This window comes from Natronogracilivirga saccharolytica (genome assembly GCF_017921895.1).
Taxonomy (GTDB): Bacteria; Bacteroidota; Rhodothermia; order Balneolales; family Natronogracilivirgulaceae; genus Natronogracilivirga; species Natronogracilivirga saccharolytica.
Genome location: NZ_JAFIDN010000014.1, coordinates 1 through 57,671 on the forward strand (window position 1 = coordinate 1; position 57,671 = coordinate 57,671).

The 57,671-nt window shown below is 49.3% G+C and carries 45 protein-coding genes, 1 other RNA gene, 1 pseudogene and 1 riboswitch (1 of these 48 running past the window's edge); of the genes and pseudogenes, 21 read left to right on the plus strand and 26 right to left on the minus strand.

Annotation, left to right across the window (positions count from 1 at the left end):
• The first annotated feature begins 312 nt into the window (after positions 1–312).
• Both NATSA_RS13960 and NATSA_RS13965 read left to right on the plus strand, forming a co-directional pair.
• A complete protein-coding gene (locus tag NATSA_RS13960) occupies positions 313–1,551 on the plus strand; it encodes a phospholipase D-like domain-containing protein (protein ID WP_210513230.1) in 1,239 nt (412 codons plus the stop codon).
• Between the two features lie 221 nt (positions 1,552–1,772).
• Complete coding sequence (locus NATSA_RS13965) at positions 1,773–2,441, plus strand: DUF748 domain-containing protein (protein WP_210513231.1); 669 nt, start codon at positions 1,773–1,775, stop codon at positions 2,439–2,441.
• A 77-nt stretch (positions 2,442–2,518) separates the two neighbouring features.
• Here the strand turns inward: NATSA_RS13965 and NATSA_RS13970 are convergent, their stop codons facing one another.
• From NATSA_RS13970 to tnpA, 5 genes are all read right to left on the minus strand, one after another.
• Complete coding sequence (locus tag NATSA_RS13970) at positions 2,519–3,607, minus strand: ice-binding family protein (RefSeq protein WP_210513232.1); 1,089 nt, start codon at positions 3,605–3,607, stop codon at positions 2,519–2,521.
• Positions 3,608–3,753: 146 nt separating this feature from the next.
• Positions 3,754–4,821: a hypothetical protein gene (locus tag NATSA_RS13975; protein ID WP_210513233.1), complete on the minus strand. Its 1,068-nt coding sequence runs from the start codon at positions 4,819–4,821 to the stop codon at positions 3,754–3,756.
• Positions 4,822–5,025: 204 nt separating this feature from the next.
• A complete protein-coding gene (locus NATSA_RS13980) occupies positions 5,026–5,469 on the minus strand; it encodes a hypothetical protein (protein ID WP_210513234.1) in 444 nt (147 codons plus the stop codon).
• Positions 5,470–5,622: 153 nt separating this feature from the next.
• Positions 5,623–5,778, minus strand: coding sequence for a lmo0937 family membrane protein (locus NATSA_RS13985; RefSeq protein ID WP_210513235.1), 156 nt, complete (start codon positions 5,776–5,778; stop codon positions 5,623–5,625).
• 1,087 nt (positions 5,779–6,865) lie between these two features.
• A complete protein-coding gene (gene tnpA / locus NATSA_RS13990; protein ID WP_210513236.1) occupies positions 6,866–7,300 on the minus strand; it encodes an IS200/IS605 family transposase in 435 nt (144 codons plus the stop codon).
• 71 nt (positions 7,301–7,371) lie between these two features.
• On the opposite strand from tnpA, the gene NATSA_RS15700 reads away from it, so the two are divergent.
• Entirely contained in the window at positions 7,372–8,289 is a 918-nt protein-coding gene (locus NATSA_RS15700; RefSeq protein ID WP_336244724.1) for a sigma-54 interaction domain-containing protein, read from the plus strand.
• Between the two features lie 220 nt (positions 8,290–8,509).
• Here NATSA_RS15700 and NATSA_RS15865 read toward each other — a convergent pair whose 3' ends face one another.
• From NATSA_RS15865 to NATSA_RS14030, 7 genes and pseudogenes are all read right to left on the minus strand, one after another.
• Entirely contained in the window at positions 8,510–8,698 is a 189-nt protein-coding gene (locus tag NATSA_RS15865; protein ID WP_419539896.1) for a transposase, read from the minus strand.
• On the minus strand, positions 8,613–8,792 hold the full coding sequence (locus NATSA_RS14005; protein ID WP_210513276.1) for a hypothetical protein: 180 nt from the start codon (positions 8,790–8,792) through the stop codon (positions 8,613–8,615). Before NATSA_RS14005 ends, NATSA_RS15865 begins: the two co-directional genes overlap by 86 nt.
• A 2-nt stretch (positions 8,793–8,794) precedes the next feature.
• Positions 8,795–8,938, minus strand: a complete 144-nt coding sequence (locus NATSA_RS14010) for a hypothetical protein (protein ID WP_210513239.1) — start codon at positions 8,936–8,938, stop codon at positions 8,795–8,797.
• A gap of 14 nt (positions 8,939–8,952) precedes the next feature.
• Positions 8,953–9,108, minus strand: coding sequence for a hypothetical protein (locus NATSA_RS14015; RefSeq protein ID WP_210513240.1), 156 nt, complete (start codon positions 9,106–9,108; stop codon positions 8,953–8,955).
• A 523-nt stretch (positions 9,109–9,631) separates the two neighbouring features.
• Entirely contained in the window at positions 9,632–12,736 is a 3,105-nt protein-coding gene (locus NATSA_RS14020; RefSeq protein ID WP_210513241.1) for a type I restriction endonuclease subunit R, read from the minus strand.
• Positions 12,736–14,121, minus strand: a complete 1,386-nt coding sequence (locus NATSA_RS14025; protein ID WP_210513242.1) for a restriction endonuclease subunit S — start codon at positions 14,119–14,121, stop codon at positions 12,736–12,738. The genes NATSA_RS14020 and NATSA_RS14025 overlap by 1 nt, the downstream gene beginning before the upstream one ends.
• Positions 14,118–16,202: pseudogene (locus NATSA_RS14030) on the minus strand (type I restriction-modification system subunit M). Before NATSA_RS14030 ends, NATSA_RS14025 begins: the two are co-directional and overlap by 4 nt.
• A gap of 184 nt (positions 16,203–16,386) precedes the next feature.
• On the opposite strand from NATSA_RS14030, the gene NATSA_RS14040 reads away from it, so the two are divergent.
• Entirely contained in the window at positions 16,387–16,710 is a 324-nt protein-coding gene (locus tag NATSA_RS14040) for a helix-turn-helix transcriptional regulator (protein ID WP_210513245.1), read from the plus strand.
• Positions 16,711–16,960: 250 nt separating this feature from the next.
• Here the strand turns inward: NATSA_RS14040 and ssrA are convergent.
• Positions 16,961–17,333: a transfer-messenger RNA gene (ssrA, locus tag NATSA_RS14045) on the minus strand.
• 278 nt (positions 17,334–17,611) lie between these two features.
• Between ssrA and NATSA_RS14050 the strand changes: the two genes are divergently transcribed.
• The 6 genes from NATSA_RS14050 to NATSA_RS14075 all read left to right on the plus strand — a co-directional run bounded on the left by NATSA_RS14050 (position 17,612) and on the right by NATSA_RS14075 (position 23,388).
• Entirely contained in the window at positions 17,612–18,793 is a 1,182-nt protein-coding gene (locus NATSA_RS14050; protein WP_210513246.1) for a saccharopine dehydrogenase family protein, read from the plus strand.
• Positions 18,794–18,927: 134 nt separating this feature from the next.
• A riboswitch (TPP riboswitch) is annotated at positions 18,928–19,023 on the plus strand.
• A gap of 151 nt (positions 19,024–19,174) precedes the next feature.
• Positions 19,175–19,975: a hydroxyethylthiazole kinase gene (thiM, locus tag NATSA_RS14055; protein ID WP_210513247.1), complete on the plus strand. Its 801-nt coding sequence runs from the start codon at positions 19,175–19,177 to the stop codon at positions 19,973–19,975.
• Positions 19,965–20,624, plus strand: coding sequence for a thiamine phosphate synthase (gene thiE, locus NATSA_RS14060; RefSeq protein WP_210513248.1), 660 nt, complete (start codon positions 19,965–19,967; stop codon positions 20,622–20,624). Before thiM ends, thiE begins: the two co-directional genes overlap by 11 nt.
• A complete protein-coding gene (gene thiL, locus NATSA_RS14065; RefSeq protein WP_210513249.1) occupies positions 20,621–21,697 on the plus strand; it encodes a thiamine-phosphate kinase in 1,077 nt (358 codons plus the stop codon). The genes thiE and thiL overlap by 4 nt, the downstream gene beginning before the upstream one ends.
• A gap of 78 nt (positions 21,698–21,775) precedes the next feature.
• Complete coding sequence (thiD, locus tag NATSA_RS14070) at positions 21,776–22,642, plus strand: bifunctional hydroxymethylpyrimidine kinase/phosphomethylpyrimidine kinase (protein ID WP_210513250.1); 867 nt, start codon at positions 21,776–21,778, stop codon at positions 22,640–22,642.
• 86 nt (positions 22,643–22,728) lie between these two features.
• On the plus strand, positions 22,729–23,388 hold the full coding sequence (locus tag NATSA_RS14075) for a TenA family protein (protein ID WP_210513251.1): 660 nt from the start codon (positions 22,729–22,731) through the stop codon (positions 23,386–23,388).
• A 163-nt stretch (positions 23,389–23,551) separates the two neighbouring features.
• Here NATSA_RS14075 and floA read toward each other — a convergent pair whose 3' ends face one another.
• Together floA and NATSA_RS14085 are read right to left on the minus strand one after the other, a co-directional pair.
• A complete protein-coding gene (gene floA / locus NATSA_RS14080; protein ID WP_210513252.1) occupies positions 23,552–24,580 on the minus strand; it encodes a flotillin-like protein FloA in 1,029 nt (342 codons plus the stop codon).
• Between the two features lie 177 nt (positions 24,581–24,757).
• On the minus strand, positions 24,758–26,119 hold the full coding sequence (locus NATSA_RS14085; RefSeq protein WP_210513253.1) for an NfeD family protein: 1,362 nt from the start codon (positions 26,117–26,119) through the stop codon (positions 24,758–24,760).
• Positions 26,120–26,434: 315 nt separating this feature from the next.
• Between NATSA_RS14085 and NATSA_RS14090 the strand changes: the two genes are divergently transcribed.
• Both NATSA_RS14090 and NATSA_RS14095 read left to right on the plus strand, forming a co-directional pair.
• Positions 26,435–28,663, plus strand: a complete 2,229-nt coding sequence (locus NATSA_RS14090; protein WP_246481845.1) for a TonB-dependent receptor — start codon at positions 26,435–26,437, stop codon at positions 28,661–28,663.
• Positions 28,664–28,692: 29 nt separating this feature from the next.
• The gene (locus NATSA_RS14095) at positions 28,693–29,745 is read left to right on the plus strand and encodes a DUF4249 family protein (protein ID WP_210513254.1); all 1,053 of its coding nucleotides are present in this window, start codon (positions 28,693–28,695) and stop codon (positions 29,743–29,745) included.
• Here NATSA_RS14095 and NATSA_RS14100 read toward each other — a convergent pair.
• Complete coding sequence (locus NATSA_RS14100) at positions 29,693–31,585, minus strand: glycoside hydrolase family 13 protein (protein WP_210513255.1); 1,893 nt, start codon at positions 31,583–31,585, stop codon at positions 29,693–29,695. The genes NATSA_RS14095 and NATSA_RS14100 overlap by 53 nt on opposite strands.
• A 257-nt stretch (positions 31,586–31,842) precedes the next feature.
• Here NATSA_RS14100 and NATSA_RS14105 point away from each other — a divergent pair, with 257 nt between their 5' ends.
• From NATSA_RS14105 to NATSA_RS14130, 6 genes are all read left to right on the plus strand, one after another.
• Positions 31,843–32,571: a DUF4159 domain-containing protein gene (locus NATSA_RS14105; RefSeq protein WP_210513256.1), complete on the plus strand. Its 729-nt coding sequence runs from the start codon at positions 31,843–31,845 to the stop codon at positions 32,569–32,571.
• 130 nt (positions 32,572–32,701) lie between these two features.
• A complete protein-coding gene (gene rpiB, locus NATSA_RS14110) occupies positions 32,702–33,145 on the plus strand; it encodes a ribose 5-phosphate isomerase B (RefSeq protein WP_210513257.1) in 444 nt (147 codons plus the stop codon).
• 28 nt (positions 33,146–33,173) lie between these two features.
• The gene (gene glyA, locus NATSA_RS14115; protein ID WP_210513258.1) at positions 33,174–34,472 is read left to right on the plus strand and encodes a serine hydroxymethyltransferase; all 1,299 of its coding nucleotides are present in this window, start codon (positions 33,174–33,176) and stop codon (positions 34,470–34,472) included.
• A 44-nt stretch (positions 34,473–34,516) separates the two neighbouring features.
• Entirely contained in the window at positions 34,517–35,371 is an 855-nt protein-coding gene (gene tatC, locus NATSA_RS14120) for a twin-arginine translocase subunit TatC (protein WP_246481846.1), read from the plus strand.
• 38 nt (positions 35,372–35,409) lie between these two features.
• Positions 35,410–37,644: a thioredoxin domain-containing protein gene (locus NATSA_RS14125; protein WP_210513259.1), complete on the plus strand. Its 2,235-nt coding sequence runs from the start codon at positions 35,410–35,412 to the stop codon at positions 37,642–37,644.
• A 141-nt stretch (positions 37,645–37,785) separates the two neighbouring features.
• A complete protein-coding gene (locus NATSA_RS14130) occupies positions 37,786–38,295 on the plus strand; it encodes an FKBP-type peptidyl-prolyl cis-trans isomerase (RefSeq protein WP_210513260.1) in 510 nt (169 codons plus the stop codon).
• A gap of 58 nt (positions 38,296–38,353) precedes the next feature.
• Here the strand turns inward: NATSA_RS14130 and alr are convergent, their stop codons facing one another.
• Genes alr through NATSA_RS14145 form a run of 3 tightly spaced genes read right to left on the minus strand, consistent with a single transcriptional unit; the run spans position 38,354 to position 42,243 of the window.
• On the minus strand, positions 38,354–39,442 hold the full coding sequence (gene alr, locus NATSA_RS14135; protein ID WP_210513261.1) for an alanine racemase: 1,089 nt from the start codon (positions 39,440–39,442) through the stop codon (positions 38,354–38,356).
• Between the two features lie 17 nt (positions 39,443–39,459).
• Complete coding sequence (locus tag NATSA_RS14140; protein ID WP_210513262.1) at positions 39,460–40,638, minus strand: M50 family metallopeptidase; 1,179 nt, start codon at positions 40,636–40,638, stop codon at positions 39,460–39,462.
• Entirely contained in the window at positions 40,639–42,243 is a 1,605-nt protein-coding gene (locus tag NATSA_RS14145; protein ID WP_210513263.1) for a phytoene desaturase family protein, read from the minus strand. It abuts the gene before it with no gap.
• Positions 42,244–42,471: 228 nt separating this feature from the next.
• On the opposite strand from NATSA_RS14145, the gene sppA reads away from it, so the two are divergent.
• Together sppA and NATSA_RS14155 are read left to right on the plus strand one after the other, a co-directional pair.
• Positions 42,472–44,262 carry a signal peptide peptidase SppA gene (gene sppA, locus NATSA_RS14150; protein ID WP_210513264.1) on the plus strand — a complete coding sequence of 597 codons (1,791 nt, stop codon included), beginning with the start codon at positions 42,472–42,474 and terminating at the stop codon, positions 44,260–44,262.
• 23 nt (positions 44,263–44,285) lie between these two features.
• The gene (locus tag NATSA_RS14155; RefSeq protein WP_210513265.1) at positions 44,286–45,116 is read left to right on the plus strand and encodes an MBL fold metallo-hydrolase; all 831 of its coding nucleotides are present in this window, start codon (positions 44,286–44,288) and stop codon (positions 45,114–45,116) included.
• On the opposite strand, the gene rho is transcribed toward NATSA_RS14155, so the two are convergent.
• On the minus strand, positions 45,110–46,951 hold the full coding sequence (gene rho, locus NATSA_RS14160) for a transcription termination factor Rho (protein WP_210513266.1): 1,842 nt from the start codon (positions 46,949–46,951) through the stop codon (positions 45,110–45,112). The two genes, NATSA_RS14155 and rho, sit on opposite strands and share 7 nt — an antisense overlap.
• A gap of 173 nt (positions 46,952–47,124) precedes the next feature.
• On the minus strand, positions 47,125–48,507 hold the full coding sequence (locus tag NATSA_RS14165; protein WP_210513267.1) for a bifunctional folylpolyglutamate synthase/dihydrofolate synthase: 1,383 nt from the start codon (positions 48,505–48,507) through the stop codon (positions 47,125–47,127).
• Between the two features lie 169 nt (positions 48,508–48,676).
• Between NATSA_RS14165 and NATSA_RS14170 the strand changes: the two genes are divergently transcribed.
• Positions 48,677–49,777, plus strand: coding sequence for a quinone-dependent dihydroorotate dehydrogenase (locus NATSA_RS14170; RefSeq protein WP_210513268.1), 1,101 nt, complete (start codon positions 48,677–48,679; stop codon positions 49,775–49,777).
• A gap of 85 nt (positions 49,778–49,862) precedes the next feature.
• Here the strand turns inward: NATSA_RS14170 and porW are convergent, their stop codons facing one another.
• The 5 genes from porW to NATSA_RS14195 all read right to left on the minus strand — a co-directional run.
• Positions 49,863–52,961 carry a type IX secretion system periplasmic lipoprotein PorW/SprE gene (gene porW, locus NATSA_RS14175; RefSeq protein ID WP_210513269.1) on the minus strand — a complete coding sequence of 1,033 codons (3,099 nt, stop codon included), beginning with the start codon at positions 52,959–52,961 and terminating at the stop codon, positions 49,863–49,865.
• Positions 52,962–52,976: 15 nt separating this feature from the next.
• Entirely contained in the window at positions 52,977–54,410 is a 1,434-nt protein-coding gene (gene pyk, locus NATSA_RS14180; protein WP_210513270.1) for a pyruvate kinase, read from the minus strand.
• A 261-nt stretch (positions 54,411–54,671) separates the two neighbouring features.
• Complete coding sequence (locus tag NATSA_RS14185; protein WP_210513271.1) at positions 54,672–55,523, minus strand: hypothetical protein; 852 nt, start codon at positions 55,521–55,523, stop codon at positions 54,672–54,674.
• Positions 55,524–55,553: 30 nt separating this feature from the next.
• Positions 55,554–57,035, minus strand: coding sequence for a SusD/RagB family nutrient-binding outer membrane lipoprotein (locus NATSA_RS14190; RefSeq protein WP_210513272.1), 1,482 nt, complete (start codon positions 57,033–57,035; stop codon positions 55,554–55,556).
• A gap of 24 nt (positions 57,036–57,059) precedes the next feature.
• On the minus strand, positions 57,060–57,671 hold the 3' portion of the coding sequence (locus NATSA_RS14195) for a TonB-dependent receptor domain-containing protein (protein WP_210513273.1). It continues 1,704 nt past the right edge of the window; only the last 612 of its 2,316 coding nucleotides appear in the window; the start codon falls outside the window, past its right edge; its stop codon occupies positions 57,060–57,062.

Sequence of the window (57,671 nt, forward strand, 5' to 3'; positions counted from 1 at the left end):
CAAGGCCAAGGGTATTTGTTAGTGCAGGTTATTGAGCTGGTAGGCAGGTTTTACCAGACTCATCCATGGTTACAAGCCTTTCCTAATGAACAGGAAGGGATTAGTATGAACTCCGAAAGTTGAGTTATTTCATAAATAATATGGGAATTCATTGCGCTTGATAGTATATTTCACTACTCACACTCCACCATAAGAATATGTCATCATGAAGAGAGTAACTGGTGCAGCCTGTTTAGTCGTCAAAAGAATGCTCACGGACTGATGTTTAGTTTCAGCCTGAAGACAATTATTTTTTCTGTAGCAGGATTGTTCGTGATCTATGTGACAGGTACGCTTTTTTTCTTCAATGCAACCCCGGAGTCTCTGCGGGTAACAACGCCAATAGGTCATTCCTACTCTGTAAATGACCCGGCTTTCAAAACGAATAGCGGTATACTCACAGGCCGTCAATGGGTTGAGGGAAACGATGCAATGTTACTGAGCCGGGGAAAAGATATTTTCAATACCATGTATGAGGATATCCGTAATGCACGTAACAGTATCTCTAAAGAAACCTTTGTATATAGTGGGGAAGAAGTTGCGACAACGATGGCCCATGAACTCGCTGATGCTTCAAAACGGGGAGCAGATGTTCATTTCATCATGGATTATTTAGGATCAGCGGATGTAACCACCGATCAGCTGAAAATTATGGAAGATGCCGGAGTACAACTTGTCCGGTGGCGAAAACCAGCCTGGTATCAGGTGCCGAATTTAAATCATCGAACCCACCGAAAGCTATTGATAATTGATGGCGAGGTGGCTTATACCGGCGGAGTTAACACGGCTGATGAATGGCTGGATGACATTCAAGAGGGTGGCTATAAAGATTATCACCTGAGGATTACAGGACCGGTAGTACACGAACTCCAGGGTGCGTTCTCGAAGAATTGGGTTGCCTCCAGGGGTGAGCTATTGAGGGGAGATCGCTATTATCCACATCTCGAAACAACCGGTAATCTGTCCATGCAGGTCACAACGAGTCACCCCGGAAACGGATCCATAGGAGTACGAAAAATGATGCTTCATGCCATAGCCTCGGCAGATGAATCCATTCGGATCGGTTCGGCTTATTTTTTCCCGGATGACAAATTTTTACAGGCATTGGTGGATGCGGCAAACCGTGGGGTACATATCAAGATATTAACTCCGAATGAAACCATCGACAAAAGTTTTGTACGAATGGCCTCACATACACTTTGGGGTCAACTTCTTGACGCCGGTATCGAGATGCACGAATATCAGCCTGTTATGTATCACGCAAAGCTGATGATTGTAGACGAATATTTTATAACTATAGGATCAACCAATTTCGATAATCGGTCTTTCCGGTTAAATGATGAAGTCAACGTCAGCATTCTGGATGAGGATTTTGCCCGTCAGATGACAGTATGGTATGAGAAAGATTTGGCACAATCTGAAAGAATCACCATGGAGGTATGGGAAAACCGTTCTTTTTTTTGCAAGGCTTACGGTTGGGTAATAGCCATAGTTATGGGTGTGTATTTGTGAAATGAAGACAATACCATGTGGGATTCCAGACTAATTTGGTCTTTTCGGAACTGAAAATATACGTTCAGGTGAACATATGAAAATGAAGAAACAGATCAATAAAGTACTTCTGTACTGAAACTCTGTCTGTATCCATACAATGCATAAACGTTATAGAAACACCCATGCATATTGACAGCAATTCTTTAATATCCATTTATGTGCAATGAAGGGGGATCGTTATGAATAAAGCAATTAAATACGTAATCGGAATTCTGGGTCTGGCTATCATTATAGTATTAGTAGTAATGGTTCGCCTCAATACGATTGTGAAAACGGGTATTGAAGAAATCGGGTCAGAGATGACCGGCACGGCTGTTACTGTTGACCGGGTATTTATCTCACCGTTTTCCGGAAAAGGCCGGGTCAGAGGTTTTCGCATAGCTAACCCTGAGGGATATGATCACGCATATGCATTTCAAGTGGATAATTTTTCCATTGAATTGGAAATACGCTCAGTCTTTTCAAATGAGGTAATGGTTAACGAGATTGTTATTACCACACCGGCTATCATCATGGAGCAGAAACTGATTGATAATAATATCAATTCAATTCTCGGGAATATACGCAGTGTATCGGCCGGGGAGTCGACTGATAAACGACTTATCATCGAGCATTTTTTATTGACCGACGGTTCGGTAGATATGTATATGGATATTAACAGAGAACGATCGGTCCATGCCGAAATAGCCACAATCGAGCTCAACGACCTTGGCAGAGGAGGCGGCCAGGAGGCTGTGGAAGATATCATTCAGAGAATTGCTGAACGGCTGGCCCGGGAAGCTCTTCAGGTCGCCTCTCAACGCGGAGGTGATGAGATTCTGGATACCTTGCGGGATTTAATTGACTGAACCTGATTTGATTGCAATTGACCCCATATTATTACTGATATCGTTTCATGATAGATAATGATATTTTTGTCTCTTTCTTATTGTGGTTCAACTACTGTATTCGCATCGAAAATAGCAGCTGTTTGAGCTAAAACACGGCCATTGAGTGATGCGCCGGTATTCAGAGTAATGCCGGTCATCGAAAATATAATCCCCTCAAAATGTGAGGTTCTACCGATTGTGACTTCTCCGGCTACTTGCCAGAAGATATTCTTGACTTGTGCACCGCCACTAAGGGTAATGGTTACATCAGGGCTCATCGTAACATTTTCGGCGACCTGTAAAATCCAGACGTCATCTTCATCACCTGAGAAATTCAGGTCGTCTGTAATCTGAACGGTATTGCTCCATTTGTACAGGCCGGGTGTAAGTGTTTTGCCGCCAATTTCACCGGTATATAATTCAACAAAGTCGGGGGCTGTTCGCCCAGCGGCATCATCATATGCAGTGGCCATATTTTCAACGGCTGTTGTCAAGTTTGTCGGTGTTGGGTCAGCCATATCAGCGGCATAAATCCTTCCGTTTACCTGGTCAGATATTGAATACCCTGTTGCCGGTGTCTGGGAAAAACCAGTTATAAAACTTTCAGCCATCGGGCTTAATCCCAAATCGCCTGTAAAAGATGAGGCCGGGTTGTTATTTATAGCCGATTTTGCAAGAATTACATAATTACCGGCTGTCCCGAGTTCTACAACTTCCAATTGTTCGCTGTTGCCTCCGGTTGTGAAACTCCACTCATTATCATTAGCAATTGCAACACCTGAAGCATTTTTTGCACCGGTTGAAACTTTTACTGTGTAATCCGTCTGGGCAGCCAAAACATTTTGGGAAGTAAACCTGGCCGTGGTACCGGAATAGCCTACACTACCGTTAATCGTTGTGGATCCCTGTTGCAGAGTGATGGTTGTGTTGTTAATGGTTGACGGATCCATTGCCTGATCGAAGATGATTTCCAAAACCTTATTTCGTTCTATATTATCTTCATTATTCATCGGACTTTTTGAGAAAATAACAGGTGCATCGGGATCGAAATCCGCATTCGTGCTTTTATTCTCGCATCCAATCATAAATGCGAATCCAAATAGCGAGGCCACTATTATGGCATTTGATAAATAATTTATTTTCATGATATTCGGGGTTTTTGTGATATAATTAGCATATAAACAAGGTATATATCGATATCACAATAAGTGTTACAACAGGATGTGCCCGAGTTACATGAATCACTGAATGACGCAAACCTTGTTCGCTACATCTCTATATCAATCCTGTTTCACTTCACTTCCGGCTTACAGCCCCAGCCTGAATGTGTAAGTTGGCCCGATTGCCTGCCAAACCGCGCCGGTTTGTACCATGTTTTTACACCTTTATGATATCTTTCAGGATCCAAGTTTGATAACTCCGCACAATCAACATTATCCTGAAATTGCACGGACCGATCGGGGGCTCTATTTGCTGCAGTGAGCGAGGTAAGAGCATGGATATAGCCCTGTACATGCTTTAAATCATAAAGGGCAAGTGTGATGGTGGTATGAACGTTTGCATCCAATCGCTGATACGTTTGTTCTGCCATTGAATAGCCCAATTGAAGCGGCGAAATACCCGGTTCCCTTTCCAGGAGGTCCATTTTACCTGAGTCAAAATGAGATAAGTGCAGATTTTGCGGAGAGGCAAGCATTACTTTGGTAAACGGTATCAGTAGTTCTGCCATCGCAGGTGTCCCGTTATTACATGTAGAGAGAAGTACCAAACCAAACCGATCTTCATCTGATAGCAAAAAGTTCTGAATACCATTGGCAAATGCAGCAGTATTTACATCTATATCAGGCATGGAGCGATGATAGCCTGTACCATTCACTGATGGAATTTCATGGCCAAAGTAGAGAAAGTAATTCTGGTGATTATCAGTCCGGTTTTTAGTCCGATATTGGTTCACAAGTTGTGCTTCGGTGGCAAGAAAGGCTTCCTTTTTATCCGGATGGCGATATCTAACCCGGCTGTGTAATTGCCCGTTTCTGTAGTGAAATAAACGGCTGTTTCTTCTCGGAAAAAGTCCCAGCATTTTTTTCCCCGGTCGCTGATGATAAATAAAAACTTCACCCGAATCTGCTTGTTCAGCAACTTCTAATGCGGTTGCAAGAACTTTAGAATTTTCCCATATCGGCTGACCATCCGGATCATGATAAAGATAATCAGAATCAGCATGGATGTAATAGAAGACGGAATAGCTTACATCCGTCTCGTTTTCTGGCAAATATTCCCCGGACAATTCAGATGTATGGCTGCATCCTGAAAAAATCAGTGCGATTATTAAGATCACGCTTAAAATCTGGTACTTCATCTGTTTCAAATGTTACATGTTCCAAGCTGACAGTGAATTTTTGACTTTTTCAAGACTAAATATCAACAGCTTATAAATAGTTTTGACAGTTTCTAAATGCAAAAAACCAGAGTCTCACCTCCGCCGTCGAATTGGAATCATTCCAGTAGACGGCAGAGAGGGACTCTTCACTCTTGATAATTCATTTCTTGGAGTGTGTACAGATCATAAAAGAAGCAGTATGATAAGAATCAAAAGAGCTGTTGTAACACCAATGGTTATAGTACGACTGGCCTGTTCAATCATATCCTGGGAAAAATTTGAAAAATCATCCAGATCTTTATCCACAACTTGGTCATACCCATCAAGCCCGTTTAACTGATTCTTCTTTTTTTCCAAATCATATTTATAGGTTGCAAGTATTGCGTTTTCATCTTCGGTAAGGGATACCGCCGATTCAATTCGATCTATTACGCTGATCATCTTATTGAATGATTCATTTAAAATAGCTCGTTTTTCGTCTGCATCGTCTGTTTCATGGACTGCCTGAACGGTTTCATTAAAGTGCTTTTTAAAGGATTCTGTAATATTCACTGATTGTGCATAAGATGTTGATTGGATTGCACCTGCCAATAGTACAGAAGCAAGAATGATGTATAGTATCTTCATATTGTTTTCTCGGTTTATTTATAATGAGTGAATGAATCGATATGTATGCTTATTTTACCTTAGACTTTTTGAAGTCGTATAATATAAGGCTGACTTGCTAGTTCACTTTTTGTTATTTACCCTTTATTTTTGCATAGTATTTTTATCACTTTGCTATGCTATTCTTCTGCCCTGGATTACTTGAAGTAATATTGCAATTGCAGCTATAACCAACAGGATATGAATAATGCCTCCAGCACTATAGCCTGCAAATCCGATTAACCAGGCAACTACTAAAACTACAGCAACCAGGTATAATATATTTCCCATGGTATTTCTGATTTTTTTTAGATTTATATATCAGAGACTCTTATCACTGTTATTGTATTATTATCCTTCTGCTTGCAGGAACATGTATAAACGTATATGCCCATTTACAATGTGTGAGAATTATAACTGATGAATGTTACATGGACACGATATAAAGTTATATATTTTACAGATAGTACAATCTTCATAGCCTGAACCCTCTGCAGTCATAATGCAAAAGGAGTTCTGCAGTGTGCAATTATTTCAGAATAGTCTAGAAATCAGACACAACGTTTCCGTTTCAGCAAAGTTCATGGAGAGGTATATCACAAGGAGACTGTCGGTATAATATTCAAGAGAGCGACCGAATTGGTAAAAATCATGCCGGAAGCATTCAAACTCAAAGTCAATGCAAAAAACCTGTGATCTATGTAACACTTATACCATAACGCATAATGCATGTCAGCATAAATGTTCTCAAATTTTCATTTAGGAGAGCAATTTACCGTATCCCGGAATGATGGATCATAAAATAACAAAGGGAAATCATGAAACAAACATTAGGCAGTATACTGAGTATAGGAGGTTTGATCGGAGTCCTGTTTTTCGGATATCAATATCTGGACGATTCTGAATCTTTTGAATTCTTAGGAGCAGATGTCGCTGTGAGCACCGGTGATTACGTTCCAATTTTGATATCACTAATTATCCTCATTGTGGGAGTATTTATTTATCGGTCCAAATAGGCCGAAAAAGGTGGTTATGATGATGTTAACTGGCGGCAACAACACCGTCATTTATCACATGGCTATATTTTTATACATACCTCAAAGAATCTAGAATGTACAATATAGCAATTATATAACTATCAACAGCCTTATTGTAATTATAAATATTGGGTATTTCTTAAATTGATTCAAAATCGTTAGTTGAACAAGAAGAGTGATCATAATGTATATATCGAATCAGATAGATAAAAAAATGGAACATACAAAAGAAAGCAAACCAATATTGATTACTCAAAATCCGGTAATGACTAACCTCTACCAAAAAATCAAAGTAAACTACTATCGACTAAAGTCGATAGCTTTGTGATGTAGACAAATGTCTACTTGTCTTCGATTTTAAATTCTCCGTCTTTACCTTCAACATTTTGCTCCTCGATATACTTCATAATCACTTCATCGGTCACATTTCCCGAACTGGCGACAAAATAGCCTCTGGCCCACAAATGACGACCCCAAAACTTTCGTTGCAAGGTTTTGAACTCCATGAGCATTTTGTGCGAGGTTTTTCCTTTGATTTTTTGCATCACTTTGCTTACCGAGTGATGAGGCGGTACCGAAACCAGAAGATGGATATGATCTTTGGAAACATGACCACTTATGATTTCGATATCCATGGTCTTGCACTGCTCGCGAACCAATTCCCGAACTCGTTCGGCTACTTCGCCTTGCAAAACCGGCTTGCGGTATTTGGTGATCCATACCAGGTGATATTTTATATCGTAAACGCTATGAGATGTTTTGCGGTAATTTTCCATAATACCGCAAGCATACTAAAGTCTTCGCCTAAAGGCGAGGGATTTTCTCCCATTCCCCGGAGGGGACATTAATTGCACAAACCAATGTAACAGTATTGATTACAGGAGAGAATGGGACAGGCAAAGAAGTCTTTGCAAGATTGTTGCACTACCATAATTCGAATCAAAACAGAAACATGATAACTGTCAATTGTGGAGCTATTCCGGAAGAACTGGTAGAGAGCGAAATGCTGGGCCATGAGAAGGGGGCGTTTACAGGAGCTGATGCACAGAAGAAAGGTTGTTTTGAACTGGCAGATAAAGGGACACTCTTTCTTGATGAGATCGGTGAAATGTCACTCAGTGCTCAGGTTAAATTACTGCGTGCGATAGAGCTTGGGTCATTTCGAAGAGTAGGTGGAAAAGAGGAGATCCATGTTGATTTCACATTAATTGCAGCTACAAACAAGATTCTCAACGACCAGGTTAAATCGGGAAGTTTTCGGGAAGATCTATACTATCGTCTGAATGTAATTGAACTTTATGTACCTCCTTTGAGGCATAGAAAAGAGGATATCTCACTGCTTATAGAATTCTATAAAAGTCAATTCTGTGACTTGTACGGGAAGCCTGATTTTTTATTTGACGATGAAAGCCGGGCCTTAATGATGGCATATGATTGGCCGGGAAATATTCGAGAGCTTAAAAATTGCATAGAAAGAACTACGGTACTATTTGAAGGGGGTGACTACATCAGCGCTGAAATGCTACCCGCCTCCATTACAAACTCCCGGAACACACACACACCGGCCTACCTTGGGGAAGCATGCGGAATTCTGCAAATCCCGATTGGGGCAAGTCTGGATGAAATTGAACGTCTGGCGATTCATCAAACATTGAGTTCCGTTGATAATAATAAAACAGAAGCTGCGAAAATACTTGGTTTTGCCAGAAAGACACTTCATAACAAATTGGATAAATACGGGGATGAGCAGTATGCCATGGATTGAGGGAGGTGGTCGGGAATGGCTGGACAAATTTTTTTAAGGATTATAAGTTTGGTTTTAAGCTGCCGGGGGATCCGTTTCTTTGGAGGCACTTTTCCAATTCGGGAATGAGACCGGCTGGTATTATAAAAGGTTATGAACTCAGAGCAAAGTGCGAATAGCTCTTGTCCGTTTTTCGACAAATGAAGGTAGATTTTCTCGTGTTTGATGAATCGCCACCCATTCAGTTTCCAAGACTCTTCTTTGTAAATTGCTCAACCAATGCCTCGGCTGAAGCATTGGTTGACCTGTTCTCAAAGAAGTTGATAATATCCTCAAGGTGATGCTCAATCGTATACGCCACTCGGCGGAACCCTTTGACCTGCAAACGTTTTTGTTGCGGTATACGGCTGATATGAAACCACATTGTCATCGGTTCGGATACTTCCTATACTCCCCACCAGCGCCTCTTTTTGCCCTTTGGCGACTTTATTCGTTAAAAATGTGTACAATTCGCCTTTGCTCACACTCAGCTCGTCTCCAGGCTCAGCTTCTGGCCGATGTTTTCCGGAAAAACCAGATACTCTCTGGCGTGTTTACGGGCCGGCCAGTCCTCATAGCCGCTTACCCGCTTGTATTCGCGATACATCCTCGGATAGTCGATTCCACTCAATTCAGCGATACTTTTTAAGGATTCGGTGCGCGTCTCCACGCGTTTCTTTTAAAAAAGCCGACCGTTTGGCTGTGACGGTCTTTATTTTCAATGCCCTGCTCGATCTTTTCGATATCGAAGTGATCAAGCAGCCCCTCGGGCAGAAAGAGTTTGAGCAGGTCTTTTTCCATGCCCAAGTATACAAATTCTCATCCTACTCCCCGCAATATGTAATTGATCCGACAAGTCTTTCTGCTGGATATTTCTGTTTTTGGCTGAACAGTTATACATACCGGCAGATCTTAATCTATGCAAGTATAAACACCTTTAATCTTCCTCTCACACCACCGTACGTCCGGTTCCATGGGCGGTCTACCGCACTCTTTGACCTTACGGACCACTCGTGCCATAAGCACATCGTGGTTAACCCGGTCGAAGATCTTCTCCAGATCGATATCCACGACCCACCGCCTGCCCTGCTCGATGTACGCGCGTACCCGCCACATATACATACACACCTTCCGTACAGGTATGGAACGACACCCTTGCCGTTCGGCTAATGATAAGGCTCCAGCCTATTGCAATACTGCCGGCATTGTCAATTTGCTGTATATCGTCTTCAAGATCAGCCCATTTCCAATTCTTTGGATTCCATGCGAACAAGAAACAATCCATATTAAGCCTCTGTCATACAGGAGTAGAGATTTAGCAAAATCATCTATCCACTTCCCTTTCCAATACCCTGTCAAATATCTCCCTGGCCAGATGGGATAAGGCCACCTGTTTGAACTCTTTGTCGTCCATATACCGCGTTACAATGTCGTCGTTCTTGGCCATGCGCTCGATCATCATGTTATCGACCATATCCTTGATGCCCAGTTTGAACTTGTCCAGAGAGTTGGCCTTGGCAGTTTGAATTACTTGCTCATTCTGGCTGGCATGTTCGGTGACCTGCTCAAAGAACAACCGGTCTTCTTCTGTAAAGTCCGTGCCAAATCGCTCGTTGAGCACCTCAATAATACTGGAAAGCGGTGCCTGCTCGTCGGTAGCCTTTCCGCTGCCTACATCTGTTGGACTCTTCACCTCTACATCATCTCCTTCGTCCAGGTTTATTGGGTCGGTGGCGACTTGTTCCAGTCGATAGTACCGCAGAGCTACATCGTCTTCCGGACTGATGATGTGTTCTTCCCGACCGGTAGGCAGATGCGGAAGCAGAAACCGTCCAAAGCTGTAGAGTTTCTCGTGGTCGGAGTCACTCCAGGGCATGATCTGACTTAAAAACGAGTAGATGTTCACATAGCCACGGAGTTTATCCCGGAACAACTGTTGCTGCTCTTCTTCCAATTCCTTGAAGCGATCCACGGCCGGCTGAAGCTGCTGCTCCATCCGGGCATGATCCTTTCGCTGGTGTTTGGAAACCGGTTTGTAGAATATCTCAGCAAAAGCGTCCACCTCCGGCCAGTGATACACCTGCATCTGATCCATTTCGTGTTTAATCTCTTCGAGCTGCTGCGGATCGGAAACCTCCTCCAGACTGGTGGCATCAAAGTACGGCTTGAAGGAGGCGTAGATGTCTTCACGCTCATTGACAAAGTCCAGGACAAACGGTTCTTCCTTGCCCGGGTAGTTCCGGTTTAGTCGCGATAGCGTCTGCACAGCCTGAACACCTTCCAGCCGCTTGTCTACATACATCGCCAGGAGCTTGGGCTGATCAAACCCGGTCTGATATTTGTTGGCAACCAGAAGCAGCTGATAGTCATCACTGTCAAAGCGTTCAGGCAACCTTGCCTCGGGTATACTATCGCCGGTTCGCACATCGGTATTCATGCCCGGTTCGGTGTACTCCATGCTGGTATCCGGATCACGCACCGTCCCACTAAAAGCCACAAGCGGATGAATGTCGGTATAACCCCGGTCTTTTAGGTACTTATTGAAGGCATTCATGTATCGCACGGCATGCAATCGGGATCCGGCCACGACCATGGCCTTGGCTTTTCCCCCAAGCTTTGGCTTGATGTGCTGGCGGAAGTGCTCCACCATGATTTCGGTCTTCTGCTGGATATTATACGGGTGGAGGCTCAAAAAGCGGGCGAGCGAGCGCGTGGCTTTCTTTTTCGGCATTTCGGGGTCGTCCTCGGCTGACTTGACCAGCTTATAATATGCCTTGTATGTCGTATAGTTATGAAGCACATCTTTGATGAAATTTTCCTCGATGGCTTGCCGCATGGAATAGACATGAAAGGCTTCCGGTTTGCCGGACGAACCCGGACGGCCAAACAGCTCCAGCGTCTTGCCTTTGGGTGTAGCGGTAAAGGCATAGAAGCTCAGGTTCTTTTGACGCCCGCGCGACTCCATGATCTGATTTAGCCGGTCTTCCATGTCGATGTCTTCCCCGTCTTCATGATCCACCCCGGCGCCGAGAATTTCCTTGAGTTCCCGGGCTGTTTCACCTGTCTGGCTCGAGTGGGCTTCATCGACAACCACGGCATAACGGCGGTCGGCAATCTTGGCCCGGTAGGTATCAGCGTCGTCCTGTACCTTTTTCTTTTCCTCGTCGGACAGAGACTCAAACTTTCCTTCCGACAGGCTCATCAGCAAAGCCCGAAGCACAAACGGAAACTTCTGCAGCGTGGTGACGACAACCTTGGTACCGTCAACCAGAGCGTTGGCCAGCTGTTTGGAATCTTCATCAATCGGTTTGACAACTCCCTGGGCATGTTCGATCTGATAGATGGCATCCTGAAGCTGCCGGTCGATTACTTGCCGGTCGCTGATGACCACCACGCAATCGTAAACCTTGTGATCATCGGCATCGTGGAGGCTGGCCAGGTGATGGGCCAGCCAGGAAATACTGTTGGTCTTGCCGCTGCCGGCTGAGTGCTGGATCAGGTAGTTGTTGCCGGCTCCTTCGTTGCGTGAGGCTCTGACCAGCTTGCGGACACTGTCGAGCTGATGATACCGGGGGAAGATCAAGGTCTTCTTTTTAACGGTCTTTCTGCCGCCCTTGCCGTCATCGACCTTCTTCTCTTTGTGTTCAAGGAACATGAACCCACCAAGAATATCCAGAAGACTATCGCGTGAAAGTACATCCTCCCAGAGGTAAGCGGTACGGTAGCCATCCGGGTTGGGCGGGTTGCCTTTGCCGCACTTGATTTCGCCGGGTTGGCTTCCCCGGTTGAACGGCAGGAATACGGTTTTTTCCTTTTCCAGCTTTGTGGCCATATGCACCTGATCCGGGTCGGCGGCAAAATGCACCAGTGCCCGTTTGGTGAACCGGAACAGTGGAGCGTTCGGGTCCCGATCCTTTTTGTACTGCCGGATGGCATGTTGCCAGGTCTGGCCGGTATTCGGATTTTTTAACTCGCAGGTGGCCACGGGCAGGCCGTTAACGGCAAACAGCAGATCCACGGTGTCTTTGGATCCCGGGTGGCAAGGAACCTGTCTCATGACGGTCAGACGGTTGCCGGCATAGAGCTGCTCGACTTCCGGATTATGCCCGTGGGCCGGCCTGAACCATGCCATTTTGAAGGTTTTGCCGTAGAACTTGAAACCCTGGCGAAGCACATGCAGCGTACCTTTCAGGTCGAGTTCCTTGCATAGTGCTTCCAGAAGCTTGGCATGTAGCTCTTCGCCGTGAAGCCGGGACATCTGGCTCCATAGCTTCGGCTGGGTGTCTTCAATGAAGCCGAAGGTGTCATTCGGGATGATCGCGCGATTTGAATCCCAGTCGGATACCTCGCCTTTTGTCCAGCCGGACTGATTGAGCAGAATCTGTTCAACATAGCTCTCAAATGCCTGTTCTGAGGTTCGTTTACTCATTAAGCCCTCCCTCGAACGTCAATTTTACCCGTCACCGCCGCTGAAATAAGTGCGATTCGGTATTCGGTGAGGCGTTCGATGGCTTTGTTGGTTTCGGTTGTCAACAAATCTATTTTATGGATTTTATTATTGATGTAATTCACAATATCTAATTGTTCATCAATCGGTGGAACGGGTATTGGCTCATTTAGTAAATATTGTGATTCAATGCTTTGAACAGTAGTGCCGGGCTTTGTTAAGACATGTAACAAAGCGCTCTGATTACCATGTATTAGTAATGCCAAGTATTCACTATCCAACATTTTTTTGGGCATTAGTGCCCTCATATCCTGATTGATTGTTACGCCAGTTTTATTAATCGCTACTGGAAGCGAATGAATCAGAATTCCTGATCTAACAACTATTAAAACTGATTTTGGTGCCACTATTCTTCTGAAAACCTCATTAACTGCAAGTTCAGTAACATAGTCTTCTGTCTCAGAAATATATCGATGCTTCATGTCTTTTGGGGATACCCATGGTATATCACCATCCCAATAATCGACTACTTTAGTATTCGGAGTAAAGCCACCAGAAAAATCACATGTATACTTAAGTTTCTTCATCTCCCAATGCTCCGGCACATCTCCCAGCCATTCGATCCCGGATGGTTTCAGCTGGACATCTGGGTTAATACCCTTGGTAACCGCATGGGTGATGATCGCCTGGCGCTTTTCTTTCAGCAGATCCAGGAGTTTTTGCTTGGCTTCGATCAGATCATCGATCTTCCGGGTTTGGTCGTCGAGAAAGCGGGCGATGACTTGTTGTTCATCAAGAGGCGGAGAAAGAAGCTCAACAGATGCTAATTGTCCATAGCTCAACTCAGTAAACGTTGTTCCACGGCCTCTTGAAGACAATTCTGAACCAGCAGATAAAAGTTGGTAATAGAAAAATTTACTATCCAGGGTTTTGTTAGGTGCCAATATTCGACATCCCTGATTACAGCATAACGAAACTCCGGCAATGGCGACATAACCAATTGGAGCACGTGTAGAAACAACAATGCTATTCGGTGGTGCTATTGTAGCCCCACAGCTATTGTATCCACTTTGGCTAATTCTTCTTCTTGAGTCACGAATATCTGAATCAGAATTTTTGCTTAGATCATCCGGTGTTACCCATACAATATCTCCATCCCAGTATGAACTTTCACTACTCGAAGGAGTTGAGCCATTTAATATTTTAAAAAATCGCCGTGACTGAATTACCTCCCAATGGTCCGGCACATCACCCAACCAATCAACACTGGTCGGCTTATACGACGGATACGGTTCAAACCGCTTGATGCCAGCCACGTCCAGCGTCTGTTCGACTTCTTGCAGAATATCGGGATCTACCTTGTTCATGCCACCACCTCCTTGAGCATCCCGACAATATCCTTCTCCAGTTCAGCCAGGTCTTCCTGTATCTCCTCTAATGGCCGTGGCGGTTCATACTGGTAGAAGTGACGGGTAAGCGGGATTTCGTAGCCGACACGTGTTTTATTATGATCGATCCAGGCGTCCGGAACATGCGGCAGTACCTCCCGCTGGAAATACGCTTCAATGTCTTCTTTCAGCGGAACGACCTCTGTATCCTTGAGTTCCGGGTCGGGTTCGGGCTCACCTTTGCTGTTGCGACATATCTCGGCCGTCTCATCGCGTTCCGATAGTGCCGACAACACAACTTTTCTCTCCGTGGCCGATAGCTTGTCACCTGCCGTTTGACGTTCGACTTTCTTCAGAACGCCCAGAAACGCTTCCCGGTCTTTGAACTGCTCTTCTCCGGTCTGTTGACGCAACATCTCCAATACTTCCCGGATGGCCTGCTGCCGCTTTTGCCCCGCCTCAATTTCTTTCTGACGAGCCTTCTCACTGGTCTTCTTGCTGTTGGTCAGATTGACAAAGGCCTTTTCTTCCTCTATACGGGCAATGCGCTCTGAGGACGCCTGAAAGTTCAACCGCAGCGGGCGTTCTACGGTAATCTTGTGGTATCCGAAATCCTCGTTGTCGAACACCTTGCTGACCACCATTTCCTTTTCTCCACCATTGACGGGTACGGTCCGGGTGTCATCATGGATAAACTCACCGTAAATCTTGCTGATCAACCCGATCTGATCCGGCCGGCCATTCTTTCCTTCACCGATCTGACGCCGCTTATGGCCCAGGCTCTTGCGCATGGGCACCCAGAACTGCCGGGCATCGACCAGTTGCACCTTGCCCTTTCGGTGCCGGGGCTTGCGATTGGACAGTATCCAGATATAGGTAGATATGCCGGTATTGTAGAACATCTGCTCAGGCAGAGCGACGATTCCCTCAAGCCAGTCATTTTCGATGATCCAGCGGCGTATCTCCGATTCTCCGGAGCCGGCATCGCCTGTAAACAGAGGTGATCCGTTGAAAACGATTCCGATGCGGCTGCCGCCTTTCTTCGGATCTTCCATCTTGGAAATCATATGCTGCAGGAACAGCAGGGCGCCATCATTGATCCGTGGCAGCCCGGCTCCGAACCGGCCATCATGACCCATGGTCTTGTGTTCTTTTTCGATGAACTGCTTCTGCTGCTTCCACTCCACACCGAACGGCGGATTGGCCATCATGTAGTCGAAGGTCTCTTCCTTGAAACCATCATCGGAAAAGCTGTCACCGGGCTTGATGTTCTCGGCGTTTTCCCCTTTGAGCAGCATATCGGACTTGCAGATCGCGAAAGCCTCATCGTTCCAGTCCTGGCCGTACAGGTATGGCTGGGCGTCCTTATTAAGCTCCCGGATATATTGTTCCGCCATGGATAACATACCCCCCGTACCGCATGCCGGGTCAAAGATTTTTTTGACGACATGGGGCTCGCCGAGGTCATCCTCATTGGTCAGCAGCAGCTCAACCATCAAGTGGATGATTTCCCTGGGCGTGAAGTGCTCTCCGGCTTCTTCATTAGCCTGTTCGGCTCCAACCCGGATCAGCTCTTCGAATATGTATCCCATCTGAAGGTTGTCAATCCGCCCCGGGGAGAGGTCAATCGCCGCAAATGATTTGATCACCTCATATAGCAGGTTCTTTTCATTCAGCCGCTCGATATGATCAGAGAAGCTGAACCGTTCCATGATCTGACGCACGTTCGGCGAGAAGGCGTGCAGGTAGCTGTTCAGGTTGGTCGCCAGACTGTTCGGGTCATCCAGCAGTTTCTGGAAATCGAGTTTGGATGTATTGTAGAATCTGGAGCCGGTAACATGAGTCAGCCGGGAGCGGATAATGTTTTCGCTCTTGCCTTTCAATTTGTCGAATTCGTTTAATACTTATTTTTTGGTCGGTTCGAGGATGCAGTCAAACCGGCGTATTACGGTCAACGGCAGAATGACCTTTCGGTATTCGTTGCGTTTATACGGCCCCCGGAGCAGGTTGCAGATACTCCAGATGAAATTGGCCATTTGTGAATGTGTCTCAGGGGACATGTAAAAGTATCTCCTTGATTATTGCTTCCGTGAAAATGATTCAGCAGGACAATTTATGCTACTCGGAAGCGAACGGCAAGAAGTATAAAATCACCTTCTTTCTCCTGATAATTTATTCTCGAAAAGCCACGAAGTATTTATAATTGATACTCAACAAGAGAATCCTCAAAAAAACAGAGAGCTTATGAACCTTGAAACGTATATCCGAGAAGTCATACAAGAAGAGGTGCGGACAGTAGTCCGGGAAGAGCTTGTAGAGGTAATGGATGAAATCAAAGCTTCAAAACAGAACCGGGAGCCAAAACAGCATCCCGGAATGCCGAAAAAATATATTATTCGTCCCAATGAGCTTTGCAAGATGTTAGCAGTATCAAGATCAACCTTATGGAGAATGGAAAATGTAGGGCGACTTCCTGATAGGGTCAAAATTGGACCCAGAACCGTGGGGTGGTATAATACAGACATCGAAGAATGGCTGGAGCAAAATAGAAGAAATCCTGACAGCTGAACGGCTGAAGAGTGTCAAATCGGAAGGGGCTTGCTTCAATTACAAAATAATGGACCGATCAGAACCTCACGAACTGTCAGATTCATCTGGTCCTGACAAGGATGACAATAATGACTCTCTGAAAAAAAGTTTTTTTTGAAGCCCTGGAAGCAGACAGTTAAAAAATCCAGAGTATATTGGTACCAATATTGGTACCAATAAATAATAACAACTTGCAAGCTGATGGCTCACAAGCTGTTATTGATAATACAAGTGGAGGTGCCGGGAATTGAACCCGGGTCCGAGATGACGAACCATCAAGCTTCTACATGCTTAGTTGCCCTATATCATCTCACCTGAAGGGTCGCCGGGCAACGAGGCTGTCTTCAGGCCAGGCCGGGTCAGGTTTCGGATAACGCCACCGACCGGGACGTTACCCTATCTTGCCTTGATTTGGCGCCCTCAGAGGCAGTTGGCAAGAAAACCGCCAGGAGGACGGAATGGCGCTGTTAGGCAGCCATTCGATACTGAGTATTGTCAGCATTTACATTTAAAGTGCCACCGATTTTTTTACGAGAATCCGCGACGGAAACTCGGCATGCAACTTGTGACTGCGCTCACCCCGTCGAAGCCATGTCACCCCCTGTTCGGGTATTGCTTCAGACGAAACCTAAAAATAAGCACATATCACACCGTAATCAATACCGGTATTAGCCTTTACTGCCGGCACCGGTTACGGCCTGTGTTACACAAGTGTAACGATACCGGCTGCGCGTATCGTATCTGGCTGCGGCCCGCCCGGCCCATTCAAAACCGGAAAACGACATGCCCTCCTGCCCGGCATACTCCCTGGACTAAATAATGCTGTCAGTTTTGTATCTTGACGATAATCGGAATCTGAGAAATCAAAAATTATAAACACATGAAAATTGCCGTTATCGGTGCCGGTCCTGCCGGCTCGGCCATCACGAGGGTTTTGATGGATTACAAAGAGGTACAAAACCTGGTCGTACTGGACCGCAACGGAGCCGTTCTTGATGAGCTGAAGGAAAGCTTCTCCGGTCACCCTTCCCTCTCCCGCTTACGCACATTCCGCGTGGGAATGCAGGAACGCTCATCTATCATCACACTCGTTAATGGCTTTGATGTGATGATATCCGCACTCCCGTATCAGTACAACCTTGAGATGACCAAAATTGCCATCGAAACCGGAAGTCACTTTCTTGATCTCGGAGGCAATGACAAGGTCTTTGAAATGCAGCGAAAGCTCGATAAACAGGCTGAGCAAAACGGCAGCTGCATTCTGCCCAATTGCGGACTGGCTCCCGGACTCCTGAATATTATAGCAATGAACGGATTCCGCCAGTTCGAAACGGTCTCATCCATTGAAATGATGAGTGGTGGTCTGCCGGTCAATCCTCATCCGCCTTTGAATCATCATCTCAGCTTTTCTGCCGAAGCCTTTTTGAGTGAACATCTTCCACCGGTGCTGGCTGTTCGCGACGGACGGCCCGTCGATCTTGAGCCAATGAGCGGACTGGAGCCCATTACTTTTCAATCACGCCCGGAAATGACGGCCCTCGAGACCTTTTACACCGGCGGGCACATAAGCACCCTGGCCTACACCCTTCAGGGCTCGGTCAGCAACCTCTCCTACAAAACCATCCGTCACCGCGGAAATCACAGTGTCATGCAGGCGCTGATCGAATTGGGACTCGCCGATGACCGTATCATCGATATCGGCACAAGCATGACTTACAAAGATTTTCTGATCCGCAAACTGCGAAAGCGGATTCCCGAGAATCTGCCCGATATTGTACTCGCGAAAGTAATTATCGACGGGCAAAACGGATCAGGCGGCAACAGTAAAAAGCTCAGGCGGACATATGAACTGACCTATGAGTACCATCCGGATGACGGTCATTCCGCGGTTATGAGCTGCACGGCTCTGCCAACAGCGCATATTGCCCTGATGCTTGCACGGGGTGAAATCAGTGCCCGTCCCGGTGTCCATCCGCCGGAACAGATTGTGCCGGCAGAGTCCTTTCTCGATGCCATGAAGCAGTACGGCATCGAAATCAGTATACACGACAGCAGTGCATGAGCCGGCCTCCCGGTCACCCGGGCCGGTTGCGCATAAACCCGGTCTGCGGAAGTGCCCGGTTCTGAAACCTTGTAAATGAATGATTGCATGATTGTGCTTGTTACTTAGTGGTAACATCACATTTTGGATTTACCAATTTACCATAGGGGTGCCGTTTTCAGCGGCTGAGAGCATACCCTCATAAACCTGATCCGGATAATGCCGGCGAAGGGAATGGATATCAAACCATATATCCTTTTCCGGCAGCATCAGCGCACAGGGATGTATGGTTTTTTTTTGATCTAAACCCTGATATGTCTCTCAACACTGATCCGGCGACGCCCCTGATGAACAACACAAACGATATCAACTTACTCTGCAAACCAAACCACTGATATTATTATGAATAACGATCTGCTGATTCAGAACTTCAATGCCATCCGGACGCAAGCTCCGCTTGTTCACAGTATTACCAACCATGTCGTGATGAACACGACTGCCAATACCCTGCTGGCGCTTGGAGGCTCACCGGTTATGGCTCATGCCAAAGAGGAAGCCGCCGACATGACCCGCATTTCGGGTGCCCTTGTGCTGAATATCGGCACACTTAGTCCGCATTGGGTTGATGCCATGCACCTTTCGCTTGATGCCGCACGCGAAGCAGGAAAACCTGTCGTACTGGATCCCGTCGGTGCCGGTGCCACACCCTATCGCACAAAGACTGCCCATGAGCTTCTCGGTGCCGGTGGTGTGAGTGTATTGCGCGGCAATGCCTCCGAAATACTTGCGCTAACTCCGGCCGGCGGACAAACCAAAGGGGTGGACAGCACGGACGAAGCCGATAAAGCATTCGATGCCATCCGCGATCTGGCCGGCAAATACAGCGTCACCGTATCCGTGAGCGGAAAAACCGATCACATCATCACACCGGACCGTCACATCCGCGTGCACAACGGACACGAACTCTTGTCCCGGATCACGGGAATGGGTTGTACGGCCTCTGTTTTCACAGGCGCCTTTTGTGCGGTGAATGATGACCCTGCTGCGGCCGCGGCCCACGCGATGATCACCTTTGGTATTGCCGGTGAAATTGCAGCACTGTACAGCAAGGGACCCGGCAGCATGCAGGCCGCCCTGCTTGACACCCTCTCCTCACTCGATCAGGAAACGCTGTCAAAAATGGTACATGCTGATGAAGCCTGAATCGATAAAGCCTGATTACAACCTCTACCTCGTCACTGACAGCGGCATGACCGGCCGGGAGAATCTGGTACGCACCGTGGGAGAAGCGGTAAAAGGCGGCGTAACCGTCGTCCAGTACAGGGAAAAAACAGCATCCACGGCCGCCATGATCCGGGAAGCCAAGGCCATCCTTGCCCTTCTCAAAGGAACCCCGGTCCCCCTCATTATAAATGACCGGGTGGATGTAGCCCTTGCAGTGGGCGCAGACGGTGTTCACCTGGGTCACAACGACATGGATCCGGTCACTGCCCGAAAAATAATGGGTCCGGACGCTGTCATCGGATATTCGGTGGAATCCTGGCAGGATCTTGACGATGCTGAGCGGCTGGATGTCGACTATTACGGAGTCAGCCCGATTTTTGCTACTCCTACCAAAACGGATACGGGAAAACCCTGGGGCATTGAAGGGATGCAAAAACTGCGCGGGTTAACCGGCAGACCCCTCGTAGCGATCGGCGGCATGAACACGGATACCATATCTGAAACCCTGATGGCCGGAGCCGATGGAGTGGCCGTCGTATCGGCAATCTGTGCTTCCGAAAATCCTCTGGCATCTGCCAGAGAGCTGCATCAGATCGTTACTGAAACCAAATACAACCACACCCAATGACAACAAAAACATCCAAACCGGAACATCCGCTCAAGGCAGTCGGCGAGTTTGGACTGATTTCCAAAATTCAGACCTGGTTTGATGAGCCCACTTCCGATCTGCTTGGAATCGGCGACGATTGTACGGTTATCCCGCGGGAAGATGACCGTCTTGATCTGATCACGACCGACATGCTCATCGAAGAAACGCATTTCCTTCTCGACAAAATTGAACCGGAGGATCTGGGGCATAAATCACTTGCCGTCAATCTGAGCGATATCGCCGCCATGGGGGGCACTCCGGAATACGCCTGGCTGTCCATCGGGCTGACGGAGAAAAATGACATCGGATGGCTCGAGCAGTTTTTCTCGGGTATGAAAGATCTGGCAAAACAGCACGGGGTCCGGCTGCTTGGAGGTGATACCACGCGATCACAAAAGCATATGGTGATCAATATTCTGGTTTCGGGAAAAACCAACTCACCCGGACTCAAGCTGCGCTCATCTGCACGAGTCGGGGATATCGTTTTTGTGACCGGTATGCTTGGTGATTCCGGTGCAGGTCTGCAGTTATTGCTGAATAATCAGTTTCCCGGTGAATCGCCAGCAGAGCAAAAGCTGATCAAAGCACATAACCGGCCGGATCCGTGTGTGATTCAGGGTCAATGGCTGGGAGGCCAATCCGCAGTTCATGCACTTATTGATGTCTCCGACGGCATTGCCTCGGATGCCGGGCACATAGCCGCCCGCTCCGGGTTGGGTATTGATCTTGAGTTGACAAAGTTACCTGTCAGCAATGAACTGACCGAAATTTCCGGAAAGTATGGCTGGAGTGCCATCGATCTCGCATGCTCAGCCGGCGAAGACTATGTCCTGCTGGGCACCTGCAGTCCGTCTGAATTTGATGGGATCTGTGAATCGTACCGGAAGGCCTTTCCGGATGACGGCCCATCAGGCGGTAATCACCCTGAACCCGATCTGTTTCCCATTGGTTATGTCAGGAAACATGACGAGCAACGACCCCCTGTTCGTTTTTTGCAGGATGGTTCCCCGGCACCATACGGATCCCGCGGATTTGACCATTTCAAGGTCTGAGCAAAACGGCGGCAATCTCTGCCCATATTCTGCTTAACAACCAACTCAATCACCAATGCAATCCAAGACCTGAAGACCATGTCAGAAGAAACTTCCGGAAAAGTTATTCCAAGAACACTCACTATCGCAGGATCAGACAGTGGCGGCGGGGCCGGCATCCAGGCCGATCTCAAAACCTTTTCCGCTCTGGGATGTTACGGGATGTCCGTTCTGACCGCCGTGACGGCCCAAAATACCAGAGAGGTAACACATATTCACAATATCCCGCCTGATATCATACGCGCACAGCTGGATGCAATCTTCAATGATATCGGTGCCGATGCAGTCAAAATCGGTATGCTCAGCAACAGCGGGGTTATCCGAGCCGTTTCTGACTCCCTTAAACAGCACAAGGCCCAGAACATCGTACTGGACACGGTGATGGTTGCAAAAAGCGGCGATCACCTGCTGCAGGATGATGCTGTCATGACACTGAAAGAGGAACTAATCCCCCTTTCTGCCCTGGTGACACCAAATATTCCTGAGGCTGAAGTGCTTACCGGCAGCAAAATCACCAGCCGCAGCGATATGGAGACGGCAGGCAAAGCACTTCTGGATATGGGTCCGGATGCCGTACTGGTCAAAGGCGGTCATCTCAACCTTGGAAGTGTGAGCATGGACTGTCTGATTTACAAAACTGCTGACGGAATTGACCATACAAGGTGGTTTGAACTTCCCCGAATCAATACCAGGAACAATCACGGAACAGGGTGTACACTTTCATCTGCCATTGCGGCCGGACTGGCCAGGGAGCTCTCCCTGGAGGCGGCGGTCAAGGATGCTCTCTGGTACCTCAACGAAGCGCTGAAACAGTCCACCGGCTGGAATCTCGGCAACGGCCACGGGCCGGTGCACCATTTTCATCCGTGGTGGCAGCCAGAGACGGCTGAACCTGATGTCAGCTAAGAAGGAAGTCTGCTTTTGATACGTGCACGGACATCTCTGAATTATTCGCAAATGCAACATCCAATCAGAAATAAGAAACTGATAATATGACATCCAAAACTCACACCGGATACTTTTGGGACCAGGCTTCGGATATATTCCAAAAAATCCTGAAACTGCCTTTCAACACGGAACTGAAGGAAGGCTCCCTGAGGCAGGACAGATTTGTTTATTATATGAAGCAGGATGCCCATTATCTTGCTGATTATGGCAGGGCACTGGCTATAGCCGGCACCCGATCCGGCGATACGGAAATCATGAAGCAGTTTTTTGATTTTGCCAATGGTGCCGTTGTTGTGGAACGTGCACTCCATGAGCATTACCTGAAAGAGTTTGGTACCGGGCTGGATATTCCGAAATCGCCTACATGTGAGGCATACACCGGATTTCTGATCCGGTCAGCAGCAGTGGATCCCTATCCTGTGACCCTGGCCGCACTTCTGCCCTGCTTTTGGGTATACCGGGAAGTCGGATTGCATATTCATCAGCAAGCAGCAGCACCCAATCCGTATCAGCAATGGATTGACACATATGCCGGAGAAGAATTCGGGGCTTCTGTCGATCAGGCCATTACCCTTACCGAGCAGGCTGCAATGGAAACTACTCCGGCAATTCGGGAGCAGATGCTTCAGGCCTATCTTACCTCAACCCGGCTGGAGTGGCTGTTCTGGGATGCGGCATGGCGGATGGAAAGCTGGCCGGTCTGACACTCACAAAACAAGTAACTGCATTGCACACAATTAGTAACTGCATTGCGTACATCGTTTCTGCGGTGATCTGTGATCTTCCGGCACAACAGAAGCGGGACGATTCATGATCCTCCTGCTCCCGGTGCGCCGGAATAATCACCATTTACGAAGTGCTTCCGCGTTACGACTTGCTTCCGCGACCTGATCCTGACGGCTTGTCACCATGCGGATCATTCGGATCTTCGGATTCGGTTCCCTTGGCGATAGACTCACGCATGTCGGTATCCGACATCACGTTTTTCATGTTGTAGTAGTCCATTACACCGAGCTTTCCATCGCGGAATGCCTGGGAGATCGCCTTCGGTACTTCGGCCTCGGCTTCGACAACGCGTGCCTGCATCTCCTGGATCTTCGCACGGTTTTCCTGCTCGACGGCAACGGCCATGGCTCTTCGCTCCTCGGCACGCGCGCGGGCCACCTTGAGATCGGCGCTGGCCTGATCTGTCTGAAGCTTGGCTCCGATGTTCTCACCGACATCCACGTCGGCAATGTCGATGGAAAGAATGTCAAATGCCGTACCGCTGTCAAGTCCCTTGTCCAATACCGTTTTTGTTATCTGATCGGGATTTTCAAGCACAGCTTTGTGATCGGTCGAGGACCCCACGGTCGATACGATTCCTTCGCCAACCCGTGCAAGTACGGTTTCCTCTGTAGCACCACCTACAAGACGGTCAAGATTGGCACGTACGGTTACCCGGGCGGTTGCCTTCACCTGGATACCATCCTTGGCCAGTGCGGTAATCACCGGAGTGTTGATCACTTTCGGATTCACTGAAATCTGCACGGCCTCAAACACGTCACGCCCTGCAAGATCGATAGCGGCCGCCCGCTCAAATCCAAGCGCGATATTGGCTTTATCTGCAGAGATAAGAGCATTTACAACGCGCTGAACATTACCACCGGCAAGATAGTGTGCCTCGAGCTTGCCAATTTCCACCTCGATACCTGCCTTGGTTGCCGTAATGGCCGCCTTTACGATCGGGCCGGGAGGCACCTTTCGAAGACGCATAGCCACAAGATCTCTGAAAATACCAATCCGCACCCCTGAAAAGAGGGCCGTGATCCAGAGTCCGATAGGAATGAAATAGAAAAAGATGAAAAGCAGGAGAATAACACCGCCTGTAATAGCTAATAGCAAATATGGCTCCATAATGTCAGTCAGATTTAAATGTTGGCAATGTTTCGGAAACTGAAGCGTGTGGCATCCAAGAGATAGGGTCCAGAATCACGAAAAGCGAAAATTTCAGGTTATCATATAAATATAATCACCTCGATAATGGATACCAACTACAGACACAGATTTTCAGATGTCGCCTGGGAATGCAGTTCAATAGTCCTCAACTCGCGTTACCACAACCTGTCCGGCCGCTGTCGAGATAACCTTGATCCGGGTTCCCTTATCGATGTATTGGCCATCAGAGACCACATCCACCCGCCGGTCCCCGATTCTGGCCGTTCCCGAAATTCTCAGCGACGTCAATGCCACCCCTTCTTTACCCAACAGATCGTCCTTGTTTTCATAGGATGTGTACCCGGAAGCCGTGTCAGTCGACTTGGTCAGTACCAGTCGGCCAAAAAACGGTGTTTTCATCACATACCTAATAGTAGATGCAATAAAAGCAATGGCAAGCAAGAGTGTCAGTAAAATGGTCCACAACTGGGTCCGCATTTCGTCCAGACTTGGGAAACTGAACCCGACATTACCCACCAGCGATGCAAACAATCCGAAAAGCAGCAGAACAGCTCCCGTTACTCCGGCAATGCCGATTCCGGGCAGCACGAATATTTCAACGGCAATCAACCCGATGCCAATGATAACGATGAGAATTTCCCAGAACTGTGCCAGGCCCATGATGTAGAGCGGAAGAAAAAACAAAATCGCACCGATGCCTGCGATTGCCCCGGCAAATCCAATACCCGGTGACTGCAGCTCAAAATAAAGTCCGCCCAGCATCATAAGCATCAGAAGACTTTGCAGCACGGGTGAGGCAAAGAACCGGATGACCGACTCCTCCCAGCGCTCGTCCACATTAAACAGTTCGGCCTGTTCCCACCCCATTTCTGCACTCACTTCCCGAAGCGATCTGACTGTAGCAGTGGAAACATCATTCTCGAGCGCTTCAGAAGCGCTGAATGTCAGCAGTTCGCCCTCGGCGATGACCCCTTCAATTTCGATGCGCTCGTCCACCATGGCCTCCGCAATCCTCGGATCGTACCCTTTGGCTTCGGCCGTCGACCGCATCAGTCCACGCATATAACTCTGCATTTTCTCATCGGCTTTCTCACCGGCACCATCCACCACTGTGGCCGCACCAATGGATCCACCGGGCACCATGAATATGTTGTCGGTCGCAAACGAGATAAGAGCCCCGGCCGAGGCGGCGTTGGCATCGATAAAGGTGACTACGGGGATCTCGGAAGCGAGCAGTCGTTTCCTGATCTTGTCAGCCGCATCAACCAGTCCGCCGAAGGTATCCATATGGAGAATGACCCCGATCGCCTCCTCATCATTTTCGGCGGCCGACACGCCCCGGTCAATATACATGTTCAACCCGTTGTCAATCAGTCCCTCGACACGGATCACGTAGACTTTCTCTGATGAAGACTCTGCTTCCAGTGTAGCAGCTGCCATCCAGCTAAGGGAAAAAGCAACCAGTATGAATAGAAAAAAAATGATTCGTGTTCTCATGGATGTCCTGCCTAGAAATATGTAAGGTCGATGGTAGTACGGGTTATTCAGCCAAAATGCAATATACCGGCCGGATCGTCATTGCGTGGTTTCCGGTCAATGCCTATTTGTTTATTTTTGTAATTTACGAAAAAAGTGCAACACTTCACCTTCAGCAGGCGTAATATCCGGCGTTGCCGGGATAAGCCTGGAACGTTGCACCGCACACCGGACATTGCATTCAGGCAAGCGCATATTTCCAAACCCCCAGAACAACCTGCCCGTTTCCTTCAAATCATGTATACGCTGCTGTTTCTGCTTTTTTTTACAGTTTCGATGGCATCGTTGCCGGCCGGGGCAGCCGGTGAACATAAAGAACCGGAGCAAAGCCGCACGACACTGAACGGGTATATTTCAGATGAGGAAACCGGTGAGACTCTGCTGGGTGCCAATGTGCTGGTCACGGATACGGACCGGGGTGCTACGACCAATCATGCCGGCTATTACATAATTAATAATGTCCCGCCGGGCTCTTACACCCTGCGTTTTTCCTACCTTGGCTACAACGACAAATTTGTCGAAATTGAGCTGGAAGAGGGAGAGAGCAAACGCCTGGATGTATCCCTGACGCCAATGACATTCACCATGGATGAACTGGTTGTGGAGTCAACGCGCGGCAGAGATGAAAGCCGCAATATCGGCACGGCTTCGGTTTCCACCGAACTGATCAAAAACGTGCCTGCCGTCCTGCAGGCTGATGTATTCCGTGCCGTGCAGCTGCTTCCCGGCGTTAAAGCGGCATCGGATTTTTCGAGCGGCCTGTATATCCGCGGGGGCGGACCGGATCAGACGCTGATTATGCTGGATCGCACGACGGTCTACAATCCCTCCCATTTTTTCGGGTTTTTCTCCACCTTCAATCCCGATGCTATCAAAGATGTTCAGTTGTACAAGGGAGCCTATCCGGCCATGTACGGCGGACGGCTGGGTTCGGTTCTGGAGGTGTACAACAAAGACGGCAACAGAAGAAGAACTGCCGGCACCCTCAGTCTCGGCATGCTGTCATCGCGTGCCATGATCGAAGGTCCGTACCCCGGTGGATCCTATATGCTTGCCGTCCGCCGGTCCACTCTTGAACCCGTCCTGGCCGCACTGCGGGGAAATGTCGACAATGTACCCGATGCGTTCTATTTTTATGACATCAACGCCAGAATCAATTATGACCGCTGGACCGACAACCGGCTGAGCATATCAGCCTATACCGGCACCGATGATGTTCAGTTTCCCTTCGGGGATGATGACATGTTCAATCTGTTCTATGGCAACCGGACACTCAGCATCGACTGGACGCACCTTCTGTCCGAACGAACCTTTACCAACGTCACCCTCACCGGCGCCGAATATTTCAATGATCCTGATTTTGATTTCGGAGGCACCAAATTCGAGCGCCGCAACCGGATCTACGATCTTTCGCTCAAAACAGACATCGAGTGGCTGCCGTCGCAGGATTTCGAAATGCTTGCAGGCTTCTGGGGCGGCAGGAAGGTATTCCAGCTTGAAGATTATTTCGATGGCTCGCAGACCCAGGATGAGGAAATCGTTACCAATTACGCTTCGGTGTATCTGCAGAACATCTGGCGGCCTCATACCCGCTGGGAAATCAATGCCGGCCTGCGTGCCAATTATTTCGAAAGCGGCGGGTATCTGAAACTTGATCCGCGGCTGAGTGTGGAGTACCACCTTGATTCTGACAACAGGCTGCAGGCGGCCTACGGACGGTATCATCAGTTTCTCACGCTGCTGACCAATGAAGCAATTTCTGCCTTCGATCTGTGGCTGATCACCGATGAAGGAGTGCCTCCCGCATATGGTGACCAGTTCGTTCTTGGATGGAAAAACACCCGCCTGGATGATTACAATCTGGAGGTTGAGCTGTATTACCGTACGATGCGCGATCTGTTTGAGTTTGATCCGTTTATCCAGGATGCGGCCGGACTCGAATACGCTGACCTTTTCCGGTTTGGCGAGGGATATGCCACCGGGTTCGAAGTGTTTCTCGAAAAAACACGAGGCCGGCTTTTCGGGTTTATCGGTTATACCTGGGGAGTGACGCGCCGAAAATTCAGCGGGTACAACGAAGACCGGTTCTATCCGCCGAAATATGACCGGACCCACGATGTCAACATTGTGGGCAATTACCGGATCAGCGACCGCTGGACCGCATCCGCCACGTTCAATTATGCTACCGGGCAGGCATATACCGAGCCTCTCGGCAGAACCGCCATGCAGTCCAACCCCTTCGACGGTTCGGTCATAGACGCCATCGTCGTCGGGCGTGTCAACGCTTCCCGCCTGCCGGCCTATCACCGCCTTGACGTCAGTTTCACCAGGGCAGGCTCCTTTTTCGGAATTGCCGGTGCCGAATGGCAGTTCCAGATCATAAACCTGTACTCGCGGCGCAATGTCTGGTTCTACAGCTATGATTTCGATGAAAATCCGGTAGAACGAAATGATGTCAGAATGCTCCCCGTAATCCCGGCTGTCGGTTACACCATCGATTTTTAACACATCACACGATTATCCGCATACATGCAATGAAATACCCGGCTTCCATATTCCAGTTCGAATTTTACCGGAGCAACATCCGCTTTCCACTTGGTCCGGCACTGCTGGCTTTGCTGCTCACTGTCGCCGGATGTGACTTGTACGGCCAGGACGAATACGAGGAGAAGTATGTGGTTGAAAGCTATCTCATCGCTCATGAAAATATGCCGCAGGTCAACCTGTCAACAACCGCTCCGTTCGGCGAATCCTACCAATTCAGCGAACGCGCGGTAAGCGAGGCCGATGTCCGGATCCACAGATACAATCCTGACGGAGAGCGGGACCGCACCTATGATTATGAGGAAATCAGAACGGGGGTTTACATTCCGCTTCAGGAACAAAGTTTTGAATCGGTTTTGCCCAATCACACCTATCGCCTGGATATCCGCATACCGGATGATAACGATCATCACATTGAGGCATACTCAACGGTTCCTGACACTTTTTCCGTAGTGGAAATCATCCGTGACCAGTCCATGTACCAGAGCCCGCAGCAGCTTGAGCTCCGCATTACCAGAAACCGGTCCGGAAACCGTCAGAACCATTTCATATTTGCAACCGAAGCTCTGGATCCCAAACGGGAGAACATAACCCCCTTCTGGCGGGACGCCATTGATGACATCTCAGAGGCTGTTCGTATCCGGACCTCCATCGTCAATGAGGAGAATTTCGACGCCAATCCGGACGGTACCCTGACGCTGCGTCTTCCGTGGATAGGTATCGCCTTTTTTGGAGAAAACCGGATCAGTACCTTCTCAATTGACGATAATACCTATGACTTTTTCCGCTCTCAGTCAGTGCAGACCGGTGGCGGCGGGGGGACACTTTCTCCGGGCGAAATCCAGAATATCATCTACAACATCGACGGAGCCATAGGCCTGTTTGGAAGCATGTCCGGCATTGAAGTAGAAGTGACCGTGGATCGCCCGCCTTTTCTGAGAAAAACGGATCCGGAAAAGGCCGGCGATCACACAGACGGATTACTCAGAATCAGTAGTCCCTTTCAAGGTCCAGAACCATGGGAGTCATCGCGGGAACGGTGAGCGTTTCACCGAGCTCGATGTGTTCATCGGTGATTACTTCCAGCCCGGAACCGTACCCTTCCAGCATTTCTGAGAAGCGATCAAGTTCCAGAGTCAAGTCTTCGTCATCCGCATTGATAATGACCATCACCTTGTCTTCGTCATCGTGACGGAAATAGACATAGGTATTCTCCTCCGGAATGAAGTGGGTGAGATCACCATAATGGATCACCGGTTTGTCCTGGCGCCACCAGGAAAGATTGCGCACAAAATCGTAGGCTTCGGCTATCGGCCGGTCCCGTTTTTCGCCCAGTTCAATGCGCCCCTCTTCGGTAAATGCATCTATCGGATCTTCTTCCCATCCGCCCGGAAAATCTTTGCGCTTGAGTCCGTCCGGACCGGCACCTGTTTTCAGGATCTCCGTTCCGTAATAAATCTGCGGAATTCCACGCATGGTGTAGATCATGGTCATACCGAGGCGGAATTTGTCGTAATCTTCACCGATACTTGAATAGAAACGATCCAGATCATGATTATCGACAAAAATGACATTCAGCCAGGGGTCGGTATAGAGAAAATCCTGACCAAGCGTGAGGTAGATCCGGTACATTCCGGTATCCCATCCCGGATCTTCGTTCAGACCCGCGGTTATGGCATTGTACAACGGAAAATCGGTGACACTCGGCAGGTATGAGTTATATCCGGACTGTGTGGGAAAATCGTACTGCCACCAGGCGGTAGTGGGGACATTCGGCATCCATACTTCACCTACAATATTGAAATCAGGATACTCTTCCAGAACCGTCCGCGTCCACTCGGCCATGTATTCCGGATAGGGATAAGGGTGCGTATCCATCCGGATTCCGTCAATTCCGGCATATTCGATCCACCAGATGGTATTCTGGATGAGGTAGTTGGCCAGCAGCTCATTGCGCTGATTGAGGTCCGGCATTTCATCCACAAACCAGGCTTTGACCGTATTCTCGTAGTCTGCCTCGGATGCGTACGGATCCATGATGGTGTTGGTCCGGAATTGCGTGGTTCCGTACTCTTCCTGATCGTGCACCCAGTCACTGGTCGGCAGGTCATCCATCCACCAGTGATGCGTGCCTATGTGGTTGTGGATCATGTCCATAATGACCTTGAGGCCTTTGTCATGGGCTTTGTCGACCATCTCCACAAATTTTTCATTGCTCCCGAACCGGCGGTCCACCTTGTATTTGTCGGTAGCGGCGTACCCGTGATAAAACCCGACTTGCTGGCTGTAGTCATAGGGCATATCGTTTTCGAGGATCGGGTTCAGCCAGAGAGCGGTCATGCCGAGGTCGCGGATGTAATCCAGATTATTGATGATTCCCTGAATGTCGCCTCCGTGCCGGGCAAAGGGTTCGTCGCGGTCAACCCCTTCGTACATATCGTCAATTTCACTTATTGAGGGGTCCCCTTCCGAAAAACGGTCCGGCATGATGAGATAGATCACATCGGTCGGGTCGAAGCCCTGGTGGCGGTTGGTGTTGTCGCGCCGTTCCTTGAGTTCGTATTCATAAACATGTTCGCTGCCGTCGCGCGTGAATGTGATGGGAACATTCCCCGGTTCGGCCTGCTTGCCGATTTCCAGGTTGAGAAATACATAGTTGGGGTTTTCTACTGTGATGATGCGTTCGAGACTCACATGCGGGTGATCAATCGCAGGACGGCTCAGGGCGATATCCTCACCATAGACCATCAGCTGAACCTCACTGCTTTTCATGCCTGTCCACCAGAACGGTGGTTCGACACGTTCGGTTTCTATGGCGTGGGTGTGGGTACAGGACACCAGAAACAGAAAAATGAAAACAACAGGTATATATATTTTTGGCATGATCTTACTGATTATATTGCAGTTAGGGCTCGATGTGAATCGAAATTTGAAATAAATGTAAGCCCTTACAATATAGAGCAACTGCTGATTATTTGAAAATAAATCGGCAGACAAGGATATGAGAAGCTCAATCGTTAGGACAAGTATATGATATCACATCCTGGCATCCATATTGTTCAGCCAAACGGTATCTTATTCTGATATGTGATATTTTCTCTTTCTGCGATTACTTGATAATTCCGACCCCCTGTTGAAATATGGTTTTAAGAATCAGCTTTTTAGTTGCCCTTTTGTGGACACTGCCGCTGCTTGCTCCGCCGGCGCATGCCAACGCTTCAGGCAGCTCTGCGGACAACGAACCGGAACCTGAAGTGGTCCGGGATGAGGACAAAATCCGCATTGCCCGGCTGCAGTATCGTGGCGGGGGTGACTGGTACTCCTCACCAACGGCACTGCCCAACATGATCCGCTTTGCCAGAGAGCAGGTTCCCCTGCCGCTTTACGCCGAAGAAGACGACATTTCCCTCGGAAGCCGTGACATATTCAACTATCCCATGCTATTCATGACCGGACACGGCCACATCGATGTCAATTCATCAGAAATGGATAACCTTCGCCAATACCTTGAGAACGGCGGATTCCTTTATGTTGATGACGATTACGGTTTTGATGAGTTTGTACGGCCCATCCTGAAAGACATTTTTCCGGATGAAGAATTCTTCGAACTTCCGGCCGACCACATGATCTACCGCAATGTATTTGAGTTTCCGGAAGGACGACCGCCCAAAGTGCATGAGCACGACGGCAAGCCTCCGCAGGCATTTGCGGTATACCGTAACGGCCGCATGGTGCTGCTGTACACCTACGAATCCAACCCCGCCGACGGCTGGGCTTACGACCAGCACGACAACCCCGAAGAAATTGTTCAAAGCGCGCTCAGGTTCGGAGTGAATATGCTGGTTTATGTGTTTACACAAAGTAGCTGAACGCCAATTCAAGCTTTATTTAAAGCCGGTTTTTTGGCATATTTGGACCTTGTCCGATAACGGCTGTTCCGGCTGTATGCAATACTGATTTTTTTCACAATATCAGATACAAAACTCAAAATTTATTGCTATGATTATCCCGATTGCATCCGACCATGCGGGCTATGAAGCCAAAAGCATCGTAAAAAAAATACTTGATGAAAGGGATATTACAACTGTTGATTACGGAACCAATTCGAAAGATTCCGTTGATTATCCCGATTTTGCATCCCTGGTCGCACAGGCTGTGAACAATGGTGATCACAAGCTGGGTATTCTCATATGCGGGACCGGACAGGGAATGTGCATGACAGCCAACAAGTTTCCGCGTGTCAGGGCAGCTCTGGCATGGAATGAGGACATAGCGAGGCTGTCTCGTGAACACAACAAGGCAAACATTTTGTGCCTGCCCGGTCAGTTCATGAATGAGGAGCAGCTGAAATCAATTATCCATACCTGGCTGGAAAGTGAATTTGAAGGCGGCCGCCATCAGCGCCGCATTGAAAAGATTGAAACATCCAAAGAAGACAACTGAACCCCAAAATCAGAGGATTATCTCACAGATGAAGCGTCTTAAAGAACAAGATCCCGAAGTTTTCAACCTTATCGAAAAAGAGACCGACCGGCAAAACAATGGTCTGGAACTCATCGCTTCGGAAAATTTTGTCACCAAAGCAGTCATGGAGGCCATGGGCTCCACGCTTACAAACAAATATGCCGAGGGCCTTCCCGGAAAGCGTTACTATGGCGGCTGCAAATATGTCGATATCATCGAAGATCTGGCCCGTGACCGGGCGAAAATTCTTTACAATGCCGACTGGGTCAATGTTCAGCCGCATTCCGGCGCCACTGCCAATGCAGCCGTCTATCTCACGTTTCTGAAACCCGGCGACACCCTTCTGGGGCTTGATCTCTCCCACGGCGGACACCTGACACATGGTTCTCCTGTCAACTTCTCGGGAATAACCTATAATGCCGAGTTCTATGGCGTCGAAAAAGAAACCGGCCGGCTCGACATGAATATGATTCGCGACAAGGCGAAAAAGATCAAGCCGAAAATGATCTCCATCGGAGCTTCGGCTTACCCGAGGGATTTTGACTACGAAGCTTTCCGCAACATAGCCGATGAAGTCGGTGCGTTCTTGTGGATGGATATGGCTCATACGGCCGGACTCATTGCCACAAAACTGCTCAATAATCCGCTTCCGTATGCCCATGTGGTATCCACAACCACGCACAAAACACTGCGGGGGCCGCGCGGGGGCATGCTGCTGATCGGAAGGGACAGCGAAAATACACTCGGCAAGGTGGCTCCGAAATCCGGAAGAGTGAAAAACTGGAGCGAGCTGCTCGACTCGGCCGTGTTTCCCGGCACACAAGGCGGACCGTTGATGCATGTCATTGCTGCCAAAGCCGTTGCATTCGGAGAAGCACTCCAGAAAGATTTTGTCCGTTATCAGGAACAGGTAATCAGCAACAGCAAGGCTATGGCGGCACGCTTTCTTGAAATGGATTACGACCTGGTTAGCGGAGGAACGGATAACCACCTGATGCTGGTCGACTTGCGCAACAAGGGAATCACCGGCAAGGATGCGGAGGAAGCGCTGGGACGTGCGGATCTGACCGTCAACAAAAATATGGTTCCTTTCGACGACAAGAGTCCCTTCGTTACGTCGGGCATACGGATCGGCACACCTGCGATGACCACACGCGGTTTGGGCAATGAAGAATTCAGGCGCATCGCCGAACTGATGGACCTGGTCATCACCAATCCCGGACAGGAATCCGTCATCAGCAAAGTCCGTGATGAGGTACATGAAATGTGCGAACGCTATCCGTTGTACGATTTCGTTACAGTTTAGTACAATAGTGACCATTAATACGTCCGGATTTACTCCAAATACATATGGCAACAGCTGAAGCTACAGAAAGGCAGGTGATGGGCGACACTCCTCCCAGGGCAGCATCACCCGGTCTGCCCGAAGAAATGTCGTTCCTGGATCACCTCGAAGAGTTTCGGTGGCGTATACTCAAGGGACTGATGGGTATAGGTATTGGTGTCATTGTAGCATTCTTCTTTTCGGATTTCATCATGGACAAGGTGCTGCTGGGGCCGGCCAAGGGAGATTTCTTCATGTATCAGCTGGTCGGAATCAATGCCGGTGACCTTGACCTGCAGAACCGGCGGTTGCCCGGACAGTTTTTCACCTACTGGGGTACATTGCTGGTGGTCGGTTTTATAATCGGCGTCCCGGCATTCTTCTATCAGCTCTGGGCCTTTATTGCTCCGGCGCTGGAACCCGGCGAACGAAAAGGAACCCGTTTTGTCGTCTTCAACATTACCATGCTCTTCATAATGGGCGTTGCATTCGGCTACCTGATCCTCACACCCTTTGCCGTGCAGTTTTTCAGCAACTTCCAGATTTCCGAGTCGGTTCGCAACGACATCGATATCAACGCCTACTTTTCTGCGCTGACCCTATGGAGCCTTTCAAGCGGCTTGATATTTCAGTTGCCCATGGTGAGTTACATCCTCTCGAAAATCGGACTTCTTACTCCTGAATTACTCAGAAAGCACCGGAAGTGGGCAATCATCGTTTGCTTCATACTGGCCGCTTTTCTGACCCCGCCCGACCCCATTTCCCAGCTGATCATCGCTTTCCCGCTTCTGTTGCTCTACCAGCTGGGCATCTACATCAGCAAAGTAGTCAACCGCAAGCGCGACCGGGAAATATTCGGAGCCGAAGGACGGCCGGAATAAAATACCGCCCCGAACAAACGGAATAAACGGACAGCAAAATGCCGCAAAAGCAGGACAACTCCGGGACATCCGGACCGCAAAGGCAACCCAACCGTCTCATCCATGAGACCTCCCCCTACCTGCAGCAGCACGCATGGAACCCCGTAGACTGGTACCCCTGGGGGGATGAAGCCCTTGAGAAAGCCCGGCAGGAAAACCGGATGATCTTCCTCAGTATCGGCTACTCCAGCTGTCACTGGTGTCACGTCATGGAACGGGAATCGTTCGAAGATGAGCAGGTGGCCCGAATCCTCAACAAGCATTTTGTAAATATCAAAGTTGACCGTGAAGAGCGGCCGGATGTGGATGCCCTCTACATGGAGGCGCTTCAGATGATGACCGGTCAGGGCGGATGGCCGCTCAATGTCTGGCTGACCCCCGGTCAGGTCCCCGTATTTGCCGGCACGTACTTTCCTCCGCAGGATTATCACGGCAGACCGGGCTTTACCAGTGTCATCATGAAACTTGCATCGGTTTATGAACAGCAACCCGACAAGGTCCGCAAACAGGCAGAAGAGATGCAGACTGCCCTGAAAAACGACATTTATGACCGGCTTGATCCGGCTCCGGTTTCCGTCGAGCAGCTTGAAAAAGCCGTTGAGCGTTACTCGGCAGCTTACGATGAAGATTACGGCGGGTTCTCCGACGCCCCGAAGTTTCCCACGGCAATGGGAATCGGATTTCTGCTAAGGCAAAGCCGGCGTCCTGGTTCGGAAAAAGCCCGTGATATGGCCGTACACAGTCTGGAAGCCATGATCAAAGGCGGAATCTATGACCAGGCAGGAGGCGGCTTCCACAGATACAGCACCGACCGGAAATGGCTTGTCCCGCACTTCGAAAAAATGCTGTACGATAATGCATTGCTGCTTCCCGTGCTTGCTGAAGCCGCCGTGATCACCGGAAATCCCCTCTTCGCCGATACCGCCCGCGAAACACTTGCCTTCCTGAATCGTGAAATGCGTCACCCGGATGGCGCCTATTATTCGGCACTTGATGCTGACACAGACGGTGTTGAAGGAAAGTTTTACACCTACACTTACAGCGAACTGCAATCGGTACTTGACGAAGATGAATTAAACCTGGTGTCAGAACACTACGGAGTCACTCCCGAGGGCAACTGGGAAGGTGTCTCAATTCTGCATCGCAGCACTCCGCTTTCGGATATCGCCGGACGGAATAACACCACTGTTGAGATGCTCCGGGCAAAACTGGAAAAAGCCAAAGAAAAGCTGCTGCGTTACCGGAACCAAAGAACACGGCCCGGGCTGGATGACAAGATTATCACTTCCTGGAATGCCATGATGCTCATTGCACTGTGCCGGTGCAGCCGACTGATTGACCACCCGTCCGATGATGCCGTTGCCCTTGGTTCATTTCTGTCCGGCAGGGTTGTCCGTGGAAATATGGTTTACCGCATAGTCGACAAAGACGATAACGTCAGGCAGCCGGGTTTTCTGGATGATTATGCACTGCTTTGCGAGGCGTTTTCGCATCTCTTTGAGCTTACAGGCGAGCCGCGGTGGCTGGCACTTTCGGTCCGGCTCGCGCGGCAACTCAAAGAACAGTTTTACGACGAAAACAAAAATGCATTTGACTTCAGCGCGCAGGACCGCTCCGATCTGATATCCGGCACGCGGGATATTTTTGACAATGCCGTTCCGGGCGGCAACTCCGCTGCAATCTCGGCACTCTATCGCACCGGACAGCTGGCCGGTGTTCCGGAATGGACGCGTCTCGCAGTTGCTGCAACGGAGCCGCTGGCCGAAATCGCGGGCGAACATGCTCCGGCTTTCGGATATTTGCTTCAGGTTATGCACCGCCACCGGCATCCCGGATTTGAGATCATTATCGTCCCGGCTTCAACAGATAAGAAATCAGATGAAAAATCTGATGGTTCCGGGACGGTCGGCGGTCCGGCGGCCTTCGGTGATACCACAGGAAAGATGGTACATCTGTGGAGGGATAACTTCGATCCTGGTTCTTATCTTGTCATCCTGCAGGAAAAAGATGCTGAGGGAAAAATAAAAAAACAGACAAAGGATCCGTCCCGACCCAAATCATCACCGGCTGAACCAGATGCAAACGGTGACCTGGCACAAACCGGTTTTTTCTCACTATATGACGATAAAAAGTTGCGAAATGGCAAAACAACAGCGTACATTTGCCGTGATTTCCAATGCAGAAAGCCGGTAAACACGCCGGAAGAATTTGAAGAGCAGTTAAGTGACACGTGATTAATCCGGTCACAAGTACAACTTGCCGGACTCCATTGCGTTATTTTTTTTGACAAGCAGCTTACATTATACCCTTTGCAATATTTTTGCAAACCGTTTCCCGAAAAAGAATTTTAAAAATAAAAATATCCGGTTTAATCAATGCTAAAGACCAACACTACAAGAATTCCGTTTTTTCTGACACTCATCGCCGGTCTCATCATTGTGGCTTCGGCCTGTGACGACAACGGTTTCAACACCGTCACCTATGATGAAATCGGCCCGTACGATACTACAGGTGTGCAGCGATTTGAATCTGATCAGGGGCTTATTATTTACTTTCATGAAGAAGGAGACGGCGATATCATTGCCGAGAGTCATGATGTCCGCATTCGTTACACCGGGCGCACACCCGACGGTGAAATATTCGACAGTTCGTTCCGCAACGGAGTGGACTCACCCACGACCCTCCGTGTAGGCGGCATGGTCAGAGGATTCATACAGGGGCTTGCCGGTGTTCCCGTTGACGGACAACGCATGCACGCAGCCCGGGAAGGCAGCCAGCGCACTCTTGTCATCCCACCCGAGCTGGGTTACGGAAACTCTAGCCACCAGCTTAATGAGGACACACTGATTTTTGATATCGATGTCGTCAGCATCACTTCCGACTGATTCGCATTCACACATTCATTTGACGAAACATTTGGCGGAAATATCCTCATCGTCATAGTCAAACCATTTTCCGGGGCACTTTGGGATGGATGCCACAGCATATTTCATACGGGATGGTATCCATTGCCTCGGCCCACAGACCAGCGTGGTTGCGTTCGCCGCCCATGAGAAGCACTTCCGTACCGGGTTCATGGGCATCCTTTCCAAGCCATATCATTACGTAATCCATGGTCACCCGGCCGACCTGGCGATACCAATTGCCTTCAATCAGAACCGGCATCATTCCTGACAGGTTTCTTCGATAGCCGTCAGCATACCCGGCCGGAACTACAGCGTAATAACCGTCCTCCGGCGCCTGCCAGGTCGCGCCATAGCTAATGGATTCACCCTTTCTGATTTTTTTGCACTGGGCTACAGAACTTTTCCATTTCATGGCCGGATGAAGTCCTGTGCCCGGGTCGGGTGACGGGTCATATCCATACAGCGCAATTCCGTGCCTCACCATGTCAAAATGAGTGTCGGGATGGGCAAGCGATGCGGCCGAGTTTGCCGCATGGACAGGCAGCACATTGTTAAATACCGAACGCAGTCGGCCAATCTGTTCTTTCTGATGTTCGATGTAGCGGGTATCCTTTTCATCAGCCGTTGCAAAATGTGTCATAATCCCTTCGATGTGCAGCTTTTTTTCGCCGCCGGAAAAGGCATCCACTTTGTCCCTCAGCTCCTCCAGCCGGTTTACGGACATTCCCAGCCGGCCCATCCCCGTATCTATCTCGACATGACAGGTTGTTCCGGGCTCGAGCAGTTCAAAATGATCATTTGCACTGATGACCGCCGTGAGGTCAAACTCTTTGTACGCCTTTGCCATGCGGGACGTCGGTACCCCGAAAACCAGTATGGGATGAGTGACGCCCGATTTGCGCAGCTCGACTGCCTCGGTCACATTGGCAACCGCAAACCTGTCATAAAACCGCCCGACGGTCCGGCAAACTTCTGCAGCACCATGTCCGTAGGCATCAGCCTTGACAACAGCCATGGTGCGGACCCCTTCATTCAGATTGGCCTGCAGGTACCTTGCATTGTTCCGCAAGACTTCTCTGTCCACTTCAATATATGAGTTGTTAAACGGGTATTCCGGAGTATTCACAATAATAAGAGATACAGTTAGGGTGATGAAGAGTGCTGTAATTCAGTAGGCAGAAAAGAGTCTTTGTGCTGAAGCAGCCAGAAGCGGATTTCATGGGCGTCGCTCATGCCGATCAGGTCGCCCTGATGCAGTACCGGAAGGAACTCAGCCTTCAGTTTGACACCATACCGGTATGTTGCTTCATCGGCCAGATCCACATAATACCCTCTTTCGGCTGGCCGGTGCATATCCTCCAGAGTATCATCCGGACCTGGAATCGACCCGAGTTCCTTTCCGAGGATTACGGACTCGAGTTTGCCGTTCCGTGTTACCGGTATCACGGCATTGGGCACATACCGGGAATCCATCCGGTGAATTTGCCGTATCACCGCTTCCGGTCTCGGGTCATGGTTGATCCGGAATATCAGGTCTTCGAAATCAGGCCTGTAAACAAGCTCGTCCCGGCCCGCGTAGGCCGTATACCACAGATATGCGGCAAGCAGTCCGGCCCAGAATGCCGTTGAAGCACCCTCGGTGATCAGAAGAATGCCGGCCGCTGCCATAATGAGCACAATTACGGTCATGCTGATATAAAAAGTCAGGATGGACGCTTTGAAAAAATACCGCTTGAAATGCCACAATACTGAACGAAGTGCACGTCCGCCGTCAAGAGGAAAAATGGGCAGCAGATTGAACAGGCACAGCAGCAGGTTCATGTAGAAAACAAACTGCAGTACGAGAAAAACCTCGTTATTGGAAGGATGCGTTACCTCTGCAAGTAACCACGCGAGAAGTGCAAAGACAATAGAGGCCAGTGGACCGGCAAGCGCAATAACCAGCTCCTCAACCGGGCGCATCGGACGCTGCTTGAGCTCGGCCATGCCGCCAAACAGGTAAAGATGAATGCGTTCAAGTGGCAGCTTCAACTGCCGCGCGGCAAGCGCGTGTCCGAATTCATGGAAAAAAATGGATATCGTAAGAAAAACCGATGAGGTAATCCCCATAGTCCAGTACACCCAGTCAGCCTGGGTAAACATGATCTGCGGATAATAGCGGTCACTGAGAATCCAGGCAAGCAGGATCACCACCAGCGGGAGCAGCGGATCGATGGTTATGCGCAACCGGCCCATGCTCAGTCCAAAACCCGGAAGACCGCCATGCAATACGGAGTAGAGGTCCGTCCTGAATTTATCCAGCCGTTTAAATATGAGCCGCATTTAAAACCATTTTTTTTCCTTTCGGATGTCCCTGAGCACCACTCCGGCGGCATTGTATCCGGCCGCTGCAAATACGCCGCCCCCGGGATGACAGGATGCGCTGGAAAGATACAGATTTTTTACCGGTGTTTTATACCTGCTCAGTTCGGGTGTCGGACGAAACATGAACATTTGATCAAACGTCATCTCCACATGCATCACATTGCCTTTGAGCAAGCCGTGTTTCTGCTCGATATCTTCGGGGGACTGAATGTACCAGTCGATTCGCTTGTCTTTCATGTTGGGAGCATACCGTGTTACCACGTCATAGATCTTCTCCGCTTCCCGTTCGCGGATATCGGCCCACTTTTGTCCCCCCGATAATCTGTAGGGATGCCACTGCGCCCATGCATAGAGCAGATGTTTTCCGGATGGCGCCAGTGTCGGATCGATTTTTGTGAACGTCATGGCCAGCACCGACGGGTTTTCCGGCGGCCGTCCGGCCAGATAATCCCCGATGGAGGCATCCATATACTCGCGGGACGGAACGAGCAGCTGCAACCCGTTGTGAATATCGGGGTCATCCGGACACGCCTCGTAACGCGGGAGCTCTTCAACAGCACAGCGGATCACCATTCCGAAGCCATTGCCTGCGTTAATGTCGCCAACCCGTTTGAACAGGGACGGGGACAGATGCTCCGGCCCGACCATCTTCAGCATGGTAGTCTGAACGTGCGCATTGGAAATCACCCTTTTTGCGGCAACTTCTTCGCCGGATGCGAGTTTGACACCGACGGCGCTTGCCGTGCTGCCGCTTCCGGAGATCATAATCCGGTCAACCGGCTCGCCGGTCCGCAGCTCGCCCCCGTGCGCCTCCAGCATCCGGATCATTGCCTGCGTAAGCATCCCGCTCCCGCATTTCGGACGCTTCCCGCCGCTCTCGTGCAGCATCGCCTGCCAACCGGCAAAGTCGGCGGTTGCCGACTGATCCGGCGGCGGACCCGACTGTGCCGCAAACCACAGCAAAGCCGTTTTCACCGATTCATTTTCAAAGCTCTCATTGACCACCTGGCCATAGCTGCTCAGGATTTTCCGCAATCCGTCAATCTGCTCGCCCTTTTTGAACATGGACCCGTTACGTATCTGCCCTTTCAAAACCTCGCTGAAGATGCTTCCGGGTGCGGGCGGAACCAGAAACGCAGACAGAACGCCTTTGTTTATCCGGCGCCAGAAATCGATAAAATCACGATAGGCTTCGGCATCACGCGGTGAGATTTTGGATATGGACTCCATGGTTTTTTCAACGGAGCGGTGGAAATGAATGACACCCCCGTCCGGCACGGGATAAGACATAAACGGATCCATTTCGATATACTCCAGCCCGTAATTTTCCAGTTCCAGGTCGGCAATGACCGGGGTCTGGTGGATCATAAAATGGGCCGAGGAACCTACATCAATCCGGTATCCGTCAGGCGCATCATCCGACAGGAACATGGGTTCGGTACAGACAGCACCACCCGGAGTGTCGCGTCTTTCGATAACGCAAACCTTATGTCCCGCTTTTGCAAGGTAGCAGGCGGTTGTCAGGCCGTTATGGCCCGACCCGATAACTATGACATCATACATTCTGTTTCTGCTTTAGAATCGGTTAATGGTATTATCAAATACCGGGGAATAAGTGCATCACGCAACAGTCCGGTAATACTCCGTAAAAAACGTAACCTTATGTCCTGATAAACGTACACCTCTCAATCAGAAAGTTTCTTTTTTGAATGATTACGTGATTTTAAGAGTTTTGTTTACGTTAATGTCGTAATTTCTTCTCCGACAAACCAACAACATTATCATTGGAATATGGGTTTCTTTAAATCTTTTTTCGCATCGCTGCTCGCGATATTTGTTACGCTTTTTCTGCTGTTCATGATCGGGTTGATTCTGATCATCTCATCTCAGAGAGAGACCGAACCCTATGTTCGGGACGGATCGGTACTTGAAATCAAGATCGGGAACACCCTTCCCAAAAGGCCGCCTTCGGATCCCTTCGCCATGCTGTTTTCCGACCCTTCCCGGCAACCTGTAAGTCTTCAGGGCATAGAAAGGAATCTGGAAAAAGCTGCTGCTGATGACCGTATTGAAGGCGTGTGGATCAAAATGAACAATATTGCAGCCCCCTGGACCAATCTGATTGCGCTGCGTGATCACATTCAAAACTTCCGGGAGGAATCGGATAAATTCGTTTATATCTCAACAGATGACATCGGATTCAATGAGCAGGCCTACTTTGCAGCAACCGCAGCCGACTCCATTTTTTCTCCCCCTGAGACCTTTTTCGAGTTTGACGGTTTCTTTATTCAGGCCGTTTTCTTCAAGGAGATGCTGGATAAAATCGGTGTTGAAGCGGAGATCTTCCGTGCCGGTGAGTATAAAAGTGCTGTAGAACCATTTTTCAAAACCGAATTTTCTGAGGAAAACCGGGAGCAGCTCTCCTCGATCGTAAACAATGTCGCCGATAACTTCCTTGAAGCCGTAGGTGAGCGGTCAGGACACACCCGTGAAGAACTGGATGCCATTCTCAATGATCAACCCATATTTACTTCATCCGGAGCATATGAAGTCAATTTCATAGACAAGCTGCTTTATCCGGAAGAAGTAGAACAGCGTCTGGAAAACAGAGTTGTGGAGCTTGGACATGACGAGCTGCGCACCATTTCTTTTCACCGATATAACCGTGTGAAACGTTCGACGGCCGGTGTTGCCGAGCCGGAAGGAAACGACAAGGTTGCGGTTATCCATGCCTCCGGCAATATCATGCCCGAATTTGACTCGCAATCCGTTTTTCCCGGAACAGAGCAAAACATCACAGTGAGAAATATCACCGAAAACCTGGACAAGGCGCTTGAAGATGACGATGTAAAAGCCATCGTTCTTCGCATTACCAGCCCGGGCGGTGCCGGATCCACATCCGACATCATCTGGAACAAAATCAGAGAAGCAGCTTCGGAAAAGCCGGTTATCACTTCGTTCGGCCCCGTTGCGGCAAGCGGTGGTTATTATATCGGGATGGCCGCTGACACCATTGTCGCCTCACCACAGACCATCACCGGCTCTATCGGAGTGTTTGGTGTTGTAATGAATATGCAGGAACTCTTCAACGAAAAACTCGGCATCCATTTTGACGCCGTCGCTTCGCATGACAATGCTCTCTGGCTCACACAGGACAAACCCATGAGTGAAGGAGCACGCCGCTCATTCCAGGCATATATCGATGATTTCTACGATGTGTTTCTCAACAGAGTGGCTGAAAGCCGTGACATGAGTATTGATGACGTCCGGGCCGCAGCCGCCGGACGGGTGTGGACCGGCAACGAAGCCCTTGAAAATGGCCTGGTGGATGTTCTTGGCGAAATGAACGATGCCATAGCCATTGCCGCTGAGAAAGCGGGAATTGAAGAGTACTCCGTAGAGACCTTCCCCAAACCAAAAACGTTCATGGAGCTGTTCACCGGATCGGCGCAGGCAGAAATCAAAAGCTGGTTCCGGCCAGAAATCAAAGAACTGGAGTATATTGATCCCGTTTTTCATATTTTGAAGAATGACCCTCGGGCTGTCATTGCCCGTATTCCCTTTGATCACAAAGTTCATTGATCAACAAAAAACAGAATTAATTTATGGATATTGGTGGTTTCCGGATAGAACAGCTGAGTGAAGGGGTGTTCGAGGTATCCCCCGGCGGATCCATCCAGAAAACAACAGAACAGAAAAAACAGGGTGACACTCCGTCGGGCCATGCCCGGGTGGGGCTCGACCCGGTGCTCATCGATACCGGTTCGACATGTATTTTGCTGGACACCGGCCTGGGAATGGGGCTGGACAACAACGAACCAAACCGAAACACTTCCAATATTCTCACCAACCTGGAGATCTTCGGATATCAGCCCGGAGACATCAAACATGTCATATTGAGTCATCTTCATTATGATCATGCCGCCGGGATGAGCTTCACCGGCAAAAGCAGTGCCGTTTCTGCAACCCTGCCCGCTGCACAGATATACGTGCAGCGGTCCGAGTGGGAAGCGGCGCTGGCAAGTGTGGAACATCCGCCCGGAACACAGGGAATGGGTTATGAACCTGATGATCTGTACCGGCTTGTTGCGGACGACCGTTTTGTTTTTCTGGATAAGGAGCGCCAGGATATTGTCAAGGGGGTTACCGTGCTGCGGACAGGAGGACACACCCCGGGTCATCAGATTGTGCGGTTGCGAAGCAGCGGGGAGTCGGCCTATTATTGCGGCGACCTGATTCCCGGCGATATCCATTTGAACAACAGTATGCACCACAAAACCGACATGGACCCGTCACGAGCCCGGAAAGCCAAGATGCTGCTTATGAACCAGGCACATCGTGAAAATGCCACGCTGCTGTTTTACCACTCGGTGTATAAGAAATCGGGCAGGATCACAAAGGATAAAAACCGCAAATTTGTGCTTAGCGACTACTGATTCATTGACAACAGAAATTCTTTGTTGTCTCTGGTGCCCTTGATTTTATCCAGCAGAAACTCCATCGCTTCGTGCGGTGTCATGGTAGTCAGATAGCGGCGAAGCAGTACCACCTTCTCCCTTTCAGCCTCCTCAACAAGCAGATCCTCCCGGCGGGTGCCGCTCTTGAATACATCAATGGAAGGGAAAATCCGCCTTTCGGAAAGCCGGCGATCCAGCACAAGCTCCATGTTACCGGTACCCTTGAACTCTTCGAATATGACATCATCCATCCTTGAGCCGGTATCCACAAGTGCTGTTGCCACTATGGTGAGGCTGCCACCGTCTTCAATATTCCTGGCCGAACTGAAAAGCTTACGCGGTTTTTTCAGAGCTTCGGCATCCACACCGCCCGACATCGTACGACCCGTGTTCGAACAAATGTTGTAGGCCCGGGCAAGACGGGTAATCGAGTCCATGAGTACAAGCACATCGTGGCCGCTTTCGACCATCCGCTTTGCTTTTTCAAACACGATTTCAGCCAGTCCGATATGGTTTTCAGGTCTCTGATCAAAGGTGGAAGCAATGACCTCGGCATCAACCACGTTTCGCTCCATTTCGGTCACCTCCTCCGGCCGCTCGTCGATCAGAAGAATGATGATCTTGGTATCCGGATTGTTCGTTGAAACCGCGTTGGCAATGTTTCTGAGAATGGTGGTTTTTCCGGTTTTCGGCTGTGCCACGATAACGCCCCGCTGTCCCTTGCCAATCGGGGAAAAGAGATCAACCAGACGGGTAGTGTACTCTGTCCGGTTGTATTCAAGTACATAGCGGCTGTCTGGATAAACCGGCAGCAGCTCATCAAAATCTTTCCGTGAATCCATATCGGCCGGAATACGCCCGTTGACACCATCTACTCTGAGAAGAGCAAAATAGCGCTCGCCGATTTTGGGCGGACGGATGATACCGATCACGCTGTCACCCTGTTTCAGGCAGAACCTCTTTATTTGCGAAGGAGATACGTAGATATCATCCGGACTTGCCGAATAGTGGTAGTTGACTGATCTGAGAAATCCGTATCCGTCTGGCAGGATCTCCAGTGTGCCTTCATTAATCAGATAACCACCAAGTTTGGGTTCAATCTCTTTCAGGCGTTCTTCGAGTGTCGCGGCATCCGACTCGGGAAGAACCTCGTGAACGTTCTTCTTTTTGTTATTATCGGATTTTGAAGGAATCAGATCCTGTCCGGATTGTGCTGCCCTGTCTTTTTTACCTGCTGATTCTTTTTCTGATTTTTCGGGTCTGTCAGGCTTACGGGATTCTTTTCGGGAATCCTTTCGCGGATCTTTTTGAGCTTCTTTGTGAAGATCGGATTTCTCCTTAGCCTGCTTTTGCTGCTTTTCAGCTTTACCGGCTGCTTCTCCGGATCCGGCGGTTCGGGCGGATTTTGATTCCGGCGATTCTGCGGAATGACCAGGGGATTTATCAGAAGCCTGACCGGAGGATGACTTTTTCGCCTTCTGTGAACTCCCGGCTCCCTGTGCCGGCTTTTTGTACTTGCTCAGATCCTTTTTACGGTAAAGACCGGTAGGCGGGGATTCAGACTGCTCTCTCTCCTCGCGGGAACTCTGCGAATCGTCTTTCCGGGTGCTCTGATCATTCTCATCCGTTTTCGAAGAAGCGGCATCGTCACCATCATCACCGTCAAAACTTATGAGTGTTTGAGCCTGCTGTCGGGCATGTTCACGCAACCGGTCAATCAGAGTCTGTTTGCGTAAACCGGTCACAGGTTTCAGCCCTGCATTCCGGGCAATTTCCTGCAACTCTTTTAGTGTTTTTTCTTCTAATTGATCCAAATCTTTCAATTCTGATTCAGCTGATTGGAGGTAAGACATTATGTTATGATGCAGTCACAATCGGAGTGCACACATTGTTATGTTGTGGGTGAGCGGTAATCCGTTAATCCGGACATTACCCGAATCGTTTGATAGAGGTGTTTTACAGGTGACCCGGAGAGAGGAAACAGTATTCAGGACTTGATGATGCGAGAAATCCATCCTTTGACCACACCATAAAAGTAAAAACTTCCAGTGAAAATTACTACCTGATTGGTAAACCCTTTAAAGAAATCAATAATTTCTTCTTCATTGGGGGGCAAGTTCTTTATATTGGCTACATATGGCGTGATCAGTGCGATATCTGCCGCCCTCTCCGTCTGTAATGCATAATAGTAGTTTTTTTCAAAAACCGAAAACGGTTTAAGTACTTTTTTTTGAACTTTATCACGCATTATACTCAGTACAATAACGGGTTCGGTCTGCCAATCTTGCCCGGAAACAGCATCTGTCAGTGCCCCGACAGCCTCGGCGTTGTGAGCCGCATCGAAATACCATGGATAATCCGGGTGCATCCGCTCGAAACGCGCTTTCATTAATCCGCTTGAGCCGGCCGCCGATACTGCTTTTATAAAGGCGGGTCGTGTTACCGGGAATGCATCACCTGCCGCCTTCACAGCCATGTGCGCCACTGCAATATTCCATCTGTGCACAGGCGAAATCAGGTCGGATGTCACTTCAATGAGTTCATCATCTTCCCGGAAAGTAAAGATTGCGGACTCCGGACGATCTATGCCGGTGCTGGTTCTGACAGCGCCGGTGTCATCACCCGTGGTCATTGCCATTTTTCCCGCGGGCTGTTTTTCAGCCCTGACGCGCGGTAACTGCCGGGGCTGCATTTCCCGGACATCCAGAACAGGGGCATTTCGCTCCTGCGCAATGTCCTCCAGCTTCATCCGGGCCTCATATGCCATGTTTCCAATTACCACCGGCACACCGTGTTTGATAATACCGCCCTTCTCTTTCGCTATGCCGGAGAGGGTGTCTCCCAGGAAATTCTGATGATCCATACCGATGGATGTTATTACGGCAACTTCCGGAGTCACCACATTGGTTGCATCCAGCCTGCCTCCCAGCCCGGTTTCATAAATCGCCAGATCAACGCCGCTTTGATCAAACCACCAGAAAGCAAGTGCTGTTGTGATTTCAAAATAGCTTAGCTCCGACTCCTGTAATTCCCTGCCGTAAAGCTGAAAAAAACGGAGCATATCTTCTTCAGGGATGAACGTGCCGTTTATCCGGAACCGCTCCCTGATGTGCTCAAGATGGGGGGAAGTAAACAGCCCGCACCGGTATCCCGCCTCTTGATATGCCAGAGCCAGTATGGCGCAGACACTGCCCTTGCCGTTTGTTCCCGCCACGTGGATACACGACACTCGTTTTTCGGGGTTTCCCATAACGGCACAGAACCACCGGATGCGATCCAGTCCCAGACGCGCAGCACCGGCACCTTGCCGCTGAAAAGAGGGCATGCGGTCCAGCATCTCATAAACGTGACGGATATCAGTGAACTTCATTTAAAAAATCTCGGTTCTGCGTAATTTGACTGGCTTATGATGGGTGGGAATATCGTATATTGTACGCAAAGAATCAGTACGAAACACACTCGTTTTCTGCGTTTCACCCAATTTGATGGCATCGTTGGTAAACGGGTCACATTTTTGCAGGTTTCAATAAGAGGACTTTATGTACCGGACATTATTGCGTCCGCTTTTCTTCCGGATGGATCCCGAAAGGGCTCACCATTTTGTCGCGGGACTCGGCAACGCCATTTCCAGATCACCGCTCATCGGAAAAGGTCTCCGTAACAGGCAAACTTCTGCCTGGCCGTCCCTGAGGCAGGACATAGCCGGAATTTCTTTTCCCAACCCAACAGGTATTGCCGCCGGTTTTGACAAAAACGCACAATTTACAACGTTGTTGCAGGCAATGGGATTCGGATACGCCGAGTATGGCAGCATCACCGCAAAACCATCAGCGGGCAATCCGTCTCCGCGGTTATTTCGCCTTGTGCAGGACAAGGCGCTGATCAACAGAATGGGACTGAACAACGAGGGAGCGTCAACGATATGTCGTCGGCTGCATCAGCTTCGGACCACGCACCCAACGTTGTTTCGTGATTTTCCGTCCGGCATTAATATCGCAAAAACACACGATTCCTGTATTATGGGAGACGATGCCATACGTGATTACGTGTCATCTTATCTCCATGCACGCGATGTCGCCGATTATATCACGCTGAATATTTCCTGTCCCAACACCGGGGAAGGAAAGACTTTTGAAGAACCCGGTCCGCTGGCCGATCTGCTGGATGCCATCGGGGACGAGCAAACAGACAGCCTGCATCCCCTTTTTGTCAAATTTTCGCCGGACAATGACTTCACCCGGCTGGACCAGCTCGTTACCATTTGTGAAGAGCGAAATATTACCGGTTATATTGTCTCAAATACATCAACTGACCGGTCAGGGCTTCTCACACCCGAAAAGAAGTTATCCGGCATCGGCCGGGGTGGATTGAGCGGTGCGCCTCTTTTCAGCAAGACGATGGAATACATCTCCTGGTTTCGCAGAACCCTTCCAAATGAGCGCATCCTGATTGCCTGCGGTGGAATTGATTCTCCGGAAAAGGCTGTGTCACTGATAAAAGAAGGGGCCCATCTGCTGCAGGTATACACAGGTCTTGTCTACGAGGGCCCCGGGCTGATTCGCAGAATAAATAACGCTCTTGCCATGCAGGTCGAAAAAGAGGGGGCAGCATCACTATCTGAGCTGAGAAACGCCGACTGATTTTTCTGAACAGAGGATTTCTCAAGCGCAAATGGTCGCAGGGAACAGGCACAGCCGGCCGGAACTGCCCGGCACCATGCTGACACTATTCAGAGTCAAATTCGATGGTATACTCGCAGCTGGCAGAGACTTCAACCCCTGTGTACTCGGGAACGGAAAACCGCATATGCTCAATTACAGTCTCAAGAAGGGTATCAATAATGCCGTCTTCATCCCGTTCTTCGTCGGTATCAGCCTGCTTGGGGACACCCTCCTTATTGATCAGAACCTCAATCTGAATTGTTCCGCTCATCTGATGTTCGTTGATCACATCACGGAATCCGCTCTCAGTGATAAAGTTGTCTTTGCCGCCCTGAACTTCCGGCTTGGAATCAAGCTCACCGCAGGAGTACGTTTTGTCGGTATCCACCAGCAGCGCCCTGACCCGGTCCACTTCTATTTCCTCTGATAACGCATCAACGACATCACTCTTGGCAAAATCAGGATACTCGCTCTTCATACTGATCAAAGCCACCCTGGCACTGTCCCACAACGCGCCCTCGTAAGGAAACATGTCACTGAAGTCCGGTTCCGGAATCTGTTTTTCCAGTATCTCCTGCAAATGCATCTGCGTGGATTTGGGGCGGGTTTGATCATCTGTTTCTTCTTTCTCATCTTCATCCGGGGCGGCAGCTTCTTCCTGTTCAGCAGCTTCTTCCTGTTCAGCAACCTCCTCCAATATCTGCTCTTCTGCCTGCTCCCGCTCCCGTGCAATGATTTCCGCCCGTTCCTCGGAACTGTATTCTGATGGTTCCCGTTCATCGTCGGCCGATGCGTCGCCAGACTCCTCACCGGAAGGTTCATCAGATCCTTCACCTGGTGAATCCCCTTCGGTTTCTTCTTCCCGGTGCTCTTCGTCCTCTTCCGAACCTGCCCGGCCTTCCATTTCAGCAGGCTCTTCTTCATCCAGAATATCCGCTTCCAGTTCGGCCAGGTTGGCCATGTACAACGAGTCCTCCATGAGGCTTTGAACCGAATCCTGAAGCCCCTCAAGCACATCACTTTCCTGTTCCCACATATACCGGTAAAAAGAGAGCTCGTTCATTCTGTATACAAACTGCTCATCATCGCGGGCCGTTTGGATGTAATCCAGTACAGACCGGTAGAGCGCTTCGGGAGCCTCCCCGGATTCGGGATATTTTTCCGCAAAGCGCCTGAGCCGTTCGGCACGGATTTCACCTGCCGGCATATCTTTGATTTCCTCAAATGCAACACGGATGCTGTCTTCCCTGCTCAGCTCTTTTTCAGGACGTTCCAGCTCAAGCATGTAGCGGTCCGCCATCCGCTCAGCGTAAACTGTTTCCGGGTAGAAATCCACCAGCTGCATGGCATATTGCAAGGCCTGGGCAGAGTCTCCGGCTGACTGGTAGAGCTCGGACAGGGAATATATGGCCTGGGGGGCCAGCTCCGAATCGGGAAATCTGCCCATGACACTGCGATAGTAGATAGCGGCGCTGTCTGGCATTGCAAGAGAAGTGAAAAACACGTTTCCGATTTCATATTCGTGGGAAGCGATGGTATGACGTGTTTCCCGCTGTTCCTCTTCCGTAAACGGAATTTCGGAAAAGTCCAGATCAATGGTCTGTGCCTGGGCTCCTGCAGCCTCTTCGATAGCCTCATCAACGTCCTCCACTTCCTCGCCCTCTTCCTCATACTGCTGCACGATAGTGACCCTCACGGCTTCCATCCGGCGCCAGTCGTCCACCAGCGGCCTGGTGCCCCAGTATGCCTGGAATGCCTGGGTACTCTGCTGTACCATCTGCGGATTCTTGTGATTCAAAAACCCGTTTTCGGTGACCTCATCTGCCTGTTCGCCGGCTTCTTCAATATCCTCGGGGGTAACCATGTGTTCCCTTCGCTGCTCCTGCTGCTGTTCTTCAAGTTCGGCAAGCTTTTTTTCCCGGATGTCTGTGACGACCGAATCGAACTCGGCTTCGGATAGCTCTCCAAGCCAGAGCAAACTGTCGAGCCGGTGTACTTCCGCCTGCAGACGCGAATATTCACCGTATGACTGAGACATTACATCGGCATCAAAGTCTTTCGGAAGCTCTTCGATGTTTCTTGCCTGCTGGGATGATGAATCAAAGTAGGCGGCAGTGGTTGAGAAATCCTGATAATAGTCCCTGTATATTTCTGCAAGTCCGTAATAGATCTGGGCCTGGGTCTCGCTTGAGGGATTTTGTGATCTTCTTCTCAGAACCTGTTCATAGTTTTCGCGGGCGGTGGTGAATTCTCCCTGATCATGGAGTGTGCGCGCGATTTGATATTCAATATCTGATATATATTCAAAATGACGGTCGTCTCTGCTCATGTCAATGAAATGCTCCAGTGCCCAATCCAGATCTCCGCGTTTTCGGGCAACGATTCCCATTTTTCGTTCGGCATGGTAGATCAGGTCATAGCTCGGGTTGGAGCGGTGCGTGGCACTGGCATAGGCATCCAGGGACCGGTCATATTCTTCAAGCTCCTCCAGCAGTTGTCCGAGCAAAAAGTGCGCCCTCATTTCCATTCGCCTGGTATCCACATCCGGCAACGCCTCCTCCAGATAAAAAACAGCATCCTCGTATTCGTCCCGCTCAACGAGCAGCTGGGCTAAAACCAGCTTCACTTCTGAAGCAATTTCGGGTTCCCAGTCAAATTCAGTGGAAAAGAGTCGTGCCTCAATGTAGTTGATACCTTCGACATGGTTTTCAAGCTCAAGCGCTGCCCGTCCCCGCCACAAAATGGCTTTCTGCCGCAATTCGGGGTCACTGGTGGTGCTGAGCAGCTCAACGAACTTCTGATCAGCGGAGAAGAACTGCTGTTTGTAAAAATAGGACTGTCCCATCAGAAAAATGGCGTTATCAACCCAGCGCGACTGCGGATGGAAGCGGATAACATCTGCGCTTTTCTGGATGGCTTCTTCAAAATCGCTTTGACCGGCCCGGGGAGGAGTCGGGTGGATCCTGACGGGACGTTCCGGATTGATTTTTACTTCCTGATTCCGCTGAAGCTCGACACCCCGGTCAAAGCTGGTCTTTGCATTGTAGTAGGTATTAAAATAGGCATTGAAGTCACGCCATCCGCTTTGCAGGGCCGTTCCGCACCCCTGAGTGACAAGCAGTATCGCGAGCAAAGCACCGGTTAGCCGAATGTATCGAAACATGTTTTGTTAAATGGACTATTCTATCGTGCTGACCTTGACCATATTTGTGCTTCCGCGTTTGGAAATGGGAATACCGGCGGCAACCACAATACGTGAACCTGATGTGATCAACCCGGATTCTTTCAGATAATCTTCCATTCGCTTGACACTGGTATCTGTATCAAAAAGGGCATCCAACTGGATGGATGTAACACCCCAGACAAGATTAAGCTGTCTTCTGACTTCCACACTTTCAGTAAATGCTATAACGGGTACACGAGGCCGAAATTTTGCAATTCTTCGGGCTGTTGTGCCGGAATGTGTGATGGTAGCAATCAGCCTGGCTTCCACCGCTTCACCGACGGTCACACATGCGTAACTGAGGGATTCAACAACCTGTTTTTCCCTCCATTCTGGTTGTACAAACTCAAGTGTCTGATAAATGGAATCCGTTTTGACTTCTATGTTGCGGCATATTTTGTCGATGGTCCGGACTGCTTCCAGCGGATATTTGCCGGCGGCTGTCTCCCCTGAAAGCATGACGGCATCAGTCCCGTCGAGAACGGCATTGGCTACATCGGAGCTTTCTGCCCGTGTAGGACGGGGGTTGTTCATCATCGATTCCAGCATCTGTGTTGCCGTGATCACCGGCTTGCCTGCTGTTTTGCAGCGATCAATAATATCTTTCTGGATGAGCGGCACGCGTTCACTTGCAATTTCTATTCCCAAGTCTCCCCGGGCGACCATGATACCGTCGGCCTGCTGGATGATATCATCAATTTCATCCAGCGCTTCCGGCTTTTCAATTTTCGCGATGATCCCGGCATTGCTGCCTTTGACGCGTACTTTGGATATCAGGTCCTGAACATCGCCGGCCGATCTGACAAATGATATTGCCACAAAGTCGACACCCTGCTCAAGTCCGAATGCAAGGTCTTTCTCGTCTTTTTCGGTAATGGCTGATATGGAGGTTTTGACATCCGGCAGATTCACTCCTTTTCTCGGCTTTAGAAAACCGCCGTTTATAACACGTGCGGTAATATCGCCGTCTGATATCTTGACAATTCTGAGCTCCATAAGACCATCGTCCATCAGAATTGTATTTCCCGGTTTGACATCTTCTGCAAGATTGGGGTAGTCGATCGGAATTACTTCACTGTCACCTTCGATATCATCCGGAGTCAGTTTGACATAAGAGTGCGTTTCCAGCTTAGCACCTTCCCCTTTCATACGGCCGACCCGGATTTTGGGCCCCTGCAGGTCCATGAGGATGGGTATGCTGATTTTAAGCTTGCGTGAGAGCTCACGAATGGTCTCAATGTTTTTCTTATGGACTTCATGCGTGCCGTGCGAGAAATTCAGACGGACGACATTCATGCCGCTTCGAATCAGTTCCTCAATCATTTCCGGTGAGCTGGTACTCGGTCCTATCGTGCAAACCAGCTTTGTTCTTCGTTCATTAATCAGCATAAAGATGGTCTCTAATTTCTGCCATTCCTGGTTTCTGTGTTGTTCAGAACATTTGCCATAAAAGATAGGGTGTTGCCAGTCAAAATTCTTTTGAAATCTTTATTTGATTATAAATCCATTGCGGCTCTTGTACTTCTGAAAAAGATTATTTTAGATTTTTCCTGACGGTGAAGCGAATGCGCCCTGCCGGGCGCATCAAAAAAAAAGCCGCATCGGGTTGCGATGCGGCTTTTAAACATGTAATCAGTTTATCCCTGCTGATCAGTCTGATAAAGTGGCAGTTATTACTACATTGGCCCCTTCCACTCCACAGCATTCGAAGACATAGTCCAGAATAAGCGTGTTGGTATCGGAATCAAAACTTCCGCCCACATTCAGAATGATATCATCGAGATCTTCACCATCGGGATCCTGCCCATGAGAGTAAGGAGCACCCATGACATTTCCAGCTGCAGTTACATTGAACGCGTAGGCTACCGGAATGCCAAACAGACCGCCGGCAATGTTGCTTACCTCGTAGAGATAAGGATCGCCGCCAACCACGATGGGATCATCCGGCCGGGTCACTTCAAAGGTACCGTCGAACTCAAAGTCTCCGGTTGCTTCGTACTCATAGGTACCCGTTTCCACGACACCAAAACCATTGATGGTATAGGTGCGGGATGCACCGCGGTCACCTCTTCCGATCGTCAGCTCCCTTCCGGTCTCCTCGGTAGTGGCACTGACAAGTATCAGTGTCAGCTCCCTTGCAGTACCTTCAGCAGCCAGTAACGGGAATTCAAAGTCAATGGTATGATTGTCGAATGTAGTAGACTCCGGATCATGTTCGATCACAAAGGAGCCGTTGTCAGTTCCGGACATAATGTAGTCTTCTCCTTCGACCGCGTCACCATCGATTTCGTACTCAACGACAACGTTTTCTTCCTGGGTCTGGCCCAGTTCGATCAGGACTTCAAGACTACCGCCTGCCAGAACATCCGTGTCTTCTGTATCTATTTTTACAAAAGCAGGGATCGCGCCATCCTCAATAGAGAACGGCTCAGATACATTTTCACATGCTGTAAAAGCAATTGCGAAAATGAATATTACTGGTATAAATCTTGTTAGTTTCATTATATATCAGATCTTAGAAATGAATATCTGTCAGTTCTCAAACCACATCGGAGTGTCCAGAACCGGTTCGGGAGGAATGTTCGGATTTGACTGAAGTTCCGAAGGCGGGAACGGATATCTTCTGATGATATCGCCCAGCGTGGCTTGTTCCGCAACTGTCAGACTCGGGAACTTGGTTCTTCTCCACTCCGACCAGTTTTCAGGTGATCTGTCAAATATCTCAATGTAGTGCTGAGTCCAGATGGCTTCCAGAGCAGATTCTTCGTTACTGAATGAACCGGGAAGATTGTCAATGTAAGCCTGCTTGTCAGCATCGGGAATACCGTTAAGTGTTCCCTCTCTCGGATCAAGACGGGTCCAGGGATCAAGAAAATCAAGTGATGCCTGAACGCCGGCTATATATGCATCATGAGCGGCACCAAACTCACCTCTGGTGGCATAGAATTCCGCTTCATAGAAAAGCACTTCCGAGGGTGTGAGTACCCGGTTGGGCCAGTCACGTGTAATGATGTTCTGGCTTATGTAATTCACATCTCCTTCGCTGCCAAACCGGCCGGCTACCTGTCCGGTGAAATCTTCCGGCAGGAATGTACCGTCATCCTGGGGCATGAATGCGAAGTAGGTGTTTCTTCTCGGGTCATCAAGATCGTTCATCAAATCAACCAGAGTCTGGCCGGCAGAGACGAAATACCCGCCGTTGCCGGTTCCGACAAAACCGTTGAACTGATTGTGAACCTTCCAGAGGTTGTGAGCATTATCTTCTGAATCGAAGAACGGAATATAGGCCATATCCTCATTGCTTCTGATAAGCTCCGCATTCTGAAGCAGATCCAGAATTTCGTCATCAACATCATGCTGGTTCCTGAGATACATGTATGTACGCAGCTTCAGTGAGTTGGCAAACTTTTCCCACTGCTCCATATCTCCGCCATACATCAGATCACCAAACTCGACGGCAGGTTCGCCCGGAGCAATCTGCTCCAGGGCTTCATCCAGCATGTCAATTACGCCATAAAGAACAGTTTCCTGATCGTCAAATTCCGGATTCGGAAACTCATCGGGATCCAGTGCCTCTGTAAAAGGAACGGTTTCCCACATCATGGTCAGCGAGAAAAACAGATAGGCCTTCATGATTTTGGCCTGTGCGGCGACGTTCGGCTGCAATGGTTCTCTATCTTCTGCAAATTCAACCATCAGGTTGAGGTTTCTAAGCCCGGACCCGTACCAGCTGGTCCATGTGTTACCCGTTCCGAACGGGCTGACCTCGTATCTGTCATCACCATGGAGACCGGTCGCGTAGTTCGGAGACCAGGAGTTGACGAAGAAAGCCGTACCCGGCATGGTTTCGATGGCCCTGTTGGCAGAAACGTTTGCCAGGACCGGTGGAAACAACACATCAGGCGAAACTTCCGTAGCTGCATTCGGATCTGTATTTACATCCAGAAAACTGTCGCAGCTGTATGCCGTAAAACCAAGAACGGCAATCAGTATAAATGTTTTAAATCGCTTCATAGTATTGTGCATTTTCAAAATGGATTAAAATCGAACCTGAATATTGGTGCCAAAGCTTCGTACTGACGGCAGTACGTTCCATTCAATACCCTGGCCATTGGATGCTGATCCGAAGAGACCTGTCTCAGGATCGATATGCGGGATTTCGCTGTAAATCAGCAGCAGATTTCGTCCTTCAAGACCAATGGATACGCTGCTGAAATAAGTTGCATCCAGCCATCGCTGAGGAAGGGTATAGTCGACACGTACTTCCCGGAGCTTCACATGGGTGGCACTGAAGACATTGCCTTCATGAAGGTCAGAGTTGGCATATTGATTCCAGAATGCCTGCATACTTTGTACAGGAACATTGTTTGGCATGAATCCGCCTTCTCCATCAGGAATCACACCGTCATCAATGTAAGTGCCGTATCTGTTTTCAGCTGTTTCTTCAGCAACACCGGCTCTTCTGAGAGCACCGACGGTCTGTGAAAAGATGGTTCCTCCATGACGGTAATCAATCTGGAAGCTAACGCCAACACCGCGGAAGTTGAACTGATTGGTAAACGAGAGCCTGAAATCAGGATCGATGTCACCAAGGCGGATATTGTCGCCTGTGCGTCGCAGTCCGTTATCCGGATTAATGATCAGCTCATC

Bases quoted from the DNA above. Each gene is read 5' to 3' on its own strand.
- NATSA_RS13965 (WP_210513231.1), top strand. From the start codon at position 1,773: ATGAATAAAGCAATTAAATACGTAATCGGAATTCTGGGTCTGGCTATC.
- NATSA_RS13970 (WP_210513232.1), bottom strand. From the start codon at position 3,607: ATGAAAATAAATTATTTATCAAATGCCATAATAGTGGCCTCGCTATTT.
- NATSA_RS13975 (WP_210513233.1), bottom strand. From the start codon at position 4,821: ATGAAGTACCAGATTTTAAGCGTGATCTTAATAATCGCACTGATTTTT.
- NATSA_RS13980 (WP_210513234.1), bottom strand. From the start codon at position 5,469: ATGAAGATACTATACATCATTCTTGCTTCTGTACTATTGGCAGGTGCA.
- NATSA_RS13985 (WP_210513235.1), bottom strand. From the start codon at position 5,778: ATGGGAAATATATTATACCTGGTTGCTGTAGTTTTAGTAGTTGCCTGG.
- tnpA (WP_210513236.1), bottom strand. From the start codon at position 7,300: ATGGAAAATTACCGCAAAACATCTCATAGCGTTTACGATATAAAATAT.
- NATSA_RS15865 (WP_419539896.1), bottom strand. From the start codon at position 8,698: ATGACAATGTGGTTTCATATCAGCCGTATACCGCAACAAAAACGTTTG.
- NATSA_RS14015 (WP_210513240.1), bottom strand. From the start codon at position 9,108: ATGGAAAAAGACCTGCTCAAACTCTTTCTGCCCGAGGGGCTGCTTGAT.
- NATSA_RS14020 (WP_210513241.1), bottom strand. From the start codon at position 12,736: ATGAGTAAACGAACCTCAGAACAGGCATTTGAGAGCTATGTTGAACAG.
- NATSA_RS14025 (WP_210513242.1), bottom strand. From the start codon at position 14,121: ATGAACAAGGTAGATCCCGATATTCTGCAAGAAGTCGAACAGACGCTG.
- NATSA_RS14040 (WP_210513245.1), top strand. From the start codon at position 16,387: ATGAACCTTGAAACGTATATCCGAGAAGTCATACAAGAAGAGGTGCGG.
- NATSA_RS14050 (WP_210513246.1), top strand. From the start codon at position 17,612: ATGAAAATTGCCGTTATCGGTGCCGGTCCTGCCGGCTCGGCCATCACG.
- thiM (WP_210513247.1), top strand. From the start codon at position 19,175: ATGAATAACGATCTGCTGATTCAGAACTTCAATGCCATCCGGACGCAA.
- thiE (WP_210513248.1), top strand. From the start codon at position 19,965: ATGAAGCCTGAATCGATAAAGCCTGATTACAACCTCTACCTCGTCACT.
- thiL (WP_210513249.1), top strand. From the start codon at position 20,621: ATGACAACAAAAACATCCAAACCGGAACATCCGCTCAAGGCAGTCGGC.
- thiD (WP_210513250.1), top strand. From the start codon at position 21,776: ATGTCAGAAGAAACTTCCGGAAAAGTTATTCCAAGAACACTCACTATC.
- NATSA_RS14075 (WP_210513251.1), top strand. From the start codon at position 22,729: ATGACATCCAAAACTCACACCGGATACTTTTGGGACCAGGCTTCGGAT.
- floA (WP_210513252.1), bottom strand. From the start codon at position 24,580: ATGGAGCCATATTTGCTATTAGCTATTACAGGCGGTGTTATTCTCCTG.
- NATSA_RS14085 (WP_210513253.1), bottom strand. From the start codon at position 26,119: ATGAGAACACGAATCATTTTTTTTCTATTCATACTGGTTGCTTTTTCC.
- NATSA_RS14090 (WP_246481845.1), top strand. From the start codon at position 26,435: ATGGCATCGTTGCCGGCCGGGGCAGCCGGTGAACATAAAGAACCGGAG.
- NATSA_RS14095 (WP_210513254.1), top strand. From the start codon at position 28,693: ATGAAATACCCGGCTTCCATATTCCAGTTCGAATTTTACCGGAGCAAC.
- NATSA_RS14100 (WP_210513255.1), bottom strand. From the start codon at position 31,585: ATGCCAAAAATATATATACCTGTTGTTTTCATTTTTCTGTTTCTGGTG.
- NATSA_RS14105 (WP_210513256.1), top strand. From the start codon at position 31,843: ATGGTTTTAAGAATCAGCTTTTTAGTTGCCCTTTTGTGGACACTGCCG.
- rpiB (WP_210513257.1), top strand. From the start codon at position 32,702: ATGATTATCCCGATTGCATCCGACCATGCGGGCTATGAAGCCAAAAGC.
- glyA (WP_210513258.1), top strand. From the start codon at position 33,174: ATGAAGCGTCTTAAAGAACAAGATCCCGAAGTTTTCAACCTTATCGAA.
- tatC (WP_246481846.1), top strand. From the start codon at position 34,517: ATGGCAACAGCTGAAGCTACAGAAAGGCAGGTGATGGGCGACACTCCT.
- NATSA_RS14125 (WP_210513259.1), top strand. From the start codon at position 35,410: ATGCCGCAAAAGCAGGACAACTCCGGGACATCCGGACCGCAAAGGCAA.
- NATSA_RS14130 (WP_210513260.1), top strand. From the start codon at position 37,786: ATGCTAAAGACCAACACTACAAGAATTCCGTTTTTTCTGACACTCATC.
- NATSA_RS14140 (WP_210513262.1), bottom strand. From the start codon at position 40,638: ATGCGGCTCATATTTAAACGGCTGGATAAATTCAGGACGGACCTCTAC.
- NATSA_RS14145 (WP_210513263.1), bottom strand. From the start codon at position 42,243: ATGTATGATGTCATAGTTATCGGGTCGGGCCATAACGGCCTGACAACC.
- sppA (WP_210513264.1), top strand. From the start codon at position 42,472: ATGGGTTTCTTTAAATCTTTTTTCGCATCGCTGCTCGCGATATTTGTT.
- NATSA_RS14155 (WP_210513265.1), top strand. From the start codon at position 44,286: ATGGATATTGGTGGTTTCCGGATAGAACAGCTGAGTGAAGGGGTGTTC.
- NATSA_RS14165 (WP_210513267.1), bottom strand. From the start codon at position 48,507: ATGAAGTTCACTGATATCCGTCACGTTTATGAGATGCTGGACCGCATG.
- NATSA_RS14170 (WP_210513268.1), top strand. From the start codon at position 48,677: ATGTACCGGACATTATTGCGTCCGCTTTTCTTCCGGATGGATCCCGAA.
- porW (WP_210513269.1), bottom strand. From the start codon at position 52,961: ATGTTTCGATACATTCGGCTAACCGGTGCTTTGCTCGCGATACTGCTT.
- pyk (WP_210513270.1), bottom strand. From the start codon at position 54,410: ATGCTGATTAATGAACGAAGAACAAAGCTGGTTTGCACGATAGGACCG.
- NATSA_RS14185 (WP_210513271.1), bottom strand. From the start codon at position 55,523: ATGAAACTAACAAGATTTATACCAGTAATATTCATTTTCGCAATTGCT.
- NATSA_RS14190 (WP_210513272.1), bottom strand. From the start codon at position 57,035: ATGAAGCGATTTAAAACATTTATACTGATTGCCGTTCTTGGTTTTACG.